This is a genomic window from Roseospira visakhapatnamensis (assembly GCF_014197915.1).
Taxonomy (GTDB): Bacteria; Pseudomonadota; Alphaproteobacteria; order Rhodospirillales; family Rhodospirillaceae; genus Rhodospira; species Rhodospira visakhapatnamensis.
In genome coordinates, this window is record NZ_JACIGK010000018.1 from 1 (window position 1) to 57,364 (window position 57,364).

Annotated in this window: 48 protein-coding genes and 2 pseudogenes (1 of these 50 cut by a window edge); 21 read left to right on the forward strand and 29 right to left on the reverse strand. The window is 69.1% G+C overall.

Annotated elements, in window-relative coordinates; translation table 11 throughout:
- Nucleotides 1-439 precede the first annotated feature (439 nt).
- Both GGD89_RS12140 and GGD89_RS12145 read right to left on the reverse strand, forming a co-directional pair.
- On the reverse strand, nt 440-679 hold the full coding sequence (locus GGD89_RS12140) for a helix-turn-helix transcriptional regulator (RefSeq protein WP_184045604.1): 240 nt from the start codon (nt 677-679) through the stop codon (nt 440-442).
- Between the two features lie 120 nt (nt 680-799).
- The gene (locus tag GGD89_RS12145; protein WP_184045607.1) at nt 800-1,114 is read right to left on the reverse strand and encodes a site-specific integrase; all 315 of its coding nucleotides are present in this window, start codon (nt 1,112-1,114) and stop codon (nt 800-802) included.
- Between the two features lie 8 nt (nt 1,115-1,122).
- On the opposite strand from GGD89_RS12145, the pseudogene GGD89_RS12150 reads away from it, so the two are divergent.
- Nucleotides 1,123-1,419, forward strand: a pseudogene (locus GGD89_RS12150) (integrase core domain-containing protein); the annotation flags it as partial.
- A 131-nt stretch (nt 1,420-1,550) separates the two neighbouring features.
- Here GGD89_RS12150 and GGD89_RS12155 read toward each other — a convergent pair.
- Nucleotides 1,551-2,447 (reverse strand): squalene/phytoene synthase family protein, encoded by an 897-nt coding sequence (locus GGD89_RS12155; RefSeq protein ID WP_184045609.1) that lies wholly within the window; start codon nt 2,445-2,447, stop codon nt 1,551-1,553.
- Between the two features lie 171 nt (nt 2,448-2,618).
- On the opposite strand from GGD89_RS12155, the gene GGD89_RS12160 reads away from it, so the two are divergent.
- A complete protein-coding gene (locus tag GGD89_RS12160; protein ID WP_184045611.1) occupies nt 2,619-3,218 on the forward strand; it encodes a superoxide dismutase in 600 nt (199 codons plus the stop codon).
- A 225-nt stretch (nt 3,219-3,443) separates the two neighbouring features.
- Here the strand turns inward: GGD89_RS12160 and GGD89_RS12165 are convergent, their stop codons facing one another.
- The 5 genes and pseudogenes from GGD89_RS12165 to yajC all read right to left on the reverse strand — a co-directional run bounded on the left by GGD89_RS12165 (nt 3,444) and on the right by yajC (nt 7,536).
- Nucleotides 3,444-3,806: an Mth938-like domain-containing protein gene (locus GGD89_RS12165; RefSeq protein WP_184045613.1), complete on the reverse strand. Its 363-nt coding sequence runs from the start codon at nt 3,804-3,806 to the stop codon at nt 3,444-3,446.
- Nucleotides 3,807-3,879: 73 nt separating this feature from the next.
- Nucleotides 3,880-5,025, reverse strand: coding sequence for a protein translocase subunit SecF (gene secF, locus GGD89_RS12170; protein WP_184045615.1), 1,146 nt, complete (start codon nt 5,023-5,025; stop codon nt 3,880-3,882).
- Nucleotides 5,026-5,037: 12 nt separating this feature from the next.
- Nucleotides 5,038-6,603, reverse strand: coding sequence for a protein translocase subunit SecD (secD, locus tag GGD89_RS12175; protein WP_184045617.1), 1,566 nt, complete (start codon nt 6,601-6,603; stop codon nt 5,038-5,040).
- A gap of 63 nt (nt 6,604-6,666) precedes the next feature.
- Nucleotides 6,667-6,948: pseudogene (locus tag GGD89_RS12180) on the reverse strand (SecDF P1 head subdomain-containing protein); the annotation flags it as partial.
- Between the two features lie 126 nt (nt 6,949-7,074).
- Nucleotides 7,075-7,536 (reverse strand): preprotein translocase subunit YajC, encoded by a 462-nt coding sequence (gene yajC / locus GGD89_RS12185; RefSeq protein WP_184045619.1) that lies wholly within the window; start codon nt 7,534-7,536, stop codon nt 7,075-7,077.
- A gap of 246 nt (nt 7,537-7,782) precedes the next feature.
- Between yajC and GGD89_RS12190 the strand changes: the two genes are divergently transcribed.
- Nucleotides 7,783-8,646 (forward strand): ATP-binding protein, encoded by an 864-nt coding sequence (locus GGD89_RS12190; protein ID WP_184045762.1) that lies wholly within the window; start codon nt 7,783-7,785, stop codon nt 8,644-8,646.
- Between the two features lie 25 nt (nt 8,647-8,671).
- Here the strand turns inward: GGD89_RS12190 and GGD89_RS12195 are convergent, their stop codons facing one another.
- Nucleotides 8,672-10,372 carry an HD-GYP domain-containing protein gene (locus tag GGD89_RS12195; protein ID WP_184045621.1) on the reverse strand — a complete coding sequence of 567 codons (1,701 nt, stop codon included), beginning with the start codon at nt 10,370-10,372 and terminating at the stop codon, nt 8,672-8,674.
- 943 nt (nt 10,373-11,315) lie between these two features.
- Between GGD89_RS12195 and GGD89_RS12200 the strand changes: the two genes are divergently transcribed.
- The 5 genes from GGD89_RS12200 (at nt 11,316) to GGD89_RS12220 (ending at nt 15,514) form a co-directional block, all read left to right on the forward strand.
- The gene (locus GGD89_RS12200) at nt 11,316-11,687 is read left to right on the forward strand and encodes a hypothetical protein (protein WP_184045623.1); all 372 of its coding nucleotides are present in this window, start codon (nt 11,316-11,318) and stop codon (nt 11,685-11,687) included.
- A 191-nt stretch (nt 11,688-11,878) separates the two neighbouring features.
- Nucleotides 11,879-12,613, forward strand: coding sequence for an orotidine-5'-phosphate decarboxylase (pyrF, locus tag GGD89_RS12205; protein ID WP_184045625.1), 735 nt, complete (start codon nt 11,879-11,881; stop codon nt 12,611-12,613).
- Between the two features lie 28 nt (nt 12,614-12,641).
- Nucleotides 12,642-13,307 carry a phosphoribosylanthranilate isomerase gene (locus GGD89_RS12210; RefSeq protein ID WP_184045627.1) on the forward strand — a complete coding sequence of 222 codons (666 nt, stop codon included), beginning with the start codon at nt 12,642-12,644 and terminating at the stop codon, nt 13,305-13,307.
- Between the two features lie 5 nt (nt 13,308-13,312).
- Nucleotides 13,313-14,614, forward strand: a complete 1,302-nt coding sequence (locus GGD89_RS12215; protein WP_184045629.1) for a DUF3422 family protein — start codon at nt 13,313-13,315, stop codon at nt 14,612-14,614.
- A gap of 531 nt (nt 14,615-15,145) precedes the next feature.
- Nucleotides 15,146-15,514 (forward strand): DUF1127 domain-containing protein, encoded by a 369-nt coding sequence (locus tag GGD89_RS12220; protein ID WP_184045631.1) that lies wholly within the window; start codon nt 15,146-15,148, stop codon nt 15,512-15,514.
- 44 nt (nt 15,515-15,558) lie between these two features.
- Here GGD89_RS12220 and GGD89_RS12225 read toward each other — a convergent pair whose 3' ends face one another.
- Complete coding sequence (locus tag GGD89_RS12225) at nt 15,559-16,449, reverse strand: tetratricopeptide repeat protein (RefSeq protein WP_184045633.1); 891 nt, start codon at nt 16,447-16,449, stop codon at nt 15,559-15,561.
- Between the two features lie 367 nt (nt 16,450-16,816).
- On the opposite strand from GGD89_RS12225, the gene GGD89_RS12230 reads away from it, so the two are divergent.
- Entirely contained in the window at nt 16,817-17,086 is a 270-nt protein-coding gene (locus GGD89_RS12230) for a hypothetical protein (protein ID WP_184045635.1), read from the forward strand.
- 222 nt (nt 17,087-17,308) lie between these two features.
- Here the strand turns inward: GGD89_RS12230 and tkt are convergent, their stop codons facing one another.
- The 4 genes from tkt to GGD89_RS12250 all read right to left on the reverse strand — a co-directional run bounded on the left by tkt (nt 17,309) and on the right by GGD89_RS12250 (nt 22,284).
- A complete protein-coding gene (tkt, locus tag GGD89_RS12235; RefSeq protein WP_184045637.1) occupies nt 17,309-19,321 on the reverse strand; it encodes a transketolase in 2,013 nt (670 codons plus the stop codon).
- Between the two features lie 119 nt (nt 19,322-19,440).
- Entirely contained in the window at nt 19,441-20,379 is a 939-nt protein-coding gene (locus GGD89_RS12240) for a phosphoribulokinase (RefSeq protein WP_184045639.1), read from the reverse strand.
- An 88-nt stretch (nt 20,380-20,467) separates the two neighbouring features.
- Nucleotides 20,468-21,448 carry a class II fructose-bisphosphatase gene (gene glpX / locus GGD89_RS12245; protein WP_246423076.1) on the reverse strand — a complete coding sequence of 327 codons (981 nt, stop codon included), beginning with the start codon at nt 21,446-21,448 and terminating at the stop codon, nt 20,468-20,470.
- 203 nt (nt 21,449-21,651) lie between these two features.
- A complete protein-coding gene (locus tag GGD89_RS12250; RefSeq protein WP_184045641.1) occupies nt 21,652-22,284 on the reverse strand; it encodes a response regulator transcription factor in 633 nt (210 codons plus the stop codon).
- A 139-nt stretch (nt 22,285-22,423) separates the two neighbouring features.
- On the opposite strand from GGD89_RS12250, the gene GGD89_RS12255 reads away from it, so the two are divergent.
- Complete coding sequence (locus GGD89_RS12255) at nt 22,424-22,843, forward strand: VOC family protein (protein WP_184045643.1); 420 nt, start codon at nt 22,424-22,426, stop codon at nt 22,841-22,843.
- A 236-nt stretch (nt 22,844-23,079) separates the two neighbouring features.
- Here the strand turns inward: GGD89_RS12255 and GGD89_RS12260 are convergent, their stop codons facing one another.
- Nucleotides 23,080-23,883 carry a hypothetical protein gene (locus GGD89_RS12260; RefSeq protein ID WP_184045645.1) on the reverse strand — a complete coding sequence of 268 codons (804 nt, stop codon included), beginning with the start codon at nt 23,881-23,883 and terminating at the stop codon, nt 23,080-23,082.
- Between the two features lie 294 nt (nt 23,884-24,177).
- Here GGD89_RS12260 and GGD89_RS12265 point away from each other — a divergent pair, with 294 nt between their 5' ends.
- Nucleotides 24,178-25,068: a uracil-DNA glycosylase gene (locus tag GGD89_RS12265; RefSeq protein ID WP_184045647.1), complete on the forward strand. Its 891-nt coding sequence runs from the start codon at nt 24,178-24,180 to the stop codon at nt 25,066-25,068.
- A gap of 7 nt (nt 25,069-25,075) precedes the next feature.
- Here GGD89_RS12265 and hslU read toward each other — a convergent pair whose 3' ends face one another.
- The 4 genes from hslU to GGD89_RS12285 all read right to left on the reverse strand — a co-directional run bounded on the left by hslU (nt 25,076) and on the right by GGD89_RS12285 (nt 28,987).
- Entirely contained in the window at nt 25,076-26,389 is a 1,314-nt protein-coding gene (hslU, locus tag GGD89_RS12270) for an ATP-dependent protease ATPase subunit HslU (protein WP_184045649.1), read from the reverse strand.
- Nucleotides 26,390-26,505: 116 nt separating this feature from the next.
- Nucleotides 26,506-27,075, reverse strand: a complete 570-nt coding sequence (gene hslV / locus GGD89_RS12275; RefSeq protein ID WP_184045651.1) for an ATP-dependent protease subunit HslV — start codon at nt 27,073-27,075, stop codon at nt 26,506-26,508.
- Between the two features lie 253 nt (nt 27,076-27,328).
- Nucleotides 27,329-28,081, reverse strand: coding sequence for a helix-turn-helix transcriptional regulator (locus GGD89_RS12280; RefSeq protein ID WP_184045653.1), 753 nt, complete (start codon nt 28,079-28,081; stop codon nt 27,329-27,331).
- A gap of 432 nt (nt 28,082-28,513) precedes the next feature.
- Complete coding sequence (locus tag GGD89_RS12285) at nt 28,514-28,987, reverse strand: RidA family protein (protein ID WP_184045655.1); 474 nt, start codon at nt 28,985-28,987, stop codon at nt 28,514-28,516.
- A 106-nt stretch (nt 28,988-29,093) separates the two neighbouring features.
- On the opposite strand from GGD89_RS12285, the gene serA reads away from it, so the two are divergent.
- The 6 genes from serA to GGD89_RS12315 all read left to right on the forward strand — a co-directional run bounded on the left by serA (nt 29,094) and on the right by GGD89_RS12315 (nt 37,038).
- Nucleotides 29,094-30,329: a phosphoglycerate dehydrogenase gene (gene serA / locus GGD89_RS12290; protein WP_184045657.1), complete on the forward strand. Its 1,236-nt coding sequence runs from the start codon at nt 29,094-29,096 to the stop codon at nt 30,327-30,329.
- 73 nt (nt 30,330-30,402) lie between these two features.
- The gene (locus tag GGD89_RS12295; RefSeq protein ID WP_184045659.1) at nt 30,403-31,026 is read left to right on the forward strand and encodes a LysE family translocator; all 624 of its coding nucleotides are present in this window, start codon (nt 30,403-30,405) and stop codon (nt 31,024-31,026) included.
- Between the two features lie 132 nt (nt 31,027-31,158).
- Complete coding sequence (locus tag GGD89_RS12300) at nt 31,159-32,994, forward strand: extracellular solute-binding protein (RefSeq protein WP_184045661.1); 1,836 nt, start codon at nt 31,159-31,161, stop codon at nt 32,992-32,994.
- 9 nt (nt 32,995-33,003) lie between these two features.
- On the forward strand, nt 33,004-34,098 hold the full coding sequence (locus GGD89_RS12305; protein WP_184045663.1) for a microcin C ABC transporter permease YejB: 1,095 nt from the start codon (nt 33,004-33,006) through the stop codon (nt 34,096-34,098).
- A 169-nt stretch (nt 34,099-34,267) separates the two neighbouring features.
- Complete coding sequence (locus GGD89_RS12310) at nt 34,268-35,380, forward strand: ABC transporter permease (RefSeq protein WP_246423077.1); 1,113 nt, start codon at nt 34,268-34,270, stop codon at nt 35,378-35,380.
- A complete protein-coding gene (locus GGD89_RS12315) occupies nt 35,380-37,038 on the forward strand; it encodes an ABC transporter ATP-binding protein (protein WP_184045665.1) in 1,659 nt (552 codons plus the stop codon). The genes GGD89_RS12310 and GGD89_RS12315 overlap by 1 nt, the downstream gene beginning before the upstream one ends.
- A 20-nt stretch (nt 37,039-37,058) precedes the next feature.
- On the opposite strand, the gene hcp is transcribed toward GGD89_RS12315, so the two are convergent.
- The gene (gene hcp / locus GGD89_RS12320) at nt 37,059-38,714 is read right to left on the reverse strand and encodes a hydroxylamine reductase (protein WP_184045667.1); all 1,656 of its coding nucleotides are present in this window, start codon (nt 38,712-38,714) and stop codon (nt 37,059-37,061) included.
- A 365-nt stretch (nt 38,715-39,079) separates the two neighbouring features.
- Here hcp and GGD89_RS12325 point away from each other — a divergent pair, with 365 nt between their 5' ends.
- From GGD89_RS12325 to GGD89_RS12335, 3 genes are all read left to right on the forward strand, one after another.
- Nucleotides 39,080-39,505, forward strand: a complete 426-nt coding sequence (locus GGD89_RS12325; RefSeq protein WP_184045669.1) for an RrF2 family transcriptional regulator — start codon at nt 39,080-39,082, stop codon at nt 39,503-39,505.
- A gap of 231 nt (nt 39,506-39,736) precedes the next feature.
- Complete coding sequence (locus GGD89_RS12330) at nt 39,737-40,378, forward strand: histidine phosphatase family protein (protein WP_184045671.1); 642 nt, start codon at nt 39,737-39,739, stop codon at nt 40,376-40,378.
- On the forward strand, nt 40,375-40,857 hold the full coding sequence (locus tag GGD89_RS12335) for a methyltransferase family protein (RefSeq protein WP_184045673.1): 483 nt from the start codon (nt 40,375-40,377) through the stop codon (nt 40,855-40,857). The genes GGD89_RS12330 and GGD89_RS12335 overlap by 4 nt, the downstream gene beginning before the upstream one ends.
- Before the next feature lie 72 nt (nt 40,858-40,929).
- Here GGD89_RS12335 and GGD89_RS12340 read toward each other — a convergent pair whose 3' ends face one another.
- The 5 genes from GGD89_RS12340 to GGD89_RS12360 all read right to left on the reverse strand — a co-directional run bounded on the left by GGD89_RS12340 (nt 40,930) and on the right by GGD89_RS12360 (nt 49,610).
- Nucleotides 40,930-42,729: a SpoIIE family protein phosphatase gene (locus GGD89_RS12340; RefSeq protein WP_184045675.1), complete on the reverse strand. Its 1,800-nt coding sequence runs from the start codon at nt 42,727-42,729 to the stop codon at nt 40,930-40,932.
- A gap of 325 nt (nt 42,730-43,054) precedes the next feature.
- Nucleotides 43,055-43,366 (reverse strand): STAS domain-containing protein, encoded by a 312-nt coding sequence (locus GGD89_RS12345; RefSeq protein WP_184045677.1) that lies wholly within the window; start codon nt 43,364-43,366, stop codon nt 43,055-43,057.
- 67 nt (nt 43,367-43,433) lie between these two features.
- A complete protein-coding gene (locus GGD89_RS12350) occupies nt 43,434-45,791 on the reverse strand; it encodes a methyl-accepting chemotaxis protein (RefSeq protein ID WP_184045679.1) in 2,358 nt (785 codons plus the stop codon).
- 613 nt (nt 45,792-46,404) lie between these two features.
- The gene (locus GGD89_RS12355; RefSeq protein ID WP_184045681.1) at nt 46,405-48,207 is read right to left on the reverse strand and encodes a methyl-accepting chemotaxis protein; all 1,803 of its coding nucleotides are present in this window, start codon (nt 48,205-48,207) and stop codon (nt 46,405-46,407) included.
- 461 nt (nt 48,208-48,668) lie between these two features.
- On the reverse strand, nt 48,669-49,610 hold the full coding sequence (locus GGD89_RS12360) for an ABC transporter substrate-binding protein (protein WP_184045683.1): 942 nt from the start codon (nt 49,608-49,610) through the stop codon (nt 48,669-48,671).
- Between the two features lie 767 nt (nt 49,611-50,377).
- Between GGD89_RS12360 and GGD89_RS12365 the strand changes: the two genes are divergently transcribed.
- The gene (locus GGD89_RS12365) at nt 50,378-51,229 is read left to right on the forward strand and encodes an acyl-ACP desaturase (RefSeq protein ID WP_184045685.1); all 852 of its coding nucleotides are present in this window, start codon (nt 50,378-50,380) and stop codon (nt 51,227-51,229) included.
- Between the two features lie 19 nt (nt 51,230-51,248).
- Here the strand turns inward: GGD89_RS12365 and GGD89_RS12370 are convergent, their stop codons facing one another.
- The 4 genes in view from GGD89_RS12370 to GGD89_RS12385 are tightly spaced (at most 36 nt apart) and all read right to left on the reverse strand, a layout consistent with a single transcriptional unit that may run on beyond the window.
- Nucleotides 51,249-51,743 carry a GNAT family N-acetyltransferase gene (locus GGD89_RS12370; RefSeq protein WP_184045687.1) on the reverse strand — a complete coding sequence of 165 codons (495 nt, stop codon included), beginning with the start codon at nt 51,741-51,743 and terminating at the stop codon, nt 51,249-51,251.
- Nucleotides 51,744-51,779: 36 nt separating this feature from the next.
- The gene (locus GGD89_RS12375) at nt 51,780-52,655 is read right to left on the reverse strand and encodes a protein phosphatase 2C domain-containing protein (RefSeq protein WP_184045689.1); all 876 of its coding nucleotides are present in this window, start codon (nt 52,653-52,655) and stop codon (nt 51,780-51,782) included.
- Nucleotides 52,656-52,682: 27 nt separating this feature from the next.
- Nucleotides 52,683-56,408, reverse strand: coding sequence for a type VI secretion system membrane subunit TssM (tssM, locus tag GGD89_RS12380; RefSeq protein WP_184045691.1), 3,726 nt, complete (start codon nt 56,406-56,408; stop codon nt 52,683-52,685).
- Nucleotides 56,408-57,364: the 3' portion of a type VI secretion protein IcmF/TssM N-terminal domain-containing protein gene (locus tag GGD89_RS12385; protein ID WP_221238448.1), read on the reverse strand. The gene runs 816 nt beyond the window's last position; 957 of the gene's 1,773 nt are visible here — the last part of the coding sequence; its start codon lies beyond the right edge, outside the window; it ends in the stop codon at nt 56,408-56,410. The genes tssM and GGD89_RS12385 overlap by 1 nt, the downstream gene beginning before the upstream one ends.

Below are 57,364 nucleotides of genomic sequence, written 5' to 3' on the forward strand. Positions count from 1 at the left end.
CGCCGCGATTTGCTCTTCAAGCCACCTCACCCAGAGGGTGAATCACATCCCGAGTCCCGTGTCCAAGCCTTTCAGCTCAAAATGAGAACTGCTGCTCCGTCCCGACCTGCCAGCCGCCAAGTCATCGGGCGGAGGCCCGGTCAAGAATGGCCGCAGGCCACCGCGCGCAGCGCGGCGTGTTCTTGACGGGGCCGGATCCGATGACAGGCTGGCCAAGGTCGGACGGATGTATTGGCCGTTCCCGGTTGGCGGAACGGCAGGCATTCTTCGGCCGGTATGTTGGTGCCCAAGCTGAGCGGTGGCCCCATCCGCGTCTTCAATTCCACATGAAATGCCGAAGAACCAAATAATCTTGACAAGGTTACTCTGCCTGAATTGAGCGACAAAAATGAGAGCAGAAACCGCTTTGGTTCAGATTCGGTCGTACAATTACCTAAACCTACGGCTCTCCTTGTTGTTTCTGGCGGGCACGCGGGGCGAACCGTGACCGCTTCCACGTCTCGAGATCCTGGCGTCGCCAATAGCGCCGCCGCGAAATGAGGACCGGCTCCGGAAACTCGAGATCCGGTCGGTGCAGCCAGCGCCACAGGGTCATGTCGCTGATGCCGCCCAATTCGGCGCGGACGACGCGAGCCGGCACCAGTGCGGTGTCGGACAAAGGGGATGGGACGTCCTTCATGGGTCCTCTCTGATCGCGGTCACGAGGGATGACTTGGCTGATCATGAGGGGCCGCGTGCGAAACGGACACCTCCCCTTGCTACGCCGCATCCGCCCAGGTGTGCGCCCCTGGGCATTTGATCAGGACACAAGATCCGTTGCGCGGATCGGGTCGAGAGGTGGCGTGGAAGCCGCAGCGGCGGGCCTCTCCACCAGGGTCAGAACATGGCTCGCCCAGAGGCTCAGGGCCTCGCGGCGTTCCGTCAGGTATTCCGCGTGGTTGTAGACACCGGCGATACCGCCCCGCGCACCGCTGACGTGGTTCAGGGTGGCTTCGATCACATGGGGCGCGACACCGAGGGCATGCAGACCCGTCGCCACCGTGTGGCGGAGGCTGTGCCAGACCCACGGCGGCAGAGGCGGCAGGCCGTCGGCGGCCCGGGCTGCGGCGATCACCGCCCCTGCAGTATCTGTCGGTGACGTATACCGAGCGCCTGACCGACGCCGGTGTGAAACCGTCCGTCGGCAGCGTCGGCGACAGCACCGACAACGCCCTGGCCGAGACCCTCAATGGCCTCTACAAGGCCGAGGTCATCAATCCGCGCGACCCCTGGTCCGGCGTCGAGACCGTTGAGTTCGCCACCCTGCGATGGGAGGACTGGTTCAACCATCGGTGTCTACTGGGACCGATCGGAAACAGCCCGCCCGCCGAGGCCGAAGCCCGCTATCATGAGACCCTCCGGGAGACCACGATGGCGGCGGAGCACTCACACCAACCGGCCTCCGCCAAACCCGGGGCGGTTCAGTACCACGGGTCCCGACCCCGTCGGGCGGGTCACCGATTGGCGATGGACTCCTCGGCCTGGGTCACCAGATCGCGGACTCGGCCGTTTCAGAGCCCCTGCCCCCCCGTCACCGTGGACAGCAGCAGACGGAGCAGGGGGACGTGGTCCAGGCGCGCGCCGGCGGCGAACGGATCGTGGTCATGCCGCGCCAGCACCCGGGCCAGATGCCGCCCATGAATGGCCTGGCGCAGCAGCGGCCGGGCACGGCGATCCAGGCGGTCGCGCCGGGCGCCGGCTACCGTCAGCTCTGCCAAGGCCAACGCCGTCAGGGCCGCCACGCCGGCGCGAATGCCGACCCTGTCGCGATCGGCGCCGTTCAGCACCGCGTCGGCCGACACCCCGGCCCGCGCCAGGGCATCCAGTGGCAGCCGCACGCGTCCGCGCCGCAGCAGCACCGGGGTCGCCCGCGCCACGCCCAGGAGCAGCCAGGCGGTGCCCACATGGCGCAGCGCGGCGCGGGTCTCCCCATCCGACGGCATCACGCCCAACAGCAACCCGGCCAGATCCCACACCGAACCGCCGATGGCCCCGGCATGACGGCGGGCGGCGGCGCCATCGGCCGGCGGATCGGCGCCCAACGCCTCGCTCCAGCCATCCAGCAGGGAGTCCAGGAGCCGCCGACGCTCCCCCACGCTCGCCGCGTCGGGCGTCGCCAAGACCTCCCGGACCAGGGCCTCGGCCACCGGATTGCCGCTGGTGGCCGCCGCCTCCGGGTCGGCGGCGGCGATCACGTCGCGCCAGTAGCGCAACCGCATGGCGCCCAACAGCGGCTCGCTGACCGTCTCCGGAATCCGTGCCGCCTCCACGTTCAGGGCCAGCAGGGCGAACAGCGCCTCGCGCCGCGCGGGGGGCGCCATCATCACCAGCACGAAGCGATCGGGGTCCGCCTGCCGGACCACGGTCGCGGGGGGCGACAACCGTACCTGCGCCGTCCTGTCGATCATCGCCACGTGCCCGCGCCGATGCCCCTGGATCCCAGTCCGCCTGGAACCATCCACACCCGCGCGCGTTCATTTGAACAGGTCCACGCTTCACATCGAACCGGGACGGTCCTATGTACCGTGTGGCCCGGGCCAATCGTACTCTGACGTTCCTTCTTCACGACGAGGGTAATCATGGCGTTCGAACTTCCCCCCCTTCCCTACGACAAGACCGCCCTGGAGCCGCATATGTCGGCCCAGACGCTGGACTTTCATCACGGCAAGCACCACCAGACCTACGTCACCAACCTGAACAACCTGACCAAGGACTCCCCCATGGCCGACATGGCTCTGGAAGAGGTGATCCTGAAGGCCTGGTCCGACAAGAACACCGGCGTGTTCAACAACGCCGCGCAGGTCTGGAACCACACGTTCTTCTGGCATGGCATGAAGCCCGGCGGCGGCGGCGCTCCCACCGGCGCCATCGCCGAGCGCATCACCGCCGCCTTCGGCTCCTTCGACACGTTCAAGGACGAGTTCAAGTCGGCCGGCGCCACACAGTTCGGGTCGGGTTGGGCCTGGCTGGTACTGGACAAGGGCGACTTGAAGATCACCAAGACGCCCAACGCCGAGACACCCATGGTGCATGGCCAGACGGCGCTGCTGACCTGCGATGTGTGGGAGCATGCCTACTACCTGGACTTCCAGAACCGTCGGCCGGACTTCCTGACGACATTTCTGGATCACCTTGTGAACTGGGACTTCGTCAACGAGACCCTGGCCAAGGCCGCCTGACCGGCGGTGTCCATGGCGATCATCGTCGTTTGAACGGACAGGCTTGTCCCCGTGTTTCAGGTCGGCCCACGATGGAGCGTCTTGCGCATCACGCAAACCCCACCATCGTGTGGCCGCCGGAACCAGGAGATGAACCGGTGACCAGAAACGGGACCCCACGCGGGTCCCGTTGTCCGTTGGGGCGGCCGGGTGCGAACGCGGCGTTCCTCGTCACCGGGTGAGGGTCTAGAGCGCCGTCAGGGCCGCCGCGACGCGACGGTCCTCGACCAGCAGGACGTTCCAGGTGCGGCACCCGGCGCCGGTGTCCATGGGCTCGGGTACAATGCCGTGGTCCCGCAACACGCGACGCAGATCTGGCGGCACCTGAGTCATGGTCGCCCCGCAGCCGATGATCAGGATCTCGACCGCGTCGGCGACCGCCAGCACCGGGGCCAGACCCTCGGCGGTGAGGTCGCCGGACCACGGGACGATCTGGTCCGGCAGCAGGATCAGCGAGCCGGCATGCTGACGGCCCTGGATCCGGAACGCGCCGTCACCATACGCCTGGATCAGCGGCCGGTCGGCGGCCACCAGCGGGGTGATCTCCATCGGCTTCTCCGCACAAAAGACCGTCACGTGGGAACGCGAGCCCCCGGATCAACCCTCTCCCAAAATGCCCGCGTCAGCGTCGGGCGCCGCGACTGCCGCGTCCCTTGGGCTTACGCTTGCCCGCATTCCCAGCACGAGTGGTCGCGGACCGCGCCCCTGTGCCGCCGGACGGCGCCGAATCATCGCCGTCGTCCGCCTCGGGCTCGGGGGACGGGACGAAGCCGTCCGCCCCCTCGATCATCGGCGCGGCCGGCGTGTCGCTCCCGGAGGCCGCGCCCCCCGTCGCCTCCTCCTTCTCCGAGTCCTCGCCGGCGATCGCCTCCCGGCGGAGATCGAAGTAGACCAGGATCGGCACCGCGACATAGATCGTGGAGTAGGTGCCGATGATGATGCCGAAGGCCAACGCGGCACTGAAGTTGCGCAGCACCTCGCCACCGAAGGCCAGAAGCGCCACGACCGCCACCAGGGTCGTGATCGAGGTCAGAATGGTGCGCGACAAGGTCCTGTTGAGCGCCAGGTTGAGCAGATCCACGAGCGGCATGCGCTTGTACTTACGCAGTTTCTCGCGAACCCGGTCGTACACCACGACGGTATCGTTGATGGAGTATCCGGCCAGGGTCAGCAGCGCGGCCACCGTGGTCAGGTCGAATTCCAGACGCAGGACCGAGAACACCCCCAGCGTCACCACCACATCGTGGATCAGCGCCACCATGGCACCGATGGCGAACTGCCATTCAAAGCGGAACCAGATGTAGAGCACGATCGCCAGGATCGACAGCGACACCGCCCAGATGCCGGCCTCGATCAGTTCGCCCCCGACCTTGGGACCGACCAGTTCGACCCGGCGATAGTCCACGCCGGCATCCAGGACGCCCTGGATGGCCTCCAGCGCGGCGTTCTCCTGTTCCTCGGTGGTGTCGTCGGGCTGCTGCACGCGGATCATCACGTCCCGTGCGTCGTCGCCGATGTGGGTCAGCGACACGGCCCCCAGGCCCAGTGTATTGAGCCGGGCGCGCAGGTCGGCCATGTCCGGCTCCTCGGGCATCCGCGCTTCCACGAGGATGCCGCCGGAGAAGTCGATGCCGAAGTTCAGGTGCTGCACCGCCAGGGATGTGATCGCCCCCAGCACCAGCACCACGGACAGGATCAGCGCCGGCACGCGGCGCTTCATGAAGTCGATTTTGGTGTCGACCGGAATCAGATTGATCAGCGCGGGCATGGAGGGTGGTCCTCAGATCGGCAGAGCCTTGGCGCGGCTGCGACGCAGCCAGACGACGACCATCAGGCGGGTGACCATGACGGCGGTGAACATGGAGGCCAGGACGCCGATGCTCAGCGTCACCGCGAAGCCCTTGACCGGACCGGACCCGAAGTAGAACAGCAGCGCGGCGGCCACCAGGGTGGTCACATTGGCGTCCACGATGGCCTTGAAGGCTTGCCGGAAGCCGGTCTCGATGCAGTTCATCAAGGTGCGTCCGTTGCGGGCTTCCTCGCGCATGCGCTCGAAGATCAGCACGTTGGCGTCCACGGCCATGCCCATGGTGAGCACAATGCCGGCGATACCCGGCAGGGTCAGGGTGGCGCCCAGCAGGCTCAGGGCGCCCAGCAGCAGGAACAGGTTGAGCACCAGGGCCACCACCGCCATGGCGCCGAACAGGCCGTAGGTGGCCAACATAAAGACGATCACCAGCAGCAGCCCGAGCAGGCTGGCCAGCGCGCCGGCCTCGATGGAATCGGCCCCCAGGCCCGGTCCCACGGTGCGTTCCTCCAACACCGTCAGCGGCGCCGGCAGGGCACCCGCGCGCAGCAGCAGCGCCAGATCCTGGGTCTCCTGAACCGAGAAGCTGCCCGAGATGATGCCCGAGCCGCCCAGGATGGGTTCGCGAATGACCGGGGCGCTGATGACGGCGCCGTCGAGAACGATGGCCAGGTTCTGACCCACGGCGCCCTGGGTGACGCGCCCGAAGCGCTGGCCGCCGGCCGTGTCGAAGCGGAAGCTGACGACGGGCTGGTTGTCCTGGAAGTTGGGCTGGGCATCCACCAGGCGGTCGCCCGATACCTCGACCCGCTTGCGCACCGCGTAGCGGGGCGGACCGTCCGTGTTGTTCTCGGCCGCCGGCAGCACGGTGGTGCCCGGCGGCATCTGACCGGCGGCCAGATCCTCGGGCGAGACGCGCTCATCCAGCAGATGGAAGTTCAGCTTGGCGGTGCGGCCGATCAGCGCCTTGATGCGCTGCGGGTCGTCCACGCCGGGCAGTTCGACGATGATCCGGGAGTCGCCCTGACGCTGGATGGTGGGCTCGCGGGTGCCGGTCTCATCCACGCGGCGGCGCACGATCTCGATGGACTGCTCGACGGCCTGGGTGCGGCGCTCGATCAGCGCCTGCTCCTGGAAGGTCAGCGAGAAGCGTCCCTCGGCCCCCTCGGTCAGATCGGTTCCGCCGCTGTCCAGGCCCCGCAGCAGGCGCGCGGCCTCGGTGCGTTGCCCCGCGTCGGGAATGGTGACGACGGCGGCGCCGGCCTCCACCCCCAACCCCACATAGCGAATACGGGCCTCGCGCAGTTCGGCGCGGGCGCTCTCGACCAGCGCCTCCAGTTGCTCGCGCACCACGGCGTCGGTTTCGACCTCAAGCAGCAGGTACGACCCGCCCTGAAGGTCCAGGCCCAGGGTCACAGGTTGCCACCAGGAAGGCAGACCGTCGGCCTGACCGCGCAGCGCATTGGGCACGGAGAAGAAGAGCCCGGCCAGGCAAATGGCCAGGATCAGCCCGATTTTCCACTTAGCGAAGTACAGCATGGAGAACCCTTGTCATGAGCAGCCGACGGAGACCTCCGGTCAGGGGTCCAGACGTCTTGGGGAGGAGTCGGCCCCCAGGCCCGGCCCCACAATGCGTTCCTCCAGAACCCTCGGCGGCGCCGACAGGGCACCCGCCCGCAGCAGCAGCGCCAGGTCCTGGGCTTCCTGGGCCGAGAAGTCGCCCGAGACAATGCCTTGACCGCCCAGGATGGGCTCGCGAATGACCGGGGCGCTGATCACGGCGCCGTTCAGGACGACGGCAAGGCGCTTGCCGACGTTCGTTCGCGTCACCGCGCCGAACCGTGCGCGTCCCGCCTCGCCAAAACGAAGGGCGACAGCTTGTCGCGGACCCAGCGACCGCGCCCATATGTCAACACACCGGCATCGACGATCGTGTCACCCGAAATCGCCGCCGTCCGGCACACGGCAGAGCGGGATGGGGTGTCGAGACCGGCGTCCGACAGACGGGGCTCAGCGCGCCTTGTTACCGGAGAACAGGCCCTTGAGCTTCTCGGCGCCGCCGCCCTTGCCGGATCCCTGTCCGCCACCGTTGCCGCCGCCGTCGGCATCGTCGTTGTCGGCCTCCCCCTTGTGGGGCTTGCCACCGGACACCGGCTCGGTCTTCGACAGCACGTTGGCGATCATGTCGCGCATCACCCGCACGCGGACGCCGTCGGCGATTTCCACCTGAAGCTCGCTGTCGGTGGCCACCTTGGTGACGGTACCGATCAGGCCGCCGTTGGTGACCACCCGGTCGCCGCGCCGGACGGCCTCCAGCATGGCCTTGTGCTCCTTCATCCGCCGCTGCTGCGGCCGGATGAGCAGGAAGTAGAAGATCACGAAGATCAGAATCAGGGGCAGAAAGGCGCCCAGGCTTTCGGTGAAGCCGCCGGGCTGGGCGGCGGCCTGGGCATAAGCGGGGCTGATGAGCATCCGCGCTCTCCTTGCATGGGGGCGGGGGCGACGGATGGCCGATCCGACCGACGGATCGATCCGATCAAGCCCCCAGGGTGATCGGTGGCGGGACTATAGCGGCCCGCGCCCCCGATGCAAACGCGACGACACCAGATCGCGCCCCTGAGCCGGTGGCCTTGCTCCGGTGGCTCCGATTGCCGGCGCCGGGCGCCGTGGTAAGGTGCGCGTCCTTTGTCCGTCAACAGCGAAAAGACCCGCACCGCCATGGCCGACCTGGAGCACATCGCCCACAGCCTCGCCCGCATCGCCGACAGCCTGGAGCGGCTGGCGCCGCCCCCGCCGCCGGTCACGGACATGACGACGGCCGATGCCTTCGTCTGGCACGCCGATCCGGCGTGGCTGGAGCCGGTGCCCGTGGTCAACCGGGTGCCCCTGGACCTGCTCCAGGGCATTGACCGCCAGATCGCCGTGCTGACGGAGAACACGCGCCGCTTCGCCCATGGCCTGCCGGCCAACAACGCGCTGCTGTGGGGGGCGCGCGGCACCGGGAAAAGCTCCCTGGTCAAGGCCGTGCACGCCGCCGTGGCCATCGAGACTCCAGAGGCACGGCTGGCCCTGGTGGAGATCCATCGCGAGGACATTCCCACCCTGCCCCGCCTGCTGGCGCGGCTGCGGACCTGCGGCCGCCGGTGCCTGCTGTTCTGCGACGACCTGTCGTTCGACGGGGACGACACCAGCTACAAGTCGCTCAAGGCGCTGCTGGAGGGCGGCATCGAGGGACGCCCCGACACGGTGCTGTTCTACGCCACCTCCAACCGCCGTCACCTGCTGGCCCGTGAGATGGTGGAGAACGAACAGTCCACGGCGCTGCATGCCGGCGAGGCGGTGGAGGAAAAGGTTTCCCTGTCCGATCGCTTCGGCCTGTGGCTCGGCTTTCACAACGTGGATCAGGCCACGTTCCTGGAGATCGTGCGCGCCTATGCCCGGCGGCACGGCCTGACCATCGACGACGACACCCTGCGGACCGAGGCGCTGCAGTGGGCGACGACGCGCGGCAGCCGCTCCGGCCGCGTCGCCTGGCAGTTCATTCAGGACCTGGCCGGGCGCCTGGGACAGCGCCTGACGTAAACGCCCGCGCCAGGGGCGGCCCTCATCATGTCGACGGCCGCATGAAGGTCCACACCGCCCGCGCCCCCGGTTCGTTCAGGGCCGCGCGCAACGCCGCCACGGCCCGGGGATCGAATCGACGCCCGCTGTCGGCCTGCAACGCCTGTTCCACCTCCGCCAGGGTGAGACCCGGACGGAAGGCACGCGGGCTCACCAGGGCGACGAAACTGTTGGCCAGGGCCGTGGCCTGCGCGGTGGGCAGGATCTCCGCCCCCGACAGGCCGCGCGGACGGCCGCTGCCGTCCACCCACTCGTTGATCTGTCGCAGGGTTTCCAGGACAGGACCTTCGAACTCGATGTCCCGCAGGATCTCCGGGCCGCTGTCCATGGCCGCGCGCACCTGGGCCATTTCCTCGGCGGTCAACGGACCGGTCTTGGTCAGCAGGGCGCGCGGCACGCGAATCTTGCCGATGTTCACCAGACGCGCCGCCTGATGGGTGGTTTCCACCATCGAGGGGTCCAGCCCCATGTGCTCGGCGATGATCCGCGCCGTCAGGGCCACGTCGCGCGACTGGTTGGCCGAGTCGGGATCGCGTTCATCCACCAGGCCGACCAGGGCGTCGATCAGGCGGTCGGTGTTGCGTTCGCGGCGGCGCCGCTCCCGGACCAGCGTGCTCAGGTCCTCCACCGTGGTCAGGACCCGCTGGGGCTCCCCCGGCAGCGAGTCGAGCGGCAGGGCGTGCGTGCGCCACACCTGCTCGGCGCCGTGCTCGTCGGCGAACACCAGGGTGTCGGAGCGCGGCTTGCCGGTGTCCAGCACCGCGCGACCGATGGCGTCGAAGGCCGCGCCCTTGTCCTCGCCCAGGACCCTCGTCACGAAGCGGCCGGGCATGTCCGCCCGAGACTGCCCCACCAGGTCGGCGGCGGCACGGTTCACAAAGGTGATGGGGCCGTCGGGCTCGCTCACGAACACCGGATTCGGCTGCGCGTTCAGGACCGTGTCCATGAAGATGGACAGCGACTGGTGGCGGTCGGCGGTGCGGCGGAGCATGTCGGCCGCGCGGCGCACCCGTTCCGACGAGCAGAACCGCCAGGCCGCCACCAACGCCATGCCGATGGCGACCAGATACACCGTCATCGCGGCGATGAGCACGCGCCAGCGGGTGGTGCCGGCGGCCATCGCCTCGCTCCGATCCACCGAGTGCACCAGGACCCAGGGCGTGTCCGGCAGCGGTCGGCTGACGGCGATCACCCGACGGCCGCTGTGGTCCAGCCCTTCATGGGATGTCCCGGGCGCCGCCAGCGCCCGGGACTCCACCGAGCCGATCCCCCGGCCATCGGGGCCGGGGTTGGACACCACGCGCGCTTCCTCCTTGGCCGAGAGGATCCGGATCCAGTCCTCCCGCGTGCGGATCAGGGTGGTGCGCTCCGACGACCAGGCGGTCGGACGGCCACGGATCAGTTTCATCAGGTCCACGGCCCGCGCCGGCCCCAGATGGACCTCGGCCGGCGCGTCGTCCATCCACGACCGCACGGCGGCCAGACGCTCGTCGGCCACGATGTCCAGGCGCTCCTGGGTCAGGCGCAGGTCGCGGTTGCGCTCCGTCACGGCGAACACGATCACGCCGGCCAGGCCCACGGTCATCAACGCGAGGATGATCATCAGCGCCACCAGGCGCTGGTGTCGACCCAGGCGGTTGGCCGTATCGTAAGGGTCGGGCGACCCGTTCTCGCCCAGAACTCGCATCCATCTTTCCCCCGCTGCTGTCGCCCCGCCCGGGGGGGGCGACCATCCCGGTTCCGTGATCGAGTCGCAATCCCGATCCTGTCTGATACCAGCGGCGGATGAGTGGGACTCATCCGCCGGGCGGCACCGGCCACAGACTGCAACGGTCATTCTCAATGACCGTTGGCATGACACGCACCCTTCGCCGGCACGCTGATCGCCCCAAGGTCAGCGTTGTCCTCGTCCCGAGTCCAGCCCCACATGTCCATCGTCCGGTTTTGCGAACGAAAGACGCGGTCTCGGGCGATCTCCCGGCGCCCGTCCGGACCGTCGGAAGACCCGCACCATGATGAGGTCAGACTCCGCGTCAGACTACCGCATAGAGTGTCTTCGCTGTAAACCGAACGAAGACCTGGGCCATGTCGAGACGACCGTCACGGTGCCGTCGTGACGAGCGGAGCCCAGGCAAGACTGTGGCAAAGCGCGCATGCCCAAAAGACCCGGGATTCTCCATGGAGAGTCCATGGTCGCCCAAGGCGGTCACGTCACGGGCGCGCAGGATCGTAAACTTGACATCAATTTTACGCTCTATAGAGTCAAAAAAGTCGGCTGTTACCACTTGCTGGTGTCCGTGGTGCATGGTCAGATGCGTCGGAAACGGGATGCCTTTTCCAATGAATAGAGGTTTTTATATATAGAACAGGTTATTAGAGCGATGTATTAAGATACGATATGAACCCGTGATGGGGGAGCGTCCGGCGCAATCCGAGAGCGCCCGGCTCGCCTCAGGAAGGCCCCGCCCCGGCACGCGAGATCGCGTTCGGGTCGCCTTCAGGACGAACCGACGCTCATCCGGCCAGCTTGGCGGACCGATAGAAGCATCAGGGAACCGACGGAAGCGCAAGGAACCGAGGGAACAGACGACACGGGATCCGACCCACACCACCCGGCTGGAGTGCGCGTCATGATGGAGACCCCGACTCGCCATGACCGGATGATGGCGCCTCCCTCCCAGCGGCGTCCGGCCTTTGGCCGGCGTCTGTGCGGATCGCGCGAGACCCGGACTCAGGCCAAAACCAGGGCCGAAGCCAAGCACGAGGTGCGCACCTTCGCCCGGACCCTGGCCGAGGCCAGCCAGCGGGAGCACCGCGCCCGCCGCATGGCACGCCTGATCACCCTTGGCGCCGTGGCCATTGCCATCGCCCTGGGCGGTCCCGCCGTTCAAACCCTGGTGAAGACGCTCCAAGCCCAGAAGGACGGGTTCACCGTCGAGGCGGTGGCCGGCTTCGTTACCGCCGCCGGGGGACTGAACCCGCGCGACGATCGGGCGCACTGACATCGGCGAACCCTGGTCATGGACCGCGGGCGTCCCGCCCCCCACTCCCCCGCCCGGCCCATCCTCACGGTGCCGTGCCTTGGCCGGCCGCCACGACACGCCGATCGTGTTCCCGATTGGCGGCGGACCACGGCATGGTGTACATGTCGCGGGCATCATGATCCGACCGTACCCGTGCCGCCGAGGGGGCCATGCCCGACACATCCGCGCTCCGAAACCCCGTTTTCGTGGCCGTCGATACCCTTGACCTGGCCGAGGCCCGGGCGTGGTCCGCCGCCCTCACGGGCGTGGTCGGCGGCATCAAGCTCGGCCTGACGTTCTTTTCCGCGCACGGCGCGGCGGGTGTCCGCGCGGTGATGGGGGTGGATGCCCCGCCCCTGTTCCTGGACCTGAAGTTCCACGACATCCCCAACACCGTCGCCGGCGCGGTGCGCGCGGTGGCCCCCCTGGCGCCCGCCATCATCAACGTGCACGCGACCGGTGGCCGGGCGATGATGCGGGCGGCCCTGGACGCGGCCGGCGACGAGGCCGCCCGCCTCCATCTGCCGACCCCCAAGGTGATCGCCGTGACGGTGCTGACCAGCCTGGACGACCCGGACCTGGAAGCGACCGGGGTCGCGCCGCCGGTGCTCTCCCAGGTGCGCCGCCTGGCCGCGCTGAGCGTCGACGCCGGCCTGGACGGCGTGGTCTGTTCGCCGCGCGAGGTGGCCGTCCTGCGCGCCGACCTGGGCACCGCCCCCCTGCTGGTGACCCCCGGCGTGCGCCCCGACACCGCCCTCGCCCAGGATCAGAAACGGATCACCACGCCCGCCCAGGCGCTCCGATCCGGCGCCTCCCACCTGGTCATCGGTCGTCCCATCACCGGGGCCGCCGATCCCGCCGACGCGGCGCGCCGCATCCTCGCCGATCTCGAGTCGCGGCCCTAATCGACACCCCAAGCAAGGACCGCCCACCATGACCGCGGATCGTCCGCCCGTGGAGATCAAGATTTGCGGCCTGACGGACGTAGAAGCCGTGGACGCCGCCGTCGCCGCCGGCGCCGACTGGCTGGGCGCGGTGTTCTTCCCGCCCTCGCCCCGCTCGGTGGACGCCGCCTGGGCCGCCGAGATGTTCGATGCCCTGCCGGACGACGTCGGCACGGTGGGGTTGTTCGTGGATCCCGACGATGCCGTCCTGGACGCGGTGCTGAACCATGTGCGGCTGGATCTGATCCAGCTTCATGGGCGGGAAACGCCGGCCCGGGTGGACAGCATCCGCCTGGACTTCGGACGGCCGGTCATGAAGGCCGTCGGTGTCGCCGGGACCATGGACCTGGACACGGCCATGCTCTATGCCGATCATGCCGACCGGCTGCTTCTGGATGCCAAGCCACCGCCCGGCGCCGACCGGCCGGGCGGGCATGCCATGCCGTTCGATTGGTCGGTCTTGGGCGAATGGCGGGCGCCCCTGCCCTGGATGCTGGCCGGTGGCTTGACTCCGGACACGGTCACCGAAGCCCTCCGTGTCACCGGTGCGCCCGGCGTGGACGTCTCCTCGGGCGTCGAACGCACCCGGGGCGTCAAGGATCCTCTCTTGATCGACCGCTTCTGCGCCGCCGTGCGCGCCGCGGAGGGACGTTGACCGCCATGCAGAGACCATCTTACCGTGAGCATCCTCACCGCGAGCTTCTCTTGCGGGAGCTGCACGCCCGCCCCTCGGAGCCGCTCCAGGCGCCGCTGCGCCTCAGCCAGATGGCGGTGCTGTCCGGGGAGAAGCCCGAGCATGTCGACGGCGACCGGGAGCATCTGGCGCGCCTGTGCGCCCGCAAGGGGGGCTCGGCGCCGGCCGAGGACGCCAAGCACCATGTGACGTCCTTCGGGGGCCTGTTCCTGAAATGGGAGCGGCATACGGAGTTCTGCAGCTACACCTTCTATCGCCGGGCACATTTCAACGCCCCCTTCGCCGACCCGGTCATCGAGGAGGTGCCCCAGGACTGGCTTGCGGACCTGCCTGGCCTGGTGCTGTCGGCGCTGCACATCGCCATCCTGCCCCGTGATCTGGAGATGCCGGACGTCGAGGACATCTCGCTCCGCCATTTCGAGGGCAATCCGGTGGTGGGCAACCTGGTGGCCGGGGGCAAGGCCCGGGTGTGGGCGGACTTCCGCATGCACACCGACCACTTCACCCGCTTCCTGGTGCAGGACAACGGCCTCGACCGGCGCCATGCCGGCCGCACGGTCCAGCGCCTGATCGAAATGAACACGTACCGCGCGCTGGCCTTGATGGCCTTGCCCATCGCCCAGGAGATCAGCCCGCGCCTGCGGACCATCGACGAGGGGTTGGCGGACATCAGCGCCCGCATGGCCGACACCGATGATCAGACCTCCGACGCGGACCTGCTGGGCCGCCTGTCCCAGTTGTCCGCCGACATCGAGAGCCTGGCGGCCCGCACCAGCTACCGCTTCGCCGCCACCCGGGCCTACTACGGCCTGGTCCAGCAACGCCTCCAGGATCTGCGGATGAGCCGCATGGACGGCCTGTTGACCCTGGACGGCTTCCTGGCCCGGCGCCTGGGTCCGGCCATGGCGACCTGCGAGTCCGCCGCCGAGCGCCAGGAAGCGCTGGCGCAGCGCGCGACCCGCGTGGGCAGCCTGTTGCGCGCCCGGGTCGAGGTGGGGCTGGAACACCAGAACCGCGACCTCCTGGACAGCATGAACGAGCGCGCCAAGGTGCAGCTCAAGCTTCAGGAAACGGTCGAAGGACTGTCGGTGGTGGCGATCAGCTACTACGCCATCGGCCTGGCCGGATACGTCTTCAAGGCCGCCGAGAAGTCCATCAGCCTGTTCGACGCCACGGTGGCCACGGGCATCACCGCCCCCCTCATCGTCGCCCTGGTGTGGTACGGCCTGCGCCGGGCCAAGCGCGCGGTCGTGACCCGGCGATCCTAGTGCACTGATCCAGACAAAAGACGCAGTCCGCATTCTTATATCTGGATCGAAAGCGCACTAAAGACAATGTGTTATGCAGCGACATTTGCATTCAAGGGGAATCCCTTGACGGTATCACCCGTCGCACAACATTTTGTGGGTGGGGATTATGTGGGTAAGGGCACACCACCGCGCCCACGCCGCTATCGACCAACCGTCAATCGGTCAAAATACAGTATCATCAAGGCGTTGCGCGTTGATCCGGATAATTGACGGAAGCGTGCGTGTCGACGGTGCGTGACGGAGTTCCGTGCGGTGCCCCAAAGGCGCACGCCATGCGCGTTTTACATTGCAGGAATGCGGGCGCCTTCCTACCACGATGTTCCCGGGTATACTAGATAGTACCATAGAAAATTTAAAACAGGGGTGTGTCTGTTGTCAGAAAAACACCCTATGCCTGTTGTCTCTCAGGCCGCCATGGGTCCGACCGGCAGACGGACGGTTGAGCGTCGTAAGCCTGCCATGTCTCCGCACATCAAGGAGGGAGAGGACATGTGGCCCCATCTCAAAGACGCCAATGCCGCGCCGTCCTCCGGTGCGGCCTCGGCCGACGGTGCCGTTCCGAACCAGCCGGTCACACCACCACCGGCACAGGACGGTCCCTCGCCCGCCGTCACGGCACCCGCCGCCAATGACGATGATCACCCGACGCCGGCCGCCGAACGGAAAGGCCAACGGTGGTGGCTCCGCCTGCCCCATCGGCTGATGGGCGCCATCCTGGCCTGGCGGGAGCGGCAAATCCTCAAGGAGGACCTTCGCGCGCTGGATCGGCACCAACTGGCCGACATTGGTCTCACCCCGGAGGACATCCCGGCCGTCGTCGACGGCCGTTACCGGCGCCACGGCGACGGGCCGTCGTAACGGCGTGTCATGGCGCGGTATCCCGGCACGACGCGGCCGGGCGGTCAGGCTCCGATGGCCAACACCTCCTGCTCGACCTGGGCACGGCGGCCATCCAGTCCGGCATGCCCGAACAGCTCGGCCGCATGCCGCAGGGATTTGAGCGCCCGCTTCGGCGTGGTGCGGGCCTCCAGGCGTCCCGCCTCCAGCAAGGCTTCCGCCTCGCCGGCGAGGTTTCCGGCCTCCCCGTTCAGGCGCGCGGCCTGGATGAACGCCTGACGGGCATCGTCCAGGTCCCCCATGGCCTTCAGCACGCGGCCGATGTCCATGCGGGTAGCGGCCTCGTCAAGATGATCTCCATTCATGGTGTACAGGTCCACGGCCCGCTCCAGCGCGGCGTGGGCGTCGTCCAGGCGTCCGGCCTCCCGCAGGACGGCGGCCATGGCCGACAGGGCGGTCGCCTCATGCAGGCCGTGTCCGGCCTCCTCGTACAGGCGGCGGGCACGGTCCAGGCTTTCCAACGCCCGGTCGCCCCGTCCGGCCTCCAGGTCCATGCGGCCGATACGCATGCGCGCGCGGGCCTCGGCGAACAGGTTGCCGGCGGCGGTCGCGCGGCTCAACGCCGCCGACGCATGCTCCCTGGCGGCGCGCGTTTCCCCGAGGAGATGCAGGGCCTCGGACACCGAGACCTCGGCCGCGGCCCGGTCGCTGTCGTCGGCGTCATCGGTGAACAACGCCAGGGCCTCCAGGAAGGCATCCCGCGCCCGTGCCGTGCGCCCCTGACACAGGTCCAGATCGCCGCGCCGCATCAGCGCCATGGCCTCGCCGTCCCGGTCTCCCGCTTTCTGGAAGAAGTAGCGGGCGCGGGCAAATGCCTCAAGCGCCTGCTGAAACTCGGATCGGGCAACGTGGCGTTCGGCCTCCAGCAACGCCTGATCGGCCTGAGTCTTGGGCATGCTCCACCCTCCCTCGTGCGAGCGGTCCCGGACTCAGCCGGCGATTCCGCCCGCCCCCCGATGATTGGCCGCGAAACCGGCCATGGACCGACGTGACGGTCTCATGACGCCCACTGTATGACCGTCAGGCACACGCGACAATGAAAACTCGATCGGCGTCGCTCTACCCTTTTATCGGGCTCATCATGAATCGACGCTCTTTTGGGTTTTTCTCGTTGACCTTCGGTCGTGACCCGAGGGACAGTTCGTTTCGAAAGCGGTCCATAGGCCGGATGGCAACCACTCAAGGGTGGCGCGCGCCGCCCGGTTCACCCCATCCCCGACCGGCCCGCTGGATCCAGGCAAACGACCCTTCGGAGGATAGTCCATGACCAAGCGTTTCGTTGCGACCCTCGCCGGTTGCATGATGTTGGCCATCGCCCCAGCCTTCGCTGGCGAGCCGGGACCGACGCTGCTGGCCGCGAATCCGGGAGTATCCCTGGGGACCGGCCTGAACGGCGCCGCCGCGCCGATGTCCTCGGGCGGAACTCTCCTGATCAGCGACACCAAGGAGATGGCCTGCGAAACCGACGCCGACTGCGCCTCGGCCGGCGATCACATGAAGTGCGACCATAACGTCTGCGTAAAGGCGGAGTAGCGGGACGGGGTGCCTCCCATGCCCCTCTCCGCGCCTTTTGTTCGCGGATCGAAAAGACTCGCGGATTGAAAAGAAACGCCCGCCCGATCCGTCAGGGATCGGGCGGGCGTTTCTGACGACTGTAGCCACACACACCACACACACGGTGTCGGGCATGCGCGGCTGATCCTGGCGTGAACCAGAGGGGGGCGGACCCCACCCCCCTTCCGTCCAGACAAAGCCCTACAGGCGGGCCTTGGCGGCCGCGACCATGGCCTCGGCGGTGATGCCGAAGTGCTGGTAGAGCTGAGGCGCGGGGGCCGAGGCCCCGAAGCCGTCCATGCCGACGAAAGCGCCGTTGTCGCCGATCCAGCGCTCCCAGCCCATGCCGCAGGCCGCTTCCACGGCCACCCGCACGGTGCCGGTGCCCAGCACGCTTTCCCGGTAGGTTTCGTCCTGCTTGGCGAACAGCTCCCAGCAGGGCATGGAAACGACGGCGGTGGGAATGCCCTCGCCCTGCAGGGTGTCGCGCGCGGTCATGGCCAGCATCACCTCCGACCCGGTGGCCATCAGGGTCACCCGGCGATCGCCGCCCTCGGCCTCGGCCAGCACATAGGCGCCCCGGGCGCTCGGCATGTCCTCGGTCGCGGCCTTGCGCAGCGTCGGCAGGCCCTGGCGGCTGAGGGCAAGCAGGCTGGGGCCGGTGTCGTTTTGCAGCGCCAGCGCCCAGCACTCGGCGGTCTCCACGGCGTCGGCCGGACGGAACACCGCGACGTTGGGCATGGCGCGCAGCGACGCCAGATGCTCGACGGGCTGGTGGGTCGGGCCATCCTCGCCCAGACCGATGGAGTCGTGGGTCAGCACGTGGATGACCCGCGTTCCCATCAGCGCCGCCAGACGGATCGCCGGCCGGCAGTAATCGGCGAACACCAGGAAGGTCCCGCCATAGGGAATGAACCCGCCATGCAGGGCCAAGCCGTTCATGGCCGCGCCCATGCCATGCTCGCGCACGCCGTAGTGGATGTAGTTGCCGGCATAGTCGCCCGGCTTCACCGGAGTCATGCCGCCGGCGCGGGTGTTGTTGGAGCCGGTCAGGTCGGCTGACCCGCCGATCATGGCCGGGTTGGCGGGCACCAGCGCCTCAAGCGCCTTCTGGGAGGCCACCCGGCTGGCGAGGGTCGGCGCGTCGGCGATCAGTCCGGCGATATGCGCCTTGAGGGCGGTGTCCCATCCCTCGGGCAGGTCGCCGGACAGCGTGGACAGGAAGGTCTCGCGCAGGGCCGCGTCGGCCCCCTCCAGGCGGTTCCGCCAGGCGGCATGCTCGTCCGCGCCCCGGGCACCGGCGGCCCGCCAGGCGGCCAGGGCACGCTCGGGCAGTTCGAACGGCCCATGGGTCCAGCCCAGGGCTTCTCGGGTGGCGGTCAGTTCGTCGTCGCCCAGCGGCGCGCCATGGGTGGCGGCGGTGCCCTGCTTGGTGGGCGCGCCAAAGCCGATCACGGTCTTGCAGGCGATCAGGGTCGGCCGGTCGGTCTCGCGCGCGGCGGCGATGGCGGCGGCGATGGCCTCCGGGTCATGGCCGTCCACGCGGCCGGTCTCCCAGCCGCTGGCCTCGAAGCGGGCCAGGTGATCGTCGGAGGTGGACAGGTCGGTGGCGCCGTCGATGGAAATGCTGTTGTCGTCCCACAGCACGATCAGCTTGCCCAGTTTCAGGTGCCCGGCCATGGAGATGGCCTCCTGGCTGATGCCCTCCATCAGGCAGCCGTCACCGGCGATCACATAGGTGTAGTGATCCACCAGGGTGTCGCCGTAACGGGCGGCGGCCATGCGCTCGCCAAGGGCCATGCCGACGGAGGTGGCGATGCCCTGCCCCAGCGGTCCCGTGGTCACCTCGATGCCCGGGGCATGGCCGTACTCGGGATGGCCGGCGGTCTTGCTGCCAAGCTGCCGGAAATTGCGCAGGTCGTCCATGTCCATGCCGGGCATGCCCGTCAGGTAGGACAGGGCATAGATCAGCATGGACCCGTGGCCGGCGGAGAGCACGAAGCGGTCGCGATCGGGCCAGGCCGGGTCGGCGGCGTCGAACTTCAGGAACCGCGTGTACAGCACGGTGGCCACGTCGGCCATGCCCATGGGCATGCCGGGGTGCCCCGACTTGGCGGCCTGAACCGCGTCGGCGGCCAGGAAGCGGATGCAGTTGGCCATCTCGGTATGAGGGGCGATGGTGGCGGCGGCCGCGGGCGTGCTCTGGTGGGTCATGGGTGTATCCTCGTTCTGCGCGGGAGCCTTCCCGGGGCGCCCCGCCTCCTCAATCTGGTCCAAGACATCCTGGGGCGGGTCCGACCAGGTGGCGGATCCCGTCCCCGGTGGGAGTAGACCTAAATCGCGTGAATGCCCAGCGCGGCCTTCACCATGTGATAGGCGATCAGAAGCTGGGTGAGGGCCAGGGGATGGCTCACCACCTGATTGTTGTTGGCGTCCGTGAATTCGCCCACATTGGCGCGCAAGTGGCTGGCCTCGGGAATGAGGTCCCACAGCAGGTTTTCCAGCGCCTTGGCCCGCTGGTCGGTGATGGACCCGGTGATCCCCAGGACGTCGACGGGCTTGCCGTCGTGGTCACGGGCCAGATCCAGGCTCAACTCGTTCTTGGCGCCGGCATCCACCAGCGGCGCCAGGTTGGGATGCGGCAGCGTCGGCCGCAGAATGTGGCGCACATCCAGACGGGCTCCGCTTTCCGCCGACTGGCCCTCGGGCCGCTTGAACTGGATGACGATGTCGGCGAACACCCGCTGCGGGTGGATGAAGGCCGGGCTGTCCTCCCGGCGCTTCTCCAGCGAGGCCAGGACCTGGTCGCGGGTGTAGCCGCGCTTGGCGGTGTCGCGCTGGATCTTCCATTCGACACGCAGGTCCTGGTCCGGCTCCAGGTAGATCTTGACGTCGTAGCAATCGCGCATGGCCCGGGTGGTGTAGCCCAAAAGGCCCTCGACGATGATGTAGGGCTTGGGCAACACGTACTGGGGCTGCACCAGATCGCCGACCTCGTGACTGTAGACCGGCTTGAGGATCGGCTTGCCCTGCCGCAGCAGGCCCAGGTGCTGTTCCAGGATGTCCAGGTAGTTGGACCTGGGGTCCAGCGCCGACAGGCCGTTTTCGGCCCGCTGGGCGCGGGAGAAGCGGTGGTAGTCGTCGGTGCAGATGGTGGCCACGCGATCCTCGCCCAGGATACGCGCCACGCCCGTCGCCAGGGTGGTCTTACCGCTGGCCGAATCACCGACCACGCCGAGGATGATAGGGCGATCAAAGCGCTTCAGGGGCATGACGGAAAGGTCCTTCCAAGTGCCGTGATGGTCCAAGTCGGTGGTCGTGCCATGATCCGAGCCAGGCACGCGGGGGGCGGGGGCCGGGTCAGCCCTGGTTGCCATGACCCAGGGGGCGCCAGTTGACCAGCGTCTGCCGTTCGCCGCTGTCCCCGGAGACCATCAGCGTCTCCAGGCGCTCGTGGGTGCTGGTGCGCTGCACGCCGCCCACCAGCAGGCCCGAGGTGATTCCGGTGGCACAGAAGAAGACCTTCTGGGATTTGATCATCTGATCCATTGCGTACCAGCGCTCGGTGTTGAGTCCCGCTTTTTGCACCGCGATCTGCTCGGTGGGCAACTGCGGATCCAGTCGGCCCATGAACTCACCGCCCAGCGCGCGCACGGCGCAGGCGGACATGATGCCCTCGGGCGTACCGCCAGTGCCCATCAGGCAGTCGATGCCCGACTCAGGAATGGCGGCCATCAACGCGCCGGCCACGTCGCCCGCCGGGTACAGGGCGACGCGCGCGCCGGCTTGGTGGATCCGCTCCACCAGACCCCGGTGGCGCGGCTTCTCCAGAACGTAGACGGTCAACTCGCCGATCGGCTTGTCGAGGACCTGGGCAAGCGCCGTCAGGCGCCGTTCCACCGACCAGGTGGGGTCGATCTTGCCCCGGGCGGCCGGCGGCACGACCAGTTTTTCCATATAGAACGCCGGCCCCGGATCCATCATGGTGCCGCGCGGCGCGACCGCGATCACCGCCAGGGCGTTGGTCATGCCGTTGGCCAGATAGGAGGTGCCCTCCACGGGATCCACGGCGATGTCCAGTTGCATGTCGTCCGGGGCTTGGCCCAGCCGCTCGCCGCTATACAGGGCCGGCGCCTCGTCCTTCTCGCCCTCGCCGATGACCACCACGCCGTCGATGGCCAGTTGGTTGAGCTGGGCGCGCATGGCGTCCACGGCGGCACCGTCGCCATCCTCCTTGCGGCCGCGGCCGATCCAGTCATAGGCGGCGCTCGCGGCCGCCTCGGTGACACTACGCAGGGCGTACAGGAACAGGGGCGCGCTGCCCCCGGTCATGCTCATCATGGCCGGTCATCTCCTCCCGGTGTTGCCTCTTGGACCCGGTTCGTTCGATGTCCAGGACGGTACCGGTCCGGCCATGACCCTGAAACGCCCGCCGGAGGGGGACCATAATCTCTTTGGGGGGATTCAGCCCCACCCGAACGGGTAGGGTCTGTCATCGGCGGCGCGCGGGATTGGCCTGGGCCGACGGCGGAGTCACCCGTGCCCTAGGACTCGGCCAGGAACGCGGCCACCGCCCCGGCCCGATTGGAGACGTCGAGCTTGCCGAAGACGTTCTTCAGATGGAACTTGACGGTATGCACCGAGATGCCGAAATGCCGCGCGATGTCGGCGTTGGACTGGCCCTCCGCCAGGCAGGCCAGCAACTCGCGCTCCCGGGCGGTCAGGGCGTCCAGGGGCGAGGCCGGGCGCGCCTGCTGCATGCGGGCCACGTCGGTGTAGGGGAAGGTCATGTGTCCGCGCGCCACCGTGTCGATGGCCGCCAGCAGCCTTTCGGGACTCTCGGACTTGCAGCAGAAGCCCGCGCCCCCCAGGTCCATGACGCGGCGCGGGATGGCCGGGTCGGGATCGCCGGTGTACACCAGCACGCGCGGCGCGTCCGTCCGCTCCTGCAACGCCTTCAGCACCGCCGCGCCATCCATGTACGGCATGACCCAACCGATCACCCCCACCCGAAAGGTCAGCTTGTCCAGCGCCCGCATGAACAACTCGCCATCCTCGGCCGTCCCCAGGAGGTTGAACCGGGAGTCATGGCCGAGCAAGGTTTTCATGGCCATGCGGACAAGCGGGCTCTTGTCGGCCACGAAGACATCGATCAGCGGGCGCGCACGCGTTTCCATGCTGGTCGGTTCACTCCCCCAATGGCCGTTCGGCGCCGGTCGCGGATGGCGTCGCGTGTGACGGCCCGATGACCGCAGGGTACGGTCAGCCCGGTCGTTCCGCCAAGATCAATGTCAACCGCATGGAGAAAGCCTCCCCATGAAATATCTGCACACCATGGTCCGGGTCACCGATCTGGATGCCGCCTTGGCGTTCTATGTGGACGCCCTGGGCCTGCGCGAGACCCGCCGCACGGAGTCCCCGCAAGGCCGGTTCACCCTCATCTACCTGGGCGCCGACGAGAACCCCGAGGCCGAGATCGAATTGACCCACAACTGGGATCCGGAGGAGCTGTCGGGCGGCCGCGCGTTCGGCCACCTGGCGTTCCGGGTGGATGACATCTACGCCGCTTGCCAGCGCTTCGTGGACAAGAGAGTGACCATCAACCGCCCGCCCCGCGACGGCCATATGGCCTTCGTGCGCTCGCCCGAGGGCATTTCCATCGAGCTGTTGCAGGCGGGTGATCCCCTGCCCCCGGCCGAACCCTGGGCCTCGATGCCCAACACGGGCACCTGGTAGGCGCCCGGATGTCCCATTCCCGGTCGCGGTGTCCCCGGGCTCACCGGGCCGCGACCTTGAACGGACGGTCGAAGAGGTCACGCCCGCGACAAGAGAGTCGAGGGTCCCGATCGCGATCCGGCGGCGCGCGTCCGCGTCCGGGACGATCCACAGGACCCCCATCGGCTGGTCGGAAACTCAAGGACCGGAGAAAATATCGGGGAACCTCGGGCCGGATCCCGTGTTCGGCGGACGACTCAGAACGACAGCCGCAGACCGATGGACATGCCGTGGTTGGTCGCCTCGCCGGCATCGCCGCCGACTCCGGTGCCGCCGAGTCCCATCCGCGCGCCGAGCCCCGGATCCAGTGGGCCGGTGGTCTCCTGGCCGATATAGCGATAGGCGAAGTCCAGCGTAATCCCGCTGCTCACCGCGTAGTTGGACCCCAGGGTCGCCCCCCAGGTCATGCCATGGGCGGTGGTCTGCTCCGTCACGGGCAGGCCGATCCGGGCGGGGGACTCGCCACCCGCGACCGCATGCACGCCCCCCACGGACACGTCGGCGCCCAGGAAGGGCCGCACGCCCCCAAGCTCAAGCCCCATGAGCGCATTGACGTCCAACAAGGCGGAGAGGCTGCCGCTGAGCCGCTGACCAAAACCCGCCGGCGCCATGGACGCCGCGCTCTCCGGTCCCACCCCCAGGGGTGACGACCAGGTCAGGCCACCATCCCCACCAATGCCGATGGCCTCCAGACCCAGGCCGGCGCCGAGGTGAAGCCAGCCCTCATGTCCATAGTGGACGCCGAGTCCCAGCATGCCGGGCTCGCGGTCCAGACCCCCGCCCCGGCTGAGACAGGCGCTCAGTGGCCGCTCGGCCGCGCCCAGTCCAAGACAGGGCGCGGCAAACCCGGCCGCCCCACCCGTGGTTCCGTCCAGCGGCGAGACAAAAGTCAGGCCGCGCCCGATCCCCGGCCCCTCGCCCGCCAGCGCCGGTTCCGGCACGCCCGCGCCGACGGCGAGTCCGTCCGCCGCCCAGGCCGGAGCCAGGTCGAGGACGCCCACGACCGCCAGACATCCGGCCAGGACAAGGCCTGGCCCGACGCCCGCGCGCGCCGCCGAGACAGCCGTCGCAACTTTGGAACGAGATACCATGGAACGACCCTCTCGGCCGCCCCCATCGAAAGGCGGCCCTCGGCGGCAGTCTAGCACCATCCCGATGGTATCGTGATGCGGTTAACGAAACCCTGAGGAGACCGCAGCGACGGGCAGCGCCCGGGCACACCGGCCCTTGCCCGGGCACCATGGGATCGGTCATCGTGGTCGCCCAACAGGCCCCGGTCCAGGCACCGTCTCATCATGTCGTCTCCGTTCGCCTCTCCCGACCCTCTGGATGATCTGGCGGTACTGCGCTGGTACGACGTCGCCGGCGTGGACGAGTGCACGGGCGAGGCCCCGGTGGATCGTTTCGCCGCCGACGCCCAGCGGCGCGCCGAGCGGCAGGCCGCGTCGTCCCGCCCTCGGCAGCCCCCGGAGTCGGTGCCCGCCGAACGCGGGCGGGATCGACGCCCGGTCACGGCTCCCGCGTCTCCGCCGGAACGGCCCCCGTCGCACGGCGCGGTCGATAGCCAGGGCGGCGGGGCGGCGGCGCTGGCCTCCCGGGCCGCGTCGCTGGACGACCTGCGCGCGGCGCTGGAGGCGTTCGACGGCTGCCCGCTGAAAATCACGGCCACCAACACGGTGTTCGGCGACGGCGCCCCGGACGCCGCGCTGATGGTGGTCGGTGAGGCTCCGGGCGCGGAAGAGGACCGGCAGGGGCGGCCCTTCTGCGGTGTCAGCGGCCGGTTGCTCGACGACATGCTGGCGTCCATCGGCTTCGACCGCACCACCGCCTACATCACCAACGTCGTGCCCTGGCGCCCCCCCGGCAACCGCAAGCCGACGCCCGCCGAGGTCTCGGTCTGCCTGCCGTTCATCGAACGCCATGTGGCCCTGGTGGCGCCCCAGGTGCTGTTGCTGGTGGGCGGCCTCGCCGCCTCCAGCCTGTTGGGCACCACCCAGGGGATCACCCGCCTGCGGGGACGCTGGGAGACGCGACAGGTGGGACAGCACGCCATCGCCGCCATGCCGACGTTCCATCCCGCCTATCTGCTGCGCAACCCCGAGGCCAAGCGGCTGTCGTGGCGCGACCTGCTGGCGGTGCAGGAGCGGCTGACCGGTCTTGCCGGCGCAACAAGCGGTCGGGAATGACCGGGCGTCACAGGATGAACTTCGACAGATCCCCGGACTTGGCCAGCGGCGAGACCCGCTCGGTCACCAGATCGGCGTCGACGACGATGGTCTCGCCACCGCGGTCGGAGGCGGTGAAGGAAATCTCCTCCAGCAGCCGTTCCAGCACCGTGTGCAACCGCCGGGCACCAATGTTCTCGACGTTCGCGTTGATCTCGGCGGCCAGATCGGCGACGGCGTCGATGGCCTCGTCGGTGAACTCCAGGGTCACCCCCTCGGTGCCCATCAGCGCCTTGTACTGCTTGATCAGGCTGGCCTCCGGCTCGGTCAGAATGCGCACGAAGTCGCTGCGGTCCAGGGCCTTCAACTCGACGCGAATGGGCAGGCGACCCTGCAACTCCGGCAGCAGGTCCGAGGGCTTGGACAGGTGGAACGCCCCCGAGGCGATGAACAGCACGTGATCGGTGCGCACGGCGCCGTACTTGGTGGACACGGACGTGCCCTCGATCAGAGGCAGCAGGTCGCGCTGCACGCCCTCGCGGGAGACATCGGCGCTGCCCCGGGACTCGCTGCGCCCGGCGATCTTGTCCAGTTCGTCCAGGAAGACGATGCCGTCGTTCTCGACCGAGGCGATCGCTTCCTTCACCACCTGGTCCTCGTCCAGGAGGTTGTCGGCCTCCTCGCGCACCAGAACCTCGTAGCTGTCCTCGACCGTCATGCGGCGCCGCTTGGTGCGCCCGCCGAGCGCCTTCCCGAAGATATCGCCCAGGTTCAGCATGCCCATCTGCTGGCCCGGCATGCCCGGGATATCGAGCGTCGGCATGGACATGCCGCCGGTGTCGCGCACGTCGATGTCCACTTCCTTGTCGGCCAGCCGGCCCTCGCGCAGCATCTTGCGGAAGTTCTGGCGCGTGCCGTCCTTGGCCGTCGATCCCACCAGCGCATCGAGCACGCGATCCTCGGCGGCAACCTCGGCCTTCGAATGCACACGCTTGCGCAGGCGCTCCCGGGTGTCGGCGATGGCGATCTCCACCAGGTCGCGGATGATGCTCTCGACATCGCGGCCCACGTAGCCCACCTCGGTGAACTTGGTGGCCTCCACCTTCATGAACGGCGCCTCGGCCAGGCGCGCGAGGCGGCGGGAGATCTCGGTCTTGCCGACACCGGTGGGGCCGATCATCAGGATGTTCTTGGGAAGCACCTCCTCGCGCAGCCCCTCGGGCAACTGGCGGCGGCGCCAGCGGTTGCGCAGGGCGATGGCCACCGAGCGCTTGGCCTCGGCCTGGCCGACGATGTAGCGGTCGAGTTCAGAGACGATCTCGCGGGGACTGAAGGCAGACATGGCGGTTTCCGAAGCAGCGGACGAACAGGGCGGCGGGACGACGAAGGCGCGGCCTTCGGGTCGGTGTCGGATCACTGTGTGCGGGACCCGTGCGGGATGGGACGGGACGGCGCCGCTCAGGCGCCCGCGTCGAGGGTTTCGACGACCACCGCGTGGTTGGTGTAGACGCAGATGTCGGCGGCGATGGCCATGGCCTTGCGGGCGATGGCCTCGGCATCCATGTCGTCCCGGTCGGCCAGCGCGCGGGCGGCGGCCAGGGCGAAGGACCCGCCCGACCCGATGGCGATCATGCCGTCCTCCGGCTCCAGGACATCACCGTTGCCGGTCAACACCAGGGACACGTCCTTGTCCACGACGGCCATCATGGCTTCCAGGCGGCGCAGGTAGCGATCGGTGCGCCAGTCCTTGGCCATCTCCACGCAGGCGCGGGTCAGTTGGCCCGGGTACTTTTCCAGTTGCCCCTCCAGACGCTCGAACAGCGCGAAGGCATCCGCCGTGGCTCCCGCGAAGCCCGCCAGCACCGAGCCGCCGGACAGCGTGCGGACCTTGCGGGCGTTGGACTTCATCACCGTCTGGCCGAAACTGACCTGGCCGTCCCCGGCCACCACCACGGTTCCGTTCTTGCGCACGGACAGGATGGTGGTGCCATGCCATTGTATCGGATCATGGGGGGTCGAGCCGGTCATCGCGGAGCCTCTTGGGTCTGGGTCGGGGTGATACGGGCCGAAGACCACAAGACATGGGGGGCAATCCCGCCCCGGGTCAAGAGACGATCGACCGGCGCCGGACGCGCGCGGGCGGCCGGGGTCAGGCCGGTCCCGCGCCTGTCGCCGCCGCCCCGAGCCTCGGCGCGGCCAGCCCATCCAGGACGATACCCCAGAGTCGAATGTCCGTATCGAGTGTGAATTTGCCCCTGGCGCACGCGAGAACGCGTGATGCTCAGGGCATGATCAGGCCGAGCGCGATGGCCCGGCTGACGGCGTGAGTGCGGTTGGTGGCGCTCAGCTTGCGACCGGCGTTGGCCAGGTGAAAATTCACCGCCGAGATGGAAATGCCCATGTGCTGCCCCAGTTCCCGGGTGGTCAGGCCCCGCGCGCTCAGGGTCAGCACCTCGCCCTCGCGGTTGGTCAGGCTGGGGGGCGCGGTGTCGGTATCGCTGTCCGCCAGGCGCAGCAGGCGGTCATGGGCATGGCTCGCGGCCAGGACCAGGCAGGCGCCGTCCGCCCGCAGCACCGCCCGAAAGGCCGCCGCGTCCTTGCGCGACAGCAGCAGGAGGCCGGTCGGCCCGCGTCTCGACACCGACCCGCTCCGAGGCAGGGGCAACACCAGGGCCGCCCGGAATCCGTGCTCGGCCAGGATCCGGTCGAGGCCCGGAGATCCGATGACCGGCGCCGAGGCGGCCGGCCTCAGATCGACCAGATCCGGCCGTCGCCGGACCAGCAATGGCCCCAGGCTCTCGCCAATGCCCCCGGCGTCCGCGTTCGCGCACCACCGCGCCGCCGCCCCGTCCAGCGAGTCCAGAATCCGGATCGTTGCGGACCCGTTGCACAGGCGCGTCGGCGCCGCGGCATGAACCACGCCGTCCACGTGACGGTCGGCGAAGAAGGCGACCACCCCGGTCCACAGCCCTTCCAATGTGTCCGCCGACTCCAATTCATCCAGAAAGGAGTCCAGCCCCTCGTCGCACAACATTGATGACTCCAGGAAAGGTCTCCACTCGGGCCGCCCGGCGCCGCCCGCGCTTCGATCCCGAAGAAAAACGACCACCGTGCGACGCAGCCCGCGAACGCATGGCGTTTGTCGTTAAATTTATCCTTTCCTGAAATGTCGATACAACTCGTCCGAAAGTCATACTCCTGAATGACACGCAATGCCCCCTATTCTCCGGCCGTCTCCCTGCGAAAAAGCGACTCCGGCGCGGGCACCCCTGCAAAAAGGTCTAGGGCCACGGACCCGGGCGCAGTGGCACGCATGCTCACACCCGACCATGACGAGTCGCGCGTGTGCCTTGAAAACGGGAGCAAAACAAGGATCGGTGCCCGGGCGCGCCACGGCGGCGGCAACCATCTGGCGCGACGCAAAAACCGCGCGCGGACCGTCGATATCCCGGTCTGATCGACGGCGTCAGGCGTCGGCTACCTGAACGAGTCCCTCGACCTCCACCGGCACGCCCAGAGGCAACGAGGCGCACCCCACGGCCGCGCGGGCATGACGGCCGGCGTCGCCGAACACCTCGACCATCAGATCGGAGGCCCCGTTGGCCACCTTGGCATGGTCGGTGAAGGTGGCGGTGGCGGCCACGAACACCCCCAGCCGGACCACGCGCGCGACCCGGTCCAGGTCGCCATCGCAAGCGGCGCGGATCTGCGCCACCAGATTGATGGCGCATTGCCGGGCGGCCGCCTGCCCCTGCTCCACCGTCAGCCCGTCGCCCAGAAGGCCGGTGAAGGCCGGCGCGCCGTCGACCACCGGGATCTGACCGGACACGACAACCAAAGCACCCGTCCGCACGAACGGCACGTAGTTGGCCACCGGCGCCGCCGCGTCGGGCAGGGTCACGCCCAGGTCGGCCAGCCGCGCCTCGATCCGTCCGGACATCATTTTCCTCCCCGCGTGCGCATCCCGTGTGCTAGGTGGTGCCGGCGTGAGCCGGGCCGCCGACGGCCCGCATGGTTCGATCTACAGTCTTGGGGATGCGTCCATCGTGAGCAAGCTCTCTCTGCCCAAGGACCGGATCAAGGTCCTTCTCCTGGAGAACGTGCACGCCAACGCGGTGTCGTTCCTGCGCCGGCAGGGCTACACGACCATCGACGCCCGGGGCGCGGCGCTGTCGGGGGATGACCTGAAGGCGGCGATCGCCGACGTCCACATGCTGGGCATCCGCTCGCGCACCCAGGTCACGGCCGAGGTGCTGGCGGCGGCGGACAAGCTGATGGCCATCGGCTGCTTTTCCATCGGCACCGACCAGGTGGACCTGGACGCCGCCCGCCACCGGGGCATCCCGGTGTTCAACGCGCCGTACTCCAACACCCGCTCGGTGGCCGAACTGGTGCTGGCCGAGATCATCTGCCTGCTGCGTGGCCTGATGGAGAAGTCCTGGGCCGCGCACGAGGGCGCCTGGATGAAAACCGCCGACGGCAGCCACGAGGCGCGCGGCAAGACCCTGGGCATCGTCGGCTACGGCCACATCGGCTCGCAGCTCTCGGTGCTGGCCGAGGCGTTGGGCATGCGGGTGATCTATCACGACATCGTCGAGAAGCTGGCCATCGGCAACGCCAGCCCCGCCGGCGACCTGGACACGGTGCTTCGCGAGGCCGATGTGGTCAGCCTGCATGTGCCCTCCACGGCCGAGACCCGCGACATGATCGGCGCCCGCGAACTGGGGCTGATGAAGCCGGGGAGCCACCTGATCAACGCCGCGCGCGGCGAGGTGGTGGACATCGAGGCGCTGGCCCAGGCGCTGCGCGACGGCCATCTGGCGGGCGCCGCCGTGGACGTGTTCCCCAAGGAACCGGGCGGCGCCAACGAGGAGTTCCGGTCACCCCTGCGCGGCCTGCGCAGCGTCATCCTGAGCCCACACGTGGGCGGCTCGACCCTGGAGGCCCAGGCGAACATCGGCACCGAGGTCGCCGAGAAGCTGGTGAAGTACTCGGACAACGGCTCCACCGCCGGGGCCGTCAACTTCGTCGAGGTCACCCTGCCGCAGCAGGCCGATTGCAGCCGCTTCCTGCACATCCACCGCAACGAGCCGGGCGTGTTGTCGGCCATCAACGGCATCTTCACCGACCGGGGCATGAACATCGCCGGCGAGTACCTGCGCACGGATGGCGAGATCGGCTACGTCGTGGTGGACGTGGCCGCCGAGATCGAGGCCGGCATGGGCATCCGCAAGGCGCTGGCGGCCGTCCCGGGCACGATCCGCACCCGCTTCCTGATCTAGTGTTGATGTCCCGGGGCCGTTTCGCCGTCGTGGAGACGCCCCCACTTCTCGCTCGTGTTCGGAGCCCGCCCCCATGCTCGACGTCACCACCTGGCTGACCTTCGTCGCCGCCTCCACCCTGCTGGTGGTGGTGCCCGGCCCCACCGTCACCGTCATCATCGCCAACAGCCTGCGCACCGGGCCGACCTCCGGCCTGATGAACGTGGCCGGCACCCAGGCCGGCCTGTTGCTGATGGTGGGCGTGCTCGCCGCCGGGCTGAGCACCATCGTCGCCTCCGCCGGCCTGGTGTTCGAGGTCCTGCGCATCCTGGGCGCCGCCTACCTGATCTGGCTGGGAATCAAGATGTGGCGCTCCGACGGCCGCCTGGGGGACGCCGCCGCCGGCCCGGCGCGGTCCCGCACGCGCTACTTCTGGCAGGGTTTCCTGGTGATCTGGTCCAACCCCAAGGCGCTGGTGTTCTTCGGCGCCTTCATCCCGCAGTTCGTGACCCCGGGCGCCAACACGGCGCTTCAGGTGGTGCTGCTGGGCCTGACCTTCATGGCCATCGCGGCGGCGCTGGACGGCGCCTACGCGGTGGCGGCGGGCAAGACCGGGGCATTGCTGTCCCGGCGCAACATCCGCTGGCTGGAGCGTCTCTCGGGCAGCTTCCTCATCGGCGGCGGGATCTGGCTGGCGCTGACCCGACGGCCGGCCTGACGCGGTCGGCTTGCCGGTTTCGCGCGGCAAACGCCTTGATCACGCCCCATGCCGCCCGCACTATCTTGATCGGATGTACAGAATACCCGTGGGAGGAGTGCATACATGCGTGGTGGCGGCTCGACGACCCCGATGATCCGAGGGATGGCGCTGGCGGTGATGGCCGCCACCTGGATCGCGACCGGCCCGATCGCGCGCGCGGATCCCGAGCCCACCCACGCCATCGCCATGCACGGGGAGCCCAAGTACGGGCCGGACTTCGCGCATTTCGACTACGTGAATCCGGACGCGCCCAAGGGCGGGCATTTGCGGCTGGCCTGGGTGGGGGGCTTCGACAGCCTCAACCCCTTCATCATCAAGGGGCGCCCGCCCCTGGGGATCGGTCTGATGTACGATACCCTGATGACGGCCTCGGCCGACGAACCGTTCAGCCACTACGCCCTGGTCGCCGAAGGCATCGAGACTCCGGAGGACCGCTCCTGGGTCATCTTCCACCTGAATCCGAATGCCCGCTTCCACGACGACCACCCCATGACGGCCGAGGACGTGCTGTTCAGCCTGGATATCCTGCGCACGCAAGGGGCACCCCTCTATCGGGTCTACTACGCCGACGTCGATCAGGCCGAGGCGCTGGACGACCACACCGTCAAGTTCACCTTCTCCACCGACATGAACCGGGAACTACCCTTGGTCCTGGGCCAGTTGCCGGTGCTGCCGAAGCATGACTGGGACGGCCGGGACTTCACCGAGACCACCCTGGAACCGCCCCTGGGCAGCGGATCCTATCGCATCGCCGACTTCGAGGCCGGCCGCTTCATCCGCTACGAGCGGGTCAAGGACTACTGGGCCGCCGACCTGCCGACCCAGGTCGGCCTCTATAATTTCGACACCATCCAGTACGACTACTACCGGGACGCCACCGTCGCGGTGGAGGCCCTGAAGGCCGGCGAGTACGACTACCGCAAGGAGCACATCGCCAAGACCTGGGCCACGGCCTATCAGGGAGAGGATCTTGACGCGGGCCGGCTGATCAAGCGCGCGTTCGAAAACAACCAGGTGGCTCCGACCCAGGGCTTCGTCATGAACATGCGCCGGCCGCCGTTCAACGATCCGGCGGTGCGCGAGGCGGTGGCCTACGCCTTTGATTTCCAGTGGGCCAATCAGAACCTGTTCTACGGATCCTACGTCCGCACCCGCAGCAACTTCGACAACAGCGAGTTGGCCGCCACCGGCGTGCCGGAGGGCGCCGAACTGGCGCTGCTGGAGCCGTTCCGCGACCAGGTGCCGCCGCGTCTGTTCACCGAGGAGTACAATCCGCCGGACACCGAGGCCCCGGGCGAGATCCGCGCCAACCTGCGCAAGGGTCTCCAAATCCTGCGGGACGCCGGCTGGGCCCTCCAGGACGGCGTCATGACCCACGGCGAGACCGGCGCGCGCCTGGAGTTCGAGATCCTGTTGCGTCAGCCGTCCGTCGAGCGCCTCGCCCTGCCCTACGTCCAGAACCTGGAACGCCTGGGCGCCAAGGCCACCGTGCGGATCGTGGACACGGCGCAGTTCATGAACCGGGTCAACACCTTCGACTTCGAGATGGTGTCGGCGATCTGGCTCCAATCCGACAGCCCCGGCAACGAGCAGCGCGACTTCTGGAGCAGCGCAACCGCCACCGTGGAGGGCAGCCGCAACCTCGCCGGCGTGTCGAGCCCGGTGGTTGACGCCCTGATCGAGGAGGTCATCCGCGCCGACAGCCGCGAGGACCTGGTGACCGCCGTCCGCGCCCTGGACCGCGTGCTGCAGTGGACCTTCTATCTGGTCCCTCACTATCACGAGGAGGACGACCGGCTGGTGTTCTGGAACCGCTTCGGCATGCCGGAGAACACGGCGCCCAGCGGCCCCGCCATCCTGCGATGGTGGATCGACCCGGAGAAGGACGCCGCCCTGCGGGCGGCCGGCGTGCTGACCGATCGCTGAGCCAGATCCATGCTCGCCTACATCGTCCGCCGTCTCGCGCTGATTCCGCTCACCCTGGTGGGGATCATCACCCTCAACTTCTTCATCGTCCAGATCGCGCCCGGCGGTCCGGTCGAACAGATGCTGGCCCAGATCCAGGGAACGGCGGGGGATGCCACAGCGCGTATCTCCGGCAACACGGGGGGGGAAGCGGGCGGAGGCGGCGGCGGCGACGGGAACGGCGCCTATCAGGGCGCGCGCGGGCTGGATCCCGCCTTCATCGCCGAGATCGAGAAGCAGTTCGGTTTCGACAAGCCCCTTCACGAGCGCTACATCACCATGCTGGTGAACTACGCCACGTTCGATCTGGGCGAGAGCTACTACCGCAGCACCGGCGTGCTGGCGCTGATCTGGGAAAAGATGCCGGTTTCGGTGTCGCTGGGGGTGTGGTCCACGCTGATCATCTATCTGGTGTCCATCCCGCTGGGCATCGCCAAGGCGGTGCGCGACGGCAGCCGTTTCGACATCGTCACCAGTTGGGCGGTGATCATCGGCTACGCGGTGCCCGGGTTCCTGTTCGCCATCCTGCTGATCGTGCTGTTCGCGGGCGGCCGCTACTTCGACCTGTTCCCGCTGCGTGGGCTTGTCTCGGACAACTGGGCGGACCTGTCCTGGCCGCACCGTGTCCTCGACTACCTCTGGCACCTGACCCTGCCGGTCACCGCCATCGTCATCGGCGGCTTCGCCAGCCTGACCATGTTGACCAAGAACGCCTTCCTGGACGAGGTCAACAAGCAGTACGTGGTCACCGCGCGCGCCAAGGGGCTGACCGAGCGCGCGATCCTCTACGGGCATGTGTTCCGCAACGCCATGCTGCTGGTGGTGGCCGGTTTCCCGGCGGCACTGATCGGCATGCTGTTCACCGGATCGCTGCTGATCGAGGTGATCTTCAGCCTGGACGGCCTGGGCCTGCTGGGCTTCGAGGCCGTCATCAATCGCGACTACCCGGTGATGTTCGGCACGCTCTATGTCTTCACGCTGCTGGGTCTGGTGCTCAACCTGATCTCGGATTTGACCTATCACGTCATCGATCCACGCATCGACTTCGAAAGCCGGGAGGTATGATGCGAGCCCGTCACGCGACCCAGCCGCCGCCGTCCCCGGGAGGCGCCCGGCCCGTGCCATCCGACAGGACCACGAGCCCGCCGATCGGTCGGATCCGGTCAGGCTCCTCCCCCACGCCACGCCGGCGATTGGGCGGGCCTTGGACATCGCACGTGACGGTTCAGAGTGGATGGAACGGGTCTATGAGCGCATGAACGACAGTGGTGTGCTTTCCGCCTCCGACAGCGGTGTCGCCGACACCCGACCGCCCCCGCGGGACCGGTTGGGGCCGCTCTGGCGCCGGCGGCTGGCCAATTTCCGCGCCAACCGGCGGGGCGTCTGGTCGCTCTGGATCTTCCTGGTGCTGTTCGTCGTCAGCCTGTTCGCGGAACTGATCGCCAACGACCGCCCCCTGCTCGTCTGGTACGATGGCGCGCCCTATGTGCCCGTCCTCGCGGACTATCCCGAAACCACCTTCGGCGGCGACTTCCCCACCCTGACCGTCTACCGCGACCCCTTCGTGGCCGGCCTGATCGCAGACAAGGGCTTCATGGTCTGGCCGCCGGTGCGCTTCTCTTACCAGACCGTCAACCAGGATCTGCCGGTTCCGGCACCCGCCCCGCCCAGCGCCGAGAACTGGCTGGGCACCGATGACCAGGGCCGAGACGTGTTCGCCCGGCTGCTGTACGGCTTCCGGCTGTCGGTGCTGTTCGGGCTCACGCTCACGCTGGTCTCGTCGGTGATCGGCGTCGCCGCCGGCGCGGTCCAGGGCTACTTCGGCGGCACGCTGGACCTGCTCCTCCAGCGATTCATCGAGATCTGGTCGGGCCTGCCGCAGCTGTTCATCCTGATCATCGTCTCCAGCGTCTTGATTCCCGGGTTCTGGACCCTGCTCGTCGTGCTGATGCTGTTTTCCTGGACCGCGCTGGTGGGCGTGGTGCGCGCCGAGTTCCTGCGCGCGCGCAACTTCGATTACGTGCGCGCCGCCCGCGCGCTGGGCATGTCCGACGCCGGGATCATGGTCAAGCACGTGCTGCCCAACGCCATGGTGGCCACACTCACCTTCCTGCCGTTCATCCTGGCCGGGTCCCTGGTGGCGCTGACTTCGCTGGACTTCCTGGGGCTGGGGTTGCCGCCGGGCGCGCCCTCGCTGGGTGAGTTGCTGCGCCAGGGCAAGGACAACCTCCAGGCCCCATGGCTGGGCATCACCAGTTTCATGGTCATCGCCGTCACCCTCACCCTGCTGGTGTTCGTCGGCGAGGCCGTTCGCGATGCCTTCGACCCGCGCAAGGGGGTCCTGTGATGACGGACGACGTGGTCCTGGAGGTCCGCGACCTGGCCGTCACCTTCGGCCGGGGGCCGCGCGCGGTGGAGGCCGTGCGCGGCGTGTCGTTCTCCATCCGGCGCGGCGAGACCCTGGCCCTGGTGGGCGAAAGCGGGTCCGGCAAGTCGGTCACCGCCCTGTCGGTGCTCCGCCTGTTGCCCTATCCCCGCGCCCATCACCCGTCCGGCTCCATCATGCTCGCCGGGCAAGAGATGCTGACGGCCCCGGACGCGCTGCTGCGTCAGGCGCGGGGCGACACGGCCTCGATGATCTTCCAGGAGCCCATGACCTCCCTCAATCCCCTGCAGGCCATCGGCAAGCAGGTGGGAGAGGTGGTGACGCTGCATAAGGGCCTGACCGGCGCCGCGCTGCGGGCGCGGGTGATCGAACTGCTCACCCTGGTGGGCCTGCCCGAGGCCGAGCGCCGCCTGGGCGCGCTGCCCCACGAGTTGTCCGGCGGCCAGCGTCAGCGCGTCATGATCGCCATGGCGCTGGCCAACGAACCCGACCTGCTGATCGCCGACGAGCCCACGACGGCGCTGGACGTGACCATCCAGGCCCAAATTCTCGACCTGCTGGCGGACCTGCGGGATCGCTTCGGCATGGCGGTGCTGTTCATCACCCACGACCTCGGCATCGTGCGCCGCGTCGCCGATCGGGTGTGCGTGATGAAGGCCGGCGAGATCGTCGAGGCCGGACCGGTCGCCGACCTGTTCGACCACCCCACGCATCCCTACACCCGGGCGCTGATGGACGCCCAACCCCAGGGCGCGGTTCGGCCGCCGCCCGGGGACGCCGCGCCGGTGATCGCCACCACCGGCCTGAAGGTCCACTTCCCCATCCGCAAGGGCGTGATCCGCCACACGGTCGGCCACGTCAAGGCGGTGGACGGCGTTACCCTGACCGTTCACGAGGGCCACACCCTGGGCGTGGTGGGCGAGAGCGGATCGGGCAAGACCACCCTGGGGCTGGCACTGTTGCGGCTGATCTCCTCGGTCGGACCGGTGACCTTCCAGGGCGGCCGCGTCGACGGGATGTCCTGGCGCGCCATGCGCCCCTTGCGCCGGCAGATGCAGGTGGTGTTTCAGGATCCCTACGGGTCGCTCAGCCCGCGCCTGTCCATCGGCCAGATCGTCGGCGAGGGGCTGGCCGTGCACCGCATCGGCGCCGACGCGGCCGCGCGCGAGGCCATGGTCATCGACGCCCTGCGCGAGGTGGGCCTGGATCCGGAGACCCGCCACCGCTACCCGCACGAGTTCTCCGGCGGCCAGCGCCAGCGCGTGGCCATCGCCCGGGCGCTGGCGCTCAAGCCTCGCTTCCTGGTGCTGGACGAGCCCACCAGCGCCCTTGATGTCTCGGTGCAGGCGCAGATCGTGGACCTGCTGCGCGACATCCAGGACCGCCACCGGCTGGCCTACCTGTTCATCAGTCACGACCTGCGGGTGGTGCGCGCGCTGGCCGATGACATCCTGGTGATGAAGGATGGCGTGGTGGTCGAGGCCGGCCCCGCCGCCCGGGTTCTGGATGCGCCGGAAACGCCCTACACGCGAGCGCTGATGGCCGCCGCCTTCAACCTGGAGGTCCGGGACAATGGGCGGACGGAGAGCGGGACGGGGGGCGGGACGGGGGGCGGCTGACGCCCCCCTCCTCTGGCCCCTTACCGCCCGGCCATCATGGCCGGCACATCGTCCTCGACGGAGGCGATGGGGCGAAGGCCGAAAGTCTCCACCAGGGTCGTGGTGACCGCCGGCGACAGGAAGCCCGGCAGGGTCGGCCCCAGGCGGATCCCCTTGACGCCCAGCGACAGCAAGGCCAGCAGGACGGCCACCGCCTTCTGCTCGTACCAGGCGATGTCATAGGAGATGGGCAGGTCGTTGATGTCGGCGGCGCCCATCACCTCCTTGAGCGCCAGGGCGACCTTCACCAGGGAGTAGGAATCGTTGCACTGTCCGGCATCCAGAACCCGGGGAATGCCGCCGATCTCCCCCAGATCCAGCTTGTTGTAGCGGTACTTCGCGCAGCCGGCGGTCAGGATCACGGCGTTCTCGGGCAGGGCGCGCGCGACCTCGGTGTAGTACGCCCGGTCGCGGCGGCGCCCGTCGCACCCGGCCATGACCACGAACCGACGGATGGCGCCGGACGACACCGCGTCCACGACCGTGTCGGCCAGGGCCAGAACCTGGGCATGCCCGAAGCCGGCGGTCACGGTCCCGGTCTCGATCGCCGTCGGCGGCGCGCAGGCGCGCGCCTGGGCGATCAGGGCGGAGAAGTCCTTGGTGCCATCGTCCGGTCGATCCGCCACATGGACCGCGCCGGGATAGCCCACGGCGCCCGTCGTGTAGAGGCGGGACAGATAGGTGTTGTCTCGACGCGGCGGGACCAGGCAGTTGGTGGTCAGAAGGATGGGGCCGTTGAAGGACTCGAACTCGCTGGTCTGCTGCCACCAGGCGCCCCCGTAGTTGCCCACCAGATGGGGATGGCGGCGGAAGGCGGGGTAGGCATGCGCCGGCAGCATCTCGCCGTGGGTGTACACGTCGATACCGGTGCCGGCGGTCTGCGCCAGCAGGTCCTCCAGATCCTTCAGGTCATGACCACTGACCAGGATGCCCGGATTGGCGCCGACACCGATGTTGATCCGCGTCATCTCGGGATGGCCGTAGGCGGTCGTGTGCGCCTCGTCCAACGCCGCCATGGCGCTCACGGCGACGGCGCCCGCGCGCATGACCAGATCGACCATGGCATCGCGCGACAGATCCCGGGTGGTGGACGCCAGCGCCTCGACGATGAAGGTATCAACCTCCCGGTCTTCCCGGCCGAGGGCGGCGGCATGGGCCGCGTAGGCGGCGATCCCCTTGACGCCGATCACCAGCAGCTCCCGCAGGGAGCGGACATCCTCGTCCACGGTCGACAGGATGCCGACCGCCTGACCCTTGGCCACGAACGCGGCGCGCGGACCGCGCCATGTGGCGGCCTCCGGGGCATCGACACGTGGCGCCATGCCGGGCGCCATGCCGGGCGCCATGCCGGCCGCCAGACGGTCGCGGCGGTCCAGGGCATCCTCGATCAGCGCCTCGAAGCGGTCGTTCAACCAGTTCACGTTGGTGATGGTCGCGAACAGGGCCTCACGCAGGAAGGCGTCATGAGACCGGTCGGGTGTCCCCCGCGCCGCCAGTTGATCCAGGTGCCACGCCAGCCCGCGCAGGCTGAACAGCAGCAGATCCTGAAGGCTTGCCGTCTCCTCGGGCTTGCCGCACACCCCCTTGACCGTGCAGCCCGACCGCGACGACGTTTCTTCACACTGGAAGCAGAACATGACCCCTAATCCCTTCCCTGACCGTTTCGACGTTCTCCAACGGATCCGCTAAATCCGCATTTGATGTGCCAAAATAGGTCGTCAAAATCAGTATTGTAAATGCCTATTTTGTCCGGACGGACACGCCCTGGGCGTTCGATTTCGGGGACACGGAGAACGTCGCGCCGTCCGGCCGGGAGTCTCCTGTCTCGGGAGATCCGTCGGCTCGCCACGCTCGCTCGGATCGAAGACATGCCATACTGTCCACACAGCCTTCATCCCGAACGTCCCAAGGGGGCGGAGGGGTGTCCACCGGTGACGCGCGCCGCGGTCGGCCTGGCGAAGCCCATCCCGACGCCATCCTAACGCCTATGGGTAACGCTCCCATGCGTCTGACCACCTTTACCGACTTCGGACTGCGAACCCTGATGCGTCTGGCCGGGGAGCCGGACCGCCTGTTCACCACCGACGAAGTGGCGCGGGAGTTCCGCATTTCCCGTCATCACCTGACCAAGGTCGTGCGCAATCTGGCGCAGGCCGGGTTCATCGTGACCCGGCGCGGCGTGGGCGGCGGGTTTCAACTTGCGCGCCCGGCATCGGCCATATCCCTGGGAGAGGTGGCGCGCGCCCTGGAAGGGCACCATGCCTTGGTGGAGTGCTTCGATCCCGACGGCGGCGCCTGCACCCTGACGCCCGGCTGTCGCCTCAAGGGACGGCTGGCGGCGGCGCGCGAAGCCTTTTTCCTTGAACTGGACGCGACCCGCCTGATCGACTGCGCCTATCCGCCGCCCCGGCCGCAGGCGGATCCCTGACCCAAGGACGGGCCGGATCCGCGCGGTCCCGGTTTCCCCGCGCCACGGGACGCACTCGGCCTTTGCCCCGTCCACCGGCAAGGGTAAGCTACGCGCGGTTGCCCCCCGCCTACCCGTCTGCCCCCTGGCTCGCCGCCGTGATCCAGCCGGGTATCGCCGATGTCGTCCGCCGCCGGGAGCGGGGTGCGTCCCCCCTCCTCCTGTTGATCGCCAAGCCGGAACCCCAGTCTCATGAGTTCAGCCTCCCTCGATACATCCCCGCCGGTTCGCGCCCTCCTGGACGGACCGTTCTGGTTCATCCGCCACGGTCAGAGCACCACCAACGCCGAGGATCTGGTCGCCGGCTGGCTGGACGCGCCGTTGACCGACCTGGGGCATGCCCAGGCCGCCGAAGCGGCCGACGCCCTGGCCGCCCTGCCGCTGGCGAGCGTCGTCGTCACCGGCCTCATCCGCACCCACCAGACCGCCGCGCCCCTGATCGAGCGCCTGGGCGCGCGCCTGACGCCGATCATCGAGCCCGGCCTGAATGAACGGAACTGGGGGGACCTGGAGGGCAAGACCCTGGATCTGCGGCCCGGCACCTTCTACGACCCGCCGGGCGGCGAGACCTGGGACGAGTTCGCGGACCGCATCTGGGCGGCGGCGGCGGCGCTGCGCGTGCCGGCGCCCGCCCTGGTGGTCGGCCATTCGGGCACGTTCCGGGCCCTGCTCTACAAGCTGGGATTCGGCAAGGTGAAGCCGGCGGTGGGCAACGCGGCGCCGGTGCGCTTCGTGCCGATCGATCCACCACCGGACGGACGGCCGCCATGGCGCTTGGAAGACCTGGACGGCACGCCGATCCCGATCAAGCCGGTCAAGGACTCCGCCGCATGACAGACGCCCACGAAGCCGGGTCGCTTTGGCGGCGGCTGGCCACCCTGCCACCGCCGCTGGCGACCCTGGTGGCCCTGGGCGCGATGATCCTGCTGTCCAGGACGGGTCCCGGACCGCTCCTGACGCCCTGGCCCTGGACCATCGCCGGCATGGCCTTGATGGGCCTGGGCCTGATCCTCGGCGCCGCCGCCACCCTGACGTTCATGCGGGCCGGGGCGACGCCGCGCCTGTTTCACGGCGGATCGCGCCTCGTCGAGGCCGGACCGTTCCGGCTGACCCGCAACCCCATGTACCTCAGCCTGGTGATCACGCTCGTCGGCACGGCCCTGGTGATGGGCCATCTGACTCCGTGGCTGGGACCGGTGGCGCTGGCCCTGTGGCTGGACCGGATGTTCGTCCCGCGCGAGGAAGCGGTTCTGGCGGCGCACTTCGGCGCCGACTGGGACGCTTACCGGCGTCGCGTCCGCCGCTGGATCTGACCGCCGCCCCGAACACCACCCAGGCCGCCGCCGAGGGCCCGCCAGGCCCCCAGGCCCCATGCCGGGGTGGCCTCATGCGGCGGCGTCCGCCGGCCGCAGGCAGGCGAGCGCCGTCAGGTCGTCGCTCAACGGCCGCGACACCTTGGCGAAGAAGGGCTCCAGGAAGCGCGCCAGGGTGAACCCCTCGCCCTGCGCCACCGCCGACTCCGACAGCAACCGGCGCACGCCCTGCTTGCCCAGGTCGTCGCCGGTCTCCCGGCCACACTCCAGCAGGGCATCGCTGTACAAGAACAACAGCGAGCCCCGTGGGAAGGGCGCCGTGCGGGTGTCGTAGTCCACCCCCGACATCACGCCCAGCGGCAGCCCGGCCCCCAGGCCGGCGGTCACCGTGCCATCGGCCAGGGACACGAACAGCGGCGACGGCGCGGCGGCGGCGGCGTAGGTCAGGCAGTCGGCCTCCAGGTCCACCACGCCATACAGGGCGGTGGCGTACTGACCGGTGGACAGCAACCCCGACAGCCGGTTGTTCAGGCGCGTCAGGAACACCCCCGGCTGGTCCATGCCATCCACCATGTCTTCCAGCAGAGTGTGCAGGCGGAAGGTGTTGAGCGCGGCCGACACCCCATGGCCCGAGAAATCGACCATCCACAGCGCGATTCGGTGCTCGTCCAGCCCCCGCAGGCCGAACAGGTCGCCCCCCAGCTCCGACGAGGTCTCGAAATGGCTGTCCAGGCGCACCTGGAACCGCGCCTGGAGGTCGGTCAGCAGTTGTGGCGGCGGCAACAGATCCTGCTGCATCTCCCGCGCCGCCGTCAGGTCCTGGGCCAGGCGCGCCTTGAACGCCTCCAGGTCCTGGCGCGTGTCGCGCAGACGCGCATGCATGGCCGACAGGCGCATGTCGTTGGAGACACCCTCGGACAGATCGCCCAGCGAAACCGGCGCGGTCGTCTCGCCGGCCGTCTCGTCCTTGACCGGCGCGCGGCCAACCATGACCGTGGCCACCACCTGATTGCCCCGGCCCCGATACTCCAGCGCGTCGAAGCTCAGGTCGTGGGCCAGCGCGATCCCGCGTCCGTGGGTATCGAACACCCGCGTCGGGTCCATCTCCATGTAGCGCTGCCAGTCGAACCCCTCTCCCTCGTCGGTGATGGTCACCATCAGTCGGTCGGCATGGCGTTCGAAGGCCACCTCCACCAGCTTGGCCCGGTACTCCGGCCGGGCGAGGCGGTCGACCATCTCCTGCTCCATGCGCCGCTCTTTCAAGAGCACCGATTTCTCGTCATAGGTGATGCCGAGGTTGCCATGCTCGACCGCGTTGATCATCAGTTCCGACAGGCCGATGACCGCGCGCTGGGGATGGGGCATGGCCGACGCCAGGATCACCGACAGGTCGCGGCCCTCGCGCACGGTGCGGAACCGAAAGGTCCCCTCATGCATCAAGCCCAGGCCCTGCGTGCGCTGGTCGACGTCGCGCTGAAGGCTCCGGTATCGGGCGTAGTCCGCCACCGCCGAGGCGGTCACCGACAGCAGCACGGCGGGCTCGAACGGCTTGGTCAGGTAGTAGTACACCCCGGCCTTGATGCCCTCGATGATCTCCTGCTGGCTGTCGGCGGCGGTCTGCATGATGACCGGCAGGGCCTGAAGGGTGGGGGATGCCTTGATCCGCGCCAGCACCTCCATGCCGTCCATGTTCGGCATGCGCCGGTCGAGGAGAACCACGTCGAACCGCTGGCCCTCGCGCGACAGGATGTCCCAACCCTCGACACCGTCATGGGCCACCGCCGTCTCGTAGCCCATGGCTTCCAGTTGCCCGACCAGGAGGCGGCGGTTCAGGGCGTTGTCCTCGACGATCAAGGCGCGGGTGGCGGCCATCCGGTGGGTGTCCCTCTCGATTTCGGAGCGACGCGAGCCGACCGTCGCGGGCGACGGCACACGCGCCCGGCGCGGTCACGAACGGACCGCTGGCAATGGCGCGGGGCGGGGCAGACATCAGGCCCCGCCCTTTCCTCTCGACGGTGTCGGACATGACAATGGAAGACGCGGCCCGTTGACACGCGGCCCGGCGACACGAGCCCCGACCGGTACCGCGCCAGAGCCCCCCAGGGAGGCCGGACGCCCCCCAGACGTCTCCGGGGCGGCAGTCCCGGGCACCCGGACCGCACAGTCCGGACTCGGGCATCTCCGCCGGCCGAGGGGATCAGGGGGCGTGCTGAATGCTGAACAGGGTATCGAATCGGGCCAGTTCCAGAATCTCCCGCACGGATCCCTTAGGATTGGCCAGGATGACCTTGGCGCGCGCCTTCTCCGCCTGTTCGCGTAGCGTGAGCAGAAGGCCCAGCCCGGCCGAGTCCATATAGGTGAGGTCCTTGAAGTCCACCTCGATCATGCGCGCTCCGGATCCCACAACCTGCATCACCACGCGCTCGAACGCCGCCCGGTCGGCGTCAACCAACTGATCCGACAGGACCAAAACGGCTTTGTCGAGTTCGTTCCTGATTTCGTGCTTCACCGATCCATCTCCTTGGTCCTTGGCACAGGCCCCCACGCGGCAAGTCTCCGCGACCGTCGCCGGCCGATCAAGCCCGCTTGCTCACGAAGTTGTGGAAGGCTCGCACCTCGGCCTCGCTCATGTCCAGACGGATGTGCGTGCTCGCCGCCGTCTGGGCCACCACGACGCCGGACAGGTGCCCGATGCCCGGGATGTCGATGCCGAAGGTCTGACCCCGGTCGGCGGTCAGGGAGCGGTCCAGGGTGCCGACGCCGCTGGCCGCCACGTCCTGCAACAGGCAGGCGCGCCGCTGCCCGTCGCCCAGATCCACCGTCACGGCCAGGTTCAGGGTGCGCAGCGCGTTGGCCTCGCGGTCCGCCGCGCTGCCGGCGCGGATGATCCGCTCCAGGGCATCCTGCATGTGCTGGACCCGTTCCCGGACCTCTTCCGCCGATTGCCGCACGTCGCTCGCGTGCCGGCCCGTCGTCTCCGCTCGTCCCGACACCGCCGCGATGTTGTCGGACGCCTCCTGGGTGCTGTGCGCCGCCTGCTGGGCGTTCTGGCTGATCTCCCGGGTGGCGGCCGTCTGTTCCTCCACCGCCGCCGACACCCCGGTCGTGATCTCGTTGATCTCGCCGATCACCGTCACGATCCCCTGGATCGCCTCCACCGCCTCGCGGGTCGCCGCCTGCATGCCGCCGATCTGCTCGGCGATGTCGTCGGTGGCCTTGGCCGTCTGGGTGGCCAGGGTCTTGACCTCGTTGGCCACCACCGCGAAGCCCTTGCCGGCCTCGCCGGCGCGCGCCGCCTCGATCGTCGCATTGAGCGCCAGAAGATTGGTCTGCTTGGCGATGTCGCTGATCAGGTTGACCACCACGCCGATCTTGTCGGCCGCCTCGGCCAAACCCTGGATTCGTGTGTTGGTGCCCTCCGCCTGACGCGCCGCCCGGTGGGCGATGTCCGAGGCTCCGGACACCTGGCGGCTGATCTCGCCGATGGAACTGGACATCTCCTCGGCCGCCGCCGCCACGGCGTCCACGCTGGCGGAGGACTCCTGGGATGCCGCCGAGGCCGCGCCGGCCCCCTGCTCGGTGTGGTCGATGGCGTCCGTCATCTCCACCGACGCGTCATGCATGGCCTCGGTCTGCTGCTGGACGATGGCGATGGCGCTGCGCACCTCCTCGTCCAGCGCGTTGGTCAGCGCGAACATCTCGGTCTGGACCCGCCGCGCGTTGCGGCGGTGGGCGGCTTCCTGCTCGGCCTGCAGGGCCTCGATCTTGCGGCTGTTCTCCTTGAACACCTCGACCGCCGAGGCCATCGCCCCGATCTCGTCGCGACGATCCATCCCGGGGGTTTCCACCGAAAGGTCGCCCTTGGCCAGACGTCCCATCGCGGTGGTCATGGCCACGATCGGATTGCTGACCTGTCGCCCGGAGAACCAGGCCAACGCCACCGCGACACCCGCCACGACCACGGTCAGGGTCAGCAGTTTCCAGGTGATGTCGTTGACGTCCGCCAGGGCCGCCGCGCTGGGAATGTTGGTGACCACCGTCCACGTCGTGTCGGTGTGACCGATCTTCAGTGGCGACACGACGCGCAGCACCGGGATCCCGTCGATGCTGGTCGCCCGTTCGTCGATGTAGGATCGGCCGCCGTCGATGGCCGCCAGGACCGCGTCGCCAAAGCCGGCCTCGGCGGCCTTTCGCCCCACCACCTCCGGACTCCGGTCCGCCAGGATCGTACCGTTCTCGGTCACCAGCGTGACCCAGCCGGCGTCCATCGGCCGAATGGCCGCCAGGTCACGCTGGATGGACGCCAGCGCCACGTCCACGCCGGCGACTCCGACCACCTGGCCGCCATGATGGATCGGCACGGCCAGCGTGGTGATGAGAACCTCTTTCCCGCCGACGGGATACAGGTAGGGCTCGAGAATGGTCTCCCGGTTGCTGTTGCGCGGAATCAGGTAATAGTCGCCGGCTCCCGGCGTTTCGTAGTCCAGCAAAATGTCGCGCGCGATCGTTCCGTCGCTTCGGTACCAGTACTCCAGGAAACGGCCGGTGGCGTCATGGCCTTCGGTATCGGCGAAGGCGGCGTCACGCCCGTCCAGGGCATCGGGCTCCCAACCCGTCCACACCCCCAGCAACTCCTCATGCCCCTCCAGCAAGGCACGCTGGACGCTGGAGTACTGGCGACGATCGGTCACCTCGCCAGCGCGCATCGCCTCCAGGACGAGGGCATTGTCGCGGGCCACGGTAAAGGCGTCCTCCAGGTCGCGCTGGACGGTGTTGGCGGCGACGTCGGCCGCCTGGTTCGTGATTCTCATGGCGCCGTCGTGCAAGGCGGCGCGTACGAGGTAGAGGGCGGTCCCCGTCGCCAGAACCAGCGCCACCACGACCATGCCCGCGGCCACCACGCTGATCTGCGCCTTCAATCCCAGCTTTGTCATGAAGAAATCGCCCCTGATTGCTGTTCGGATCACGTCGGGAGACACCAAGGCGAGCGTCTCCACCGAACCGTGGTCCGGCATCCTACGATCCGAACGAGGTTCCGGACGGGTCCCTGACGCGGACCGCGCGATGTTCGGACTCGACTCTTCCTGGCTCGCCATGCTGCCTGGCGACTCCGTTCGACCGGGGCATCACAACTTATATGAGCGCTTTATAATAGGTTCGCCTCTTCGGATCACGCTCTGGATCCCGACAAACAAAACCGTTGCGTCGCCACGGCACTCAGTCCGAAGCGTACATGACTGAAAATCAGAGGCCAACACGGAAGGGTGTTACAAAAAGATACCCGGACTCACCAAATACAGAGATCTATATCAGGACCTTTTCGCTTTCTAATACAGAAGCCGCGATCACGCGGCCACTCCTGACCGACGTCTTTGCTCGTTCCTAAAAGAACGGGGAAGAAATTCAACTCTCAGTTATGGATATCGGGCCGCATCCTGTTCGAGTCCGGTCGCGAGGACAGGCGACAGCGGCCCGACCCGGCGACCGGGTCCGACTCGCCAGCGTCCGGCGCCGGAGACCGTGCCGGACGCGCGCCTCCGCCGCCGGTTACCGGCTCACGCCCCGCTGGCGCACGAAGGATTCAAAGGCGCGCACCTCGGCCTCGCTCATGTCCAGGCGAATGTGGGTGGCCGCCTCGGTCTGGGCCACCACCATGCCGGACAAGGAGCCCATGCCCGGGATGTCGATGCCGAAGGTCTGGCCCCGCTCGGCGGTCAGGGAGCGGTCCAGGGTGCCCACGCCACCCGGGGCCACGTCCTGCAACAGGCAGGCACGCCGCTGCCCGTCGCCCAGATCCACCGTCACCGCCAGATTCAGGGTGCGCAGCGCATTGGCCTCGCGGTCCTCGGCGCTGCCCGCGCGGACGATCCGTTCCAAGGACTCTTGCATCTGCTGGACCCGTTCCCGGACCTCCTTCGCCGACTGCCGCACGTCGCCGGCGTGCCGGCCCGTCGTTTCCGCGCTGCCCGACACCGCCGCGATGTTGTCGGACGCCTCCTGGGTGCTGTGCGCGGCCTGCTGGGCATTCTGGCTGATCTCGCCGGTCGCCGCCGTCTGTTCCTCCACCGCCGCCGACACCGCCGTGGTGATCTCGTTGATCTCCCGAATCACCGAGACAATGCCCTGGATCGCCTCCACCGCGTCCCGTGTCGCCGCCTGCATGCCGCCGATCTGCTCGGCGATGTCGTCGGTGGCCTTGGCCGTCTGGGTGGCCAGGGTCTTGACCTCGTTGGCCACCACCGCGAAGCCCTTGCCGGCCTCGCCGGCGCGCGCCGCCTCGATCGTCGCATTGAGCGCCAGAAGATTGGTCTGCTTGGCGATGTCGCTGATCAGGTTGACCACCTCGCCGATCTTGTCGGCCGCCTCGGCCAGGCCCTGGATGCGGTCGTTGGTGCCTTCCGCCTGACGCGCCGCCCGGTGGGCGATGTCCGAGGCGCCGGACACCTGGCGGCTGATCTCGCTGATGGAGCTGGCCATCTCCTCGGCCGCCGCCGCCACGGCGTCCACGCTGGCCGAGGACTCCTGGGACGCCGACGAGGCCGCGCCGGCCCCTGTCTCGGTGTGTTGCACGGCCGAGGCCATCTCCACGGCGGCGCCATGCATGGCCTCGGTCTGCTGCTGGACGATGGCGATGGCGCTGCGCACCTCCTCGTCCAGCGCGTTGGTCAGCGCGAACATCTCGGTCCTGACGCGTCGCGCGTTGCGGCGGTGGGCGGCCTCCTGCTCGGCCTGGAGGGCCTCGATCTTGCGGCTGTTTTCCTTGAACACCTGCACGGCGTTGGCCATGCCGCCGATCTCGTCGCCCCGCTCCGTGCTGGGAACGGACACCGATACGTCGCCCTCGGCCAGTCGGCTCATGGCCGCCTGCAACGTGGACACCGGCCGGGTCACGATGCCGCGCAGGAGAATGTGAAGCAGGGCCATCAAGCCCACCACGATGCCGACCGCGACCCCCGCCACGGTCAGGGCCGAGGCGGTGGCCTGGGCCTTGATCAGGGCACGGCTCCAGCCCACGACCAGGGTGCCCACCTGGACGGCATCCTTGCCGTAGACGATCGGCGCGGCGACCAGCACATGACTGCCGATGTCCGTGACCGTGAGGTCGTCCCGGGAGGAGGCCCCTCCCTCCGCGATCGGCGCCGCGTCCAGTCGGTCGGACTCGTAACGCGCCACCGTCGTCCCATCACGGTCGATCACCCTCAGCGAGGCAATGCTGGACCCGTCCCGGGATGTCTGCGGCGTGAAGATCTGCTCCAGGGCCGTGGACTGGTTGAACTTGACCGCCGCCCCCATTTGCAACGCCATCAGTTCAGTGATTTCCCGCGCGGCGTCATCGGACAACTCGATCATCGCGCTTTTTTGGGCGCTGGCCGCGAATATGATCAAGGCGCCCAGCAATACAATGATGGAAGCCGTGACGGCGGACGTGATCTTGTAACCGATGGTCCACCGTCTGCTGAGTCTGCCAGGCGCCTTCTTTGAAAAGCCGGACCCCGCTGTCGCCTCGTCCCGTAACGGAATACCGCTGTCAGCCCCAAAACGATTGGCGTATGCCATGATCAAGATCTCCTCGCCCGACAACGCCCCGCGCGCAGTCCTGTTATCCGGACTCTTCGGGACGTCGCCCGGCCTCCCTCTCGGAGGCCCCGTGGCGCCGGTCTCGTGCCGCCGAGTCGACGACGGCCCCCTCTGGCGCCCGGACCACCCCACGCACGGCCACGGGCGGCTGGCCATGGGCCATTCCACCACACCCTGGCGCGGCTAACGGGGAGCCTGAACGGACGCCCACGTGGGGACCGTCACCGCCGGCTCTACTCGATGACCGTTGCCGTGCTCAACATCTGGAAGGGGACTTCCACGCCCAGGCGTTGCGCCGTGGTCATGTTGAGGTAGAGGATCGGATTATCGTCCGTCCCCACCGGAATATCGGCGATGGGCGTCTTGTCGATCACGACCTGGACCAGGCGATCGGCCAGCATCCTGCCGAGCTTGTGGTCGTCGGCCACGAAACCGGCCAGGACTCCCTCCTCGACCGGCCTGCCTGTATACGCGAAGACCGGCGTGTCGCCGGCCGCGTCGACGGCCGCGGCCCCCTCGTCCATGGTCAGCTGGGTGTTCCCCAGCACGATCGCCGAATAATCCTCGGCCTTGCTGGAGATGGTCTCGCGCAGCGTCTCGACGGATGTCGCGAAGGCCACGTCGCAGGTCAGGCCGAGGGTGTCGCAGGCTTCCATCGTGCCGGCCTGATCGACCAGACCGCCGGGGTGTCCCTCCTGCACGACCAGCAACATGGATGTCGCCTCGGGCAGGATGGTGACGTAGCTCTGCAACGGCACATCATGGGGAATGAAGTACGTGACGCCGGTGATGTTGCCCTCCGGCGCGTCCATGTTCTGGATCACGCCCAGGGACGGCGGATGGTTGCCGCCGCCGATCAGGGTCGGAATGCCGGGCGGACGCTCGGTCAGAAGAAGGCTGCCGTTGGAGCGCAGCACGACCATGGCATCCTTGTTGGCCTCGAAGTCATCGACGGCCGCCCGCAGGGCCGCCTTGTCGTCGAGGGGCCCCCGGATATCCAGGTCGACGTCCGGCGCCACCTCCGCCATGCGCTCCTTGAAGCCGGCCACCACCCTGTTGGTCATGCCCGAGTCCCCTTGCCAGGTGACCCCGACATCAACCGCCCAGACCGGGTTGGCGGTCGCCATCGTCATCAGTGCGGCCAGCCCGCACGTCGCCAAGAACAGTCGTTTCATGAACGGATCCCTCCACGTTTCATCCGCCGCCGACGGCCATGAAGGCTGGCCGTTGGGAGGCTTCGCACTGCGGTCGCCCCCCCGACACGCGATCACCACGCCCGCCTGGATCTCGGCATCCCTTGGCCCGCGCGCGGACGCGGAACCGGGACCAAGCAAACCGACCGGCTCGCGCCTATCCCCAGGTGCTCGTGAGACTCGCGTTCACGGATTTGTGCAGACGTGATGTTCCGCGAAACCCGTTTTTTGTGCCCGTTTCAATTAATGAGACCGACACGTTTAGATTCGGTTAAAGTCATGGTTTTTACAGGTGACGAACGCCCTTAGTGGGAGCTTCATCCCATTTATGGAAGTATTTTATTGTATACAACTAAAAATTTTATACAGTCACGAAAACTTGATGTCACATACGCCCAGGCACCGGCCCCCTGGCACACGATTAGGCCCCGACGCCCACGCACCGGCTCAACCACGCCTTTCTCCGCTCCGCGCCGCCGAACACAGGCGCGCCGCCCGGGCCGTCCCATGATCGCCCCCGCTCACACCCATGGGTATCGCGAGTCCGTTTCCTTTGTCAGGTGGCGGTTGGGATCGTATATTCCGGGCTTCGATCAAAGACCCCGGCGCCGCGACGCGCCATCCTGTCACATCCCTGCCTGTCACACACACGTCGCCGGATGGCGTTTCACCACTGTCTGGTCATCCCCACGCTCGCACTCGGCTTCGGCCCTGGCGCCGCGCGGCACACGAAAACCACGGTGAGGATCATGTCGGTCTGGACCCTCGACGATATCCCCTGGGATGCGTTCGACCCGACGCGCGTGGACGCGGAGATGCTCCGCATCATCAAGGCCGCCGCGTTGACGGAACGCAACAGCGCCCAGTATGCCCTGTATCTGCGGAACGTATTCCACGACGATCCGGCCTTCGGCGCCGCGGTGGATCTGTGGGCGGAAGAGGAAACCCGCCATGGCGACGCCCTGGGCCGCTGGGCCGAACGGGCCGACCCCGGTTTCGACTTCCAGGCCACCTTCCGGCGCTTCGTCGAGGGCTATGTGATCCCCACCGACGTCTCGCAGTCGGTGCGCGGCTCCCGGACCGGGGAGATGGTCGCCCGCTGCATCGTCGAAACCGGCACCAGCAGCTTCTATTCGGCGCTTCGCGACGCCGCCGAGGAACCGGTGCTGAAGGACATCTGCCGGCGCATCGCCGGCGACGAGTTCCGCCATTACAAGCTGTTCTACACCACCCTCCAGACCACGCTCGCCCGCGAGAACGTCTCGCGGGGACGCCGTCTGCTGGTGGCCCTGTCGCGCATGCAGGAAACCGAGGACGACGAACTCGCCTTCGCCTACCATTGCGCCAACACCCCCGACCGCCCCTATGATCGCGCCACCAGCGCCCGCGCCTACGCCGCGCGGGCCTTCTCGCGCTACCGCCTGACGCATGTCGAACGCGGCAGCGCCATGGCGTTGAAGGCCGCCGGCCTGAATCCCCAGGGCCGGCTGGGGCGGCTGGCCAGCGGTGCCCTGTGGCGCTACCTCCGCTTCCGCCTGTGGCGCATGGCCGACGAGGTGCGCGCCGGTCGGGCCCGGCCGGGGCACTCCATGGCCGCGTGAGCGAGCGTCGCGCCCGCGATCACCGCCGGTCCAGGACCCAGTCGTAGACCACCCAGTCGGTGCGAACTCCAACGCGGTCGTAAAGGGCCTGGGCGGCGGTGTTGGACGCCCCGGTGCGCCAGTACAGTTTGACCCAGCCGGCCTGGCGCCCGAACGCGGCGCAGGCGTGGAGAAGCGCCCCGGCCACGCCCCGGCGGCGGGCCTCCGGATGCACGAACAGATCCTCCAGGTAGCCCACCGGCGCGATGGACCATGTGCCCGGATGCTCCAGCAGGGTGGCGAAGCCGACCACCCGGCCCCGGTCCCCACCAACCGGCCGACTTTCCGCCACCAGGCAGCGCAGCGCCGGAAGCGTCGTGTCCAGGCAGCGCCGCCAGGTCTCGGCCGTCACGTCATCGGCCACCGCCACGTCATAGAACTCGCAGTAGCCGCGCCACAGCGCCCGCCACTGCGGCCAGTCTCCGGCGGCGGCCATGCGCACAAGCGGGGCGGGGTGGTCCGGGCGGGCGATCATGGCCGAGCATCCTTCCGGCAAAGAAACGACCTCGGATCAGGACGCGGCGACGCCATCGGCCGACACCCCGGTCAGGATCGCCACCACGGACAGGTTGTCCGGCGCCCCTGCGTCCAGCACAGCGCGACGCACGGCCTCGACAATGGCCCGGACCCGCGCGCCGTCGTCGTCGCCACTGGCCAGGCCCGCCCGCAGCACCGACGCCAGGGCGCCGTCCGACAGCACACCACAGACCCCGTCGCTGCACAGCAGGAACAAGTCGCCGGGCCGCACCGGATGGCGGGTCTGCTCCAGCACCAGGTCGTCGACCGCGCCCACCGCGCGGGTCAGGGCATGCCGGGCCGGATGCGCCGCCGCCGCCGCCGGGCTCAGGACACCGGCGTCGATCATGTCCTGAACCACCGTATGGTCGCGCGTCAGGCACTCCAGACCCTCGTCCCGCAACCGATAGGCCCGGCTGTCCCCCGCCCACAGGCACAGGGCATGGCGGTCGCGCAGCAGCAGCGCCACCACGGTTGAACCCGGCGGCCGCAGCCCTCCCGCGCGCGCCGCCCGGGCCAGCAACTGCCTGTGGCTCGCGCCCAGCGCCTGTCCGCAGGCCTGCAAAACGTCGCGCGGGGTACCCGGGGGATCGTCGGCCACCGTCGCAAGGCCCCTCACCACCGACCGGCTGGCGAGCGCGCCCTCGGCGTGGCCTCCCATGCCGTCGGCCACCGCCCACAGGCCCGCATCGGACCGGTCGAGCACCGCGTCCTGGTTCTCCGCCCGCATCAGGCCCACGTCGGTCAGCGCCGCCGAGGTCACCGGCAGACCCAGGCCGACCCCGCCCCCGATCCGACCCGGGGTCCCTTCCGGCGCGCGATCCTGGTCCCCGCGCACCGGGCCGTCCTGCTGGTCGTCGTTGGCGGTCACGTCACCCTCCCCCGGCTCCCGTCGTCCTCACAGCGCATCCGGACACCGGAACCGCCGCAGCGGTGCCAGGTCGAAGGGATCGGCGCCCCCTCCGGTGCGCAGGGCATAGACCACCTGACGCGGACCGACGGCGAAGAAGGCGAAGTACAGGTCGTCGCGTCCCTCGGCGGGCGCCACCTCGGCCCAGTCCAGCAGCCGCTGGAAGGCCCAGGGTCCTTCCGCGACCAGGGTGGACCGACCGGCGCCGTCGGGCAAGCCGGGACCGAGGCTCAGGCTGGCCCGGGGGGTCTCCGCCGGCCACAGCATGGGCACGCTCTGCACCGGGCCGTGCCGATACACCAGCGTCTGCCCCTGGATGTCGAGCCGCGCGGTCTGGGCACGGGCGTCCAGTTCCACCGGCGTGATCTCGAACCGGATCAGCGGCTTGGGCTCGGCGGTCGGAAACAGGCGGTCGCGGATGGCGGCGGCGCGCTGAAACACCCGGGGGCTGTCGGCGGCCAGCCCCAGGCTGGCGCCCTTGACCGCCCGCCAGGCCCACGGCTCCACGGTGGTGTCCACGAACGGCGCCAGGTTGGTGTTGAAAAAGGCGTCCAGGGTGCCGCCGGGACCGAACAGGGCGCCGAAGTCCTCCAGGGCCATGTCGGCGCGGGCCTCCGGATCGGCGGGATAGCGTCCCCGCAGGGTCCCGGCGCAGGCCGGCAGCACCTCGGCGCGCCACAGGGCGTTGAGACGCTGGCTGACGGTGCCGCTGGTGACCGCCTGGGCGGCCTCGGCGACCTCGCGGGCCAGGCGCGACGCGGGGGTCGGCAGTTGCCCGGCGAGCGCCAGCATGCGCGCCACCGGCGTCGGTCCCTGGTCCACGGACGTCATCTGGGACAGCAGCGCCTGCCCCTGGTCGGGCGCCAGGGCGGCCCGGTTGAACTGGTCGTACATGGCCTTGAAGCCCTCGGTGAGGGCTTCGATGGGCGCGGCGGACCCCTCCCCCGGGGCGGTCACCAGCCGGTGCAGGTCGGCGAAGCGGTCATTGATCACCTGCCCCGGCGGGGGCGGCGCCGCCGCGCCACCACCCCCCAGCGCGGCCACCGCGCCCGCCAGCCGCGACGACGTCACCCGCTGCACCATGGACCCGGCCTGCCCCGGCAGCGCGCCGGCCACGTCGGCGGCGGCACCTGCGTCCATGCCCTCCGGCCCGGGGACCAGCGTGGTCTCGACCGCCGCCGCCTGGAGGAACAGCTTGAGCGGGGAGCGCGCATCCCCCAGCGCGTTGAGCACGTCCAGCGCCTGATCGACGGTCGCGAACGGCATCACCGAGACGTCGGCGAGCAGGCGATCCCAGCGGTCGCCGTAGTCGGCCAGGAGAAGCGCCAGGATATCGTCGGACAGGCGGGTCTTGGCGCCCGGGCGCTCGGCGGGGCCGATGGTCTCGCCCATCACCCAGGCGTCGTCCAGCACCGCGTCCGCCACCACGCCCACCGACGGCTTCACGGTCGTGTGGTAGCCGTCATAGGTGTACCGGCCCGGCAGGCCAGCGGCCAGCGGGTGCCCGGAGGCCCGTACCAGCGCCCGGGAGGCCAGCGGGCCGGCGGCCTCGTCCACCCGCCACGTCGGCAGGGCCTGGACCGCCGGAAGCTCCATCAGCAACGCGTGGCCGCGCTGAGCCGGGGTGTGCGCCGCCAGATCCAGGCGTGTCCTGATGATCAGCGCGTCGTCCAGGTCCACCTGGGGGAACGGCGCCGCGACCAGATCGGCCACGGTCTCGGGCAGCGCCGGGCGCAGGTCGGCCTGTTCGGCGGCCGGGTACAGGCGCCGCGCGTCGAGCTGGTACCACTGGGCGAGCGTCGCCGCGTCCAGGGGGCCTTGCCGACCCAGCATCAGGTACACCTTGAGGGCCGCGAACCGGTAGTCCGGCTGGCTGGTGGCGGCGCGGATCTGGCCTTCCAGGCGACGCAGCAGGCGCGGCAGCAGCAGGGTTTCCAGGCCGGCGCGATAGGCGCGCACGGCGGCGTCCTCCAGGGCCGCGTCGCGCGACAGGCCCACGTCCAGGCGCAGCGGGATCCAGCGCCCGGACCGTTCGGTCCAGCCGACGGGCGCGTCCCGCAAGACGGTCAGCGCCGCCAGGGCATCGGCCACGCGGGCGTCGGTCACCTGACGGCCCGGCATGTCCTCGGTTTGGGTCGCCACGCGGTCGGCGGTGTCCTCCATGCGCGCCAGCAGATGACCGGTGCTCAGGCTGGCGCGCACCATCCAGGCGGCCAGCAACGCGCCCACCAGCGCCACGGCGGCGATGACGCCCACCTCCCAACGGCGCTGGCGACGCTCGCGCCCCCGGTCCAGGCCGGCGAGACGGGCCTCGCCGAGCATCACGCGGCGCACCAGGGCGGACAGGAAGTAGCCGCGCCGCCGCCCGCCCAGTGTTCTCGCCTCCCCCGCCGAGAAGCGCGCGTCCAGCCCGAACAGGCTGGACAGGCGGGGCATCAGGCGGTCCTCGGTGGGACCCGCCTGGGTGGCGCTGGCCAAATAGAACCCGCGAAGCAGCGCCCGGTCCTCGAACCGGTTGGGGGCGAAGGTTTCCTCAAGAAACCCCACCACCACCGGCCGCAACGTCGCCAGTTGCGCCGGAAAGCCCATCACCAGCCCGCGCCAGCGGGCGTCCGGTTCCCGGTGCATGCGTTCGATCAGGCGCTCGTTCAACCGCCGCAGCAGGCCATCGAACGCCGGTCCCACGCCGCCCACCACGCCCGCGCCACCGCGCCCGTCGTCGGCCGGCAGGGTATGGCCCCACACCTGCCCACGGTCCTCCGGCCCCAGGGTGTCGAAGAACGCCTCGAATCCCGCTAGCCGGTCCAGGTGGGTGAACACCACATAGACCGGCACCCGCAGGCCGAACCGCGCGTCCATCTCGGCCAGGCGCTGACGCAGGCCAAGCGCCGCCTCGCGCCGGTCGACCTCGCCCAGGGCCGCCAGCGCCAGCGGATCCAGGGTCACGATGACCCCGTTCAGCGGCTGGCGCGGGCGGGCGCCCTTCAGCAGGTCCAGAAACCCGCGCCATACGGCAGCGTCCACCGCCGGGTCGCGGTGCTGGGTCAGGGTGTGCCCGGCGGGATCGATGAACACCGCCCGGTCGGTCAGCCACCAGTCCACGGTCTCGGTCGGCACGGCGGCGCCATCGGCGCCCAGGCCGCCGGCCCGCGCGGTGCGCCCGACCCGCCCGGCGTGAGGCAGCGGCACGCCGGCGCCCTTCAGCAGCGTGGTCTTGCCGGCGCCCGGCGGTCCCAGCAGCAGGTACCAGGGCACCACGTAGGCGTGCCCCCGGGTGAGGCGATCGAACAGGCGATCGCTCCAGGGGCGCAGGAAGCGGGCGCGACGCAGGATGCCCAGCGCCCGATCCCGGGTGAAGCGCACCAGGTAAAGCTCGTTCTCGGCCTCCGGCGGCACTGGGTCCTCGCCATCGGCCGCGCCGCCCTCGTCGTCCCCGCCGCCGGGCGCCGTCGCCGCCTCCTCGGCGCCCGAGCCGGACCCGGCCGCCGCCGCGCTCGCCCGGCGGGACTGGACCACCAGGTTGATCAGCCCCCACAGCACCAGGATGCCCATGGCGACCGCCACGCGCACGAACGCGGAGGCGAACGGCTTGACCTCCGCCACCGAGACCAGCGGCCCGAAGAACCAGACGCCGAGTCCCAGCGCCACCGCCAGCAGCAGCGTCAGGAACCAGAGCGAGATCAGCGCCCGGCCGATGGCCTTGAGCACACCCATCACCGCACCCCCCCGGGGCCGAGGATCAGGCGGGCGCGGTCCTCCAGCGCCGGGGTGAGGACCATGGGCGGCGGCCCCAGGGCCAGGAACGCGGCGGCATGGCGCAGCAGGGCGCGCCGCTTCGCCTCGGCCTCCGCCGAGGCGCCGGGCAGCGCGCGCGTGGCCAGGGACTCCAGCCAGCGCCACACCACCTCGCCGTCGAAGGCGCGCCGGTCGCCTAGCATCAGGTAGGCGGTCATGGCCACGCGCCGGCCGGCGTCGGCGGGATCGCCGGGCGCGGCCAGTTGGCGTTCCAGCGCCAGCAGCAGGCGCGGACCCAGCAGGCGGAGCAGGGCCCGGTCATAGGTTGTCCCCGCGGCTTCATGGACCGCGTGACCCTGGTAGAGTCCCAGGGTCAGCGTCCACGACGACGGACCGCCCCCCCGCGCCGGCCCCAGGGGCATTTCCCGCAGCATGTCCAGGGGCGGCAGGATGGCGGCGAAGTCGGTATCGCTCACGCCACTAATGGCCAGGCCGTGGATCTGCTCGCGCAGGGTGGTGGCGTCCGCCTCGGCCCGGTCCAGCAGCGCATGGTTGCCCAAAAGGCTCTTGCCCCACAGCGCCACGCCCAGGCCCATCACCAACAGCCCGGCAAGCATGGCCAGGCGGTTGCGCATCACCCGCGTCCGGCGGCGCCCGGCCGAGCCGGCGACCAGTCCGGCCTCGCCGAGGATCACGCCGCCCAGGGCGCGCGCCAGGAACCACCCCCGCTCGGGGTCGTGCACACGATCGACGGCCGGATCGGCGCCCGCCTCCATGGACGGCGCGTCGAGCGAGAAGCGGCGCGCCAGCAGGGGACCCAGGCGATCGACCGCCGCGCCGCCGACACCGCCGGAGACCAGATGGACGCTCCGTGGCAACAGGCTTTCCTGCCAGCCGCCGCCCCGGAACAGGGCCTCCATCATGTGGGACAGCGG

Coding starts and splice junctions, on each gene's coding strand:
- GGD89_RS12140 (WP_184045604.1), bottom strand. CDS start 679: ATGAAGGACGTCCCATCCCCTTTGTCCGACACCGCACTGGTGCCGGCT.
- GGD89_RS12155 (WP_184045609.1), bottom strand. CDS start 2,447: ATGATCGACAGGACGGCGCAGGTACGGTTGTCGCCCCCCGCGACCGTG.
- GGD89_RS12160 (WP_184045611.1), top strand. CDS start 2,619: ATGGCGTTCGAACTTCCCCCCCTTCCCTACGACAAGACCGCCCTGGAG.
- GGD89_RS12165 (WP_184045613.1), bottom strand. CDS start 3,806: ATGGAGATCACCCCGCTGGTGGCCGCCGACCGGCCGCTGATCCAGGCG.
- secF (WP_184045615.1), bottom strand. CDS start 5,025: ATGCCCGCGCTGATCAATCTGATTCCGGTCGACACCAAAATCGACTTC.
- secD (WP_184045617.1), bottom strand. CDS start 6,603: ATGCTGTACTTCGCTAAGTGGAAAATCGGGCTGATCCTGGCCATTTGC.
- yajC (WP_184045619.1), bottom strand. CDS start 7,536: ATGCTCATCAGCCCCGCTTATGCCCAGGCCGCCGCCCAGCCCGGCGGC.
- GGD89_RS12190 (WP_184045762.1), top strand. CDS start 7,783: ATGGCCGACCTGGAGCACATCGCCCACAGCCTCGCCCGCATCGCCGAC.
- GGD89_RS12195 (WP_184045621.1), bottom strand. CDS start 10,372: ATGCGAGTTCTGGGCGAGAACGGGTCGCCCGACCCTTACGATACGGCC.
- GGD89_RS12200 (WP_184045623.1), top strand. CDS start 11,316: ATGATGGAGACCCCGACTCGCCATGACCGGATGATGGCGCCTCCCTCC.
- pyrF (WP_184045625.1), top strand. CDS start 11,879: ATGCCCGACACATCCGCGCTCCGAAACCCCGTTTTCGTGGCCGTCGAT.
- GGD89_RS12210 (WP_184045627.1), top strand. CDS start 12,642: ATGACCGCGGATCGTCCGCCCGTGGAGATCAAGATTTGCGGCCTGACG.
- GGD89_RS12215 (WP_184045629.1), top strand. CDS start 13,313: ATGCAGAGACCATCTTACCGTGAGCATCCTCACCGCGAGCTTCTCTTG.
- GGD89_RS12220 (WP_184045631.1), top strand. CDS start 15,146: ATGTGGCCCCATCTCAAAGACGCCAATGCCGCGCCGTCCTCCGGTGCG.
- GGD89_RS12225 (WP_184045633.1), bottom strand. CDS start 16,449: ATGCCCAAGACTCAGGCCGATCAGGCGTTGCTGGAGGCCGAACGCCAC.
- GGD89_RS12230 (WP_184045635.1), top strand. CDS start 16,817: ATGACCAAGCGTTTCGTTGCGACCCTCGCCGGTTGCATGATGTTGGCC.
- tkt (WP_184045637.1), bottom strand. CDS start 19,321: ATGACCCACCAGAGCACGCCCGCGGCCGCCGCCACCATCGCCCCTCAT.
- GGD89_RS12240 (WP_184045639.1), bottom strand. CDS start 20,379: ATGCCCCTGAAGCGCTTTGATCGCCCTATCATCCTCGGCGTGGTCGGT.
- glpX (WP_246423076.1), bottom strand. CDS start 21,448: ATGATGAGCATGACCGGGGGCAGCGCGCCCCTGTTCCTGTACGCCCTG.
- GGD89_RS12250 (WP_184045641.1), bottom strand. CDS start 22,284: ATGGAAACGCGTGCGCGCCCGCTGATCGATGTCTTCGTGGCCGACAAG.
- GGD89_RS12255 (WP_184045643.1), top strand. CDS start 22,424: ATGAAATATCTGCACACCATGGTCCGGGTCACCGATCTGGATGCCGCC.
- GGD89_RS12265 (WP_184045647.1), top strand. CDS start 24,178: ATGTCGTCTCCGTTCGCCTCTCCCGACCCTCTGGATGATCTGGCGGTA.
- hslU (WP_184045649.1), bottom strand. CDS start 26,389: ATGTCTGCCTTCAGTCCCCGCGAGATCGTCTCTGAACTCGACCGCTAC.
- hslV (WP_184045651.1), bottom strand. CDS start 27,075: ATGACCGGCTCGACCCCCCATGATCCGATACAATGGCATGGCACCACC.
- GGD89_RS12280 (WP_184045653.1), bottom strand. CDS start 28,081: ATGTTGTGCGACGAGGGGCTGGACTCCTTTCTGGATGAATTGGAGTCG.
- GGD89_RS12285 (WP_184045655.1), bottom strand. CDS start 28,987: ATGTCCGGACGGATCGAGGCGCGGCTGGCCGACCTGGGCGTGACCCTG.
- GGD89_RS12295 (WP_184045659.1), top strand. CDS start 30,403: ATGCTCGACGTCACCACCTGGCTGACCTTCGTCGCCGCCTCCACCCTG.
- GGD89_RS12300 (WP_184045661.1), top strand. CDS start 31,159: ATGATCCGAGGGATGGCGCTGGCGGTGATGGCCGCCACCTGGATCGCG.
- GGD89_RS12305 (WP_184045663.1), top strand. CDS start 33,004: ATGCTCGCCTACATCGTCCGCCGTCTCGCGCTGATTCCGCTCACCCTG.
- GGD89_RS12310 (WP_246423077.1), top strand. CDS start 34,268: ATGGAACGGGTCTATGAGCGCATGAACGACAGTGGTGTGCTTTCCGCC.
- GGD89_RS12315 (WP_184045665.1), top strand. CDS start 35,380: ATGACGGACGACGTGGTCCTGGAGGTCCGCGACCTGGCCGTCACCTTC.
- hcp (WP_184045667.1), bottom strand. CDS start 38,714: ATGTTCTGCTTCCAGTGTGAAGAAACGTCGTCGCGGTCGGGCTGCACG.
- GGD89_RS12325 (WP_184045669.1), top strand. CDS start 39,080: ATGCGTCTGACCACCTTTACCGACTTCGGACTGCGAACCCTGATGCGT.
- GGD89_RS12330 (WP_184045671.1), top strand. CDS start 39,737: ATGAGTTCAGCCTCCCTCGATACATCCCCGCCGGTTCGCGCCCTCCTG.
- GGD89_RS12335 (WP_184045673.1), top strand. CDS start 40,375: ATGACAGACGCCCACGAAGCCGGGTCGCTTTGGCGGCGGCTGGCCACC.
- GGD89_RS12340 (WP_184045675.1), bottom strand. CDS start 42,729: ATGGCCGCCACCCGCGCCTTGATCGTCGAGGACAACGCCCTGAACCGC.
- GGD89_RS12350 (WP_184045679.1), bottom strand. CDS start 45,791: ATGACAAAGCTGGGATTGAAGGCGCAGATCAGCGTGGTGGCCGCGGGC.
- GGD89_RS12355 (WP_184045681.1), bottom strand. CDS start 48,207: ATGATCGAGTTGTCCGATGACGCCGCGCGGGAAATCACTGAACTGATG.
- GGD89_RS12360 (WP_184045683.1), bottom strand. CDS start 49,610: ATGAAACGACTGTTCTTGGCGACGTGCGGGCTGGCCGCACTGATGACG.
- GGD89_RS12365 (WP_184045685.1), top strand. CDS start 50,378: ATGTCGGTCTGGACCCTCGACGATATCCCCTGGGATGCGTTCGACCCG.
- GGD89_RS12370 (WP_184045687.1), bottom strand. CDS start 51,743: ATGATCGCCCGCCCGGACCACCCCGCCCCGCTTGTGCGCATGGCCGCC.
- tssM (WP_184045691.1), bottom strand. CDS start 56,408: ATGGGTGTGCTCAAGGCCATCGGCCGGGCGCTGATCTCGCTCTGGTTC.